Origin of the sequence: Labilibacter marinus, assembly GCF_001659685.2 — a bacterium.
Lineage (GTDB): Bacteria > Bacteroidota > Bacteroidia > Bacteroidales > Marinilabiliaceae > Saccharicrinis > Saccharicrinis marinus.
This window is the reverse complement of the sequence record NZ_LXYE02000044.1, coordinates 1-57,671: the sequence shown is the minus strand read 5'-3', so window position 1 is coordinate 57,671 and position 57,671 is coordinate 1. Positions and strand designations below refer to the sequence as shown.

31 protein-coding genes (1 of these 31 running past the window's edge) are annotated in these 57,671 nt (G+C 36.3%); 18 read left to right on the top strand and 13 right to left on the bottom strand.

The features are described from left to right. Both sufC and sufB read right to left on the bottom strand, forming a co-directional pair. Positions 1–690: the 5' portion of a Fe-S cluster assembly ATPase SufC gene (gene sufC, locus A8L32_RS17855; RefSeq protein WP_066632304.1), read on the bottom strand. Its footprint begins 63 nt before the window's first position; the window shows 690 of its 753 coding nt (coding positions 1–690); the start codon lies at positions 688–690; the stop codon falls past the left edge of the window. Positions 691–827: 137 nt separating this feature from the next. Then, positions 828–2,276, bottom strand: coding sequence for a Fe-S cluster assembly protein SufB (gene sufB, locus A8L32_RS17850; RefSeq protein WP_066632303.1), 1,449 nt, complete (start codon positions 2,274–2,276; stop codon positions 828–830). A gap of 522 nt (positions 2,277–2,798) precedes the next feature. On the opposite strand from sufB, the gene A8L32_RS17845 reads away from it, so the two are divergent. Together A8L32_RS17845 and A8L32_RS17840 are read left to right on the top strand one after the other, a co-directional pair. Then, positions 2,799–3,383, top strand: coding sequence for an RNA polymerase sigma factor (locus A8L32_RS17845; protein ID WP_066632302.1), 585 nt, complete (start codon positions 2,799–2,801; stop codon positions 3,381–3,383). Beyond that, positions 3,373–4,695, top strand: a complete 1,323-nt coding sequence (locus A8L32_RS17840; RefSeq protein WP_066632301.1) for a carboxypeptidase-like regulatory domain-containing protein — start codon at positions 3,373–3,375, stop codon at positions 4,693–4,695. The genes A8L32_RS17845 and A8L32_RS17840 overlap by 11 nt, the downstream gene beginning before the upstream one ends. 19 nt (positions 4,696–4,714) lie before the next feature. On the opposite strand, the gene A8L32_RS17835 is transcribed toward A8L32_RS17840, so the two are convergent. The 4 genes from A8L32_RS17835 to aroB all read right to left on the bottom strand — a co-directional run bounded on the left by A8L32_RS17835 (position 4,715) and on the right by aroB (position 9,968). Then, the gene (locus tag A8L32_RS17835; protein ID WP_066632294.1) at positions 4,715–5,296 is read right to left on the bottom strand and encodes a peroxiredoxin family protein; all 582 of its coding nucleotides are present in this window, start codon (positions 5,294–5,296) and stop codon (positions 4,715–4,717) included. Between the two features lie 69 nt (positions 5,297–5,365). After that, positions 5,366–7,357, bottom strand: coding sequence for a PAS domain-containing sensor histidine kinase (locus tag A8L32_RS17830; RefSeq protein WP_066632293.1), 1,992 nt, complete (start codon positions 7,355–7,357; stop codon positions 5,366–5,368). Positions 7,358–7,630: 273 nt separating this feature from the next. Then, positions 7,631–8,854, bottom strand: coding sequence for a 3-phosphoshikimate 1-carboxyvinyltransferase (locus A8L32_RS17825; protein WP_066632291.1), 1,224 nt, complete (start codon positions 8,852–8,854; stop codon positions 7,631–7,633). 46 nt (positions 8,855–8,900) lie between these two features. Next, a complete protein-coding gene (gene aroB / locus A8L32_RS17820) occupies positions 8,901–9,968 on the bottom strand; it encodes a 3-dehydroquinate synthase (protein ID WP_066632289.1) in 1,068 nt (355 codons plus the stop codon). An 830-nt stretch (positions 9,969–10,798) separates the two neighbouring features. Between aroB and A8L32_RS17815 the strand changes: the two genes are divergently transcribed. From A8L32_RS17815 to A8L32_RS17790, 6 genes are all read left to right on the top strand, one after another. Next, on the top strand, positions 10,799–11,251 hold the full coding sequence (locus A8L32_RS17815) for a hypothetical protein (RefSeq protein WP_066632287.1): 453 nt from the start codon (positions 10,799–10,801) through the stop codon (positions 11,249–11,251). A gap of 179 nt (positions 11,252–11,430) precedes the next feature. Continuing rightward, positions 11,431–12,561, top strand: a complete 1,131-nt coding sequence (dprA, locus tag A8L32_RS17810; protein WP_233145501.1) for a DNA-processing protein DprA — start codon at positions 11,431–11,433, stop codon at positions 12,559–12,561. A 283-nt stretch (positions 12,562–12,844) separates the two neighbouring features. Then, complete coding sequence (locus tag A8L32_RS17805; protein WP_066632285.1) at positions 12,845–33,697, top strand: PKD domain-containing protein; 20,853 nt, start codon at positions 12,845–12,847, stop codon at positions 33,695–33,697. A 61-nt stretch (positions 33,698–33,758) separates the two neighbouring features. Continuing rightward, positions 33,759–34,829: a PorP/SprF family type IX secretion system membrane protein gene (locus A8L32_RS17800; protein WP_066632284.1), complete on the top strand. Its 1,071-nt coding sequence runs from the start codon at positions 33,759–33,761 to the stop codon at positions 34,827–34,829. 200 nt (positions 34,830–35,029) lie between these two features. Continuing rightward, positions 35,030–35,662, top strand: coding sequence for an OmpH family outer membrane protein (locus A8L32_RS17795; RefSeq protein WP_066632459.1), 633 nt, complete (start codon positions 35,030–35,032; stop codon positions 35,660–35,662). 66 nt (positions 35,663–35,728) lie between these two features. Next, positions 35,729–36,982, top strand: a complete 1,254-nt coding sequence (locus A8L32_RS17790; protein ID WP_066632282.1) for a glycosyltransferase family 2 protein — start codon at positions 35,729–35,731, stop codon at positions 36,980–36,982. A gap of 17 nt (positions 36,983–36,999) precedes the next feature. Here A8L32_RS17790 and A8L32_RS17785 read toward each other — a convergent pair whose 3' ends face one another. The 5 genes from A8L32_RS17785 to A8L32_RS17765 form a co-directional block, all read right to left on the bottom strand. Next, positions 37,000–37,317 carry a hypothetical protein gene (locus tag A8L32_RS17785; RefSeq protein WP_066632280.1) on the bottom strand — a complete coding sequence of 106 codons (318 nt, stop codon included), beginning with the start codon at positions 37,315–37,317 and terminating at the stop codon, positions 37,000–37,002. Positions 37,318–37,438: 121 nt separating this feature from the next. Further along, a complete protein-coding gene (locus tag A8L32_RS17780; RefSeq protein WP_066632278.1) occupies positions 37,439–37,741 on the bottom strand; it encodes an FtsB family cell division protein in 303 nt (100 codons plus the stop codon). A 202-nt stretch (positions 37,742–37,943) separates the two neighbouring features. Next, positions 37,944–39,572 (bottom strand): L-glutamate gamma-semialdehyde dehydrogenase, encoded by a 1,629-nt coding sequence (pruA, locus tag A8L32_RS17775; protein WP_066632276.1) that lies wholly within the window; start codon positions 39,570–39,572, stop codon positions 37,944–37,946. Between the two features lie 217 nt (positions 39,573–39,789). Next, entirely contained in the window at positions 39,790–40,461 is a 672-nt protein-coding gene (locus A8L32_RS17770; RefSeq protein ID WP_066632274.1) for a hypothetical protein, read from the bottom strand. Positions 40,462–40,497: 36 nt separating this feature from the next. Further along, entirely contained in the window at positions 40,498–41,763 is a 1,266-nt protein-coding gene (locus A8L32_RS17765) for a type IX secretion system plug protein (RefSeq protein ID WP_075591124.1), read from the bottom strand. 213 nt (positions 41,764–41,976) lie between these two features. Between A8L32_RS17765 and A8L32_RS17760 the strand changes: the two genes are divergently transcribed. From A8L32_RS17760 to A8L32_RS17715, 10 genes are all read left to right on the top strand, one after another. Continuing rightward, the gene (locus A8L32_RS17760; RefSeq protein ID WP_066632270.1) at positions 41,977–43,947 is read left to right on the top strand and encodes a sensor histidine kinase; all 1,971 of its coding nucleotides are present in this window, start codon (positions 41,977–41,979) and stop codon (positions 43,945–43,947) included. 250 nt (positions 43,948–44,197) lie between these two features. After that, positions 44,198–45,547, top strand: coding sequence for a Na(+)-translocating NADH-quinone reductase subunit A (locus A8L32_RS17755; RefSeq protein WP_066632268.1), 1,350 nt, complete (start codon positions 44,198–44,200; stop codon positions 45,545–45,547). A gap of 39 nt (positions 45,548–45,586) precedes the next feature. Beyond that, the gene (locus tag A8L32_RS17750; RefSeq protein WP_066632266.1) at positions 45,587–46,768 is read left to right on the top strand and encodes an NADH:ubiquinone reductase (Na(+)-transporting) subunit B; all 1,182 of its coding nucleotides are present in this window, start codon (positions 45,587–45,589) and stop codon (positions 46,766–46,768) included. Positions 46,769–46,781: 13 nt separating this feature from the next. Continuing rightward, positions 46,782–47,477, top strand: coding sequence for an NADH:ubiquinone reductase (Na(+)-transporting) subunit C (nqrC, locus tag A8L32_RS17745; RefSeq protein WP_066632264.1), 696 nt, complete (start codon positions 46,782–46,784; stop codon positions 47,475–47,477). Positions 47,478–47,488: 11 nt separating this feature from the next. Continuing rightward, entirely contained in the window at positions 47,489–48,145 is a 657-nt protein-coding gene (locus tag A8L32_RS17740) for an NADH:ubiquinone reductase (Na(+)-transporting) subunit D (protein WP_066632262.1), read from the top strand. A 24-nt stretch (positions 48,146–48,169) separates the two neighbouring features. Further along, positions 48,170–48,787 carry an NADH:ubiquinone reductase (Na(+)-transporting) subunit E gene (gene nqrE, locus A8L32_RS17735; protein WP_066632256.1) on the top strand — a complete coding sequence of 206 codons (618 nt, stop codon included), beginning with the start codon at positions 48,170–48,172 and terminating at the stop codon, positions 48,785–48,787. A 27-nt stretch (positions 48,788–48,814) separates the two neighbouring features. Continuing rightward, the gene (gene nqrF, locus A8L32_RS17730) at positions 48,815–50,074 is read left to right on the top strand and encodes an NADH:ubiquinone reductase (Na(+)-transporting) subunit F (RefSeq protein WP_066632255.1); all 1,260 of its coding nucleotides are present in this window, start codon (positions 48,815–48,817) and stop codon (positions 50,072–50,074) included. A gap of 186 nt (positions 50,075–50,260) precedes the next feature. Then, positions 50,261–53,275, top strand: a complete 3,015-nt coding sequence (locus A8L32_RS17725) for an AsmA family protein (protein WP_066632254.1) — start codon at positions 50,261–50,263, stop codon at positions 53,273–53,275. Between the two features lie 2 nt (positions 53,276–53,277). After that, positions 53,278–53,910 (top strand): DsbA family protein, encoded by a 633-nt coding sequence (locus A8L32_RS17720; protein WP_066632253.1) that lies wholly within the window; start codon positions 53,278–53,280, stop codon positions 53,908–53,910. Beyond that, complete coding sequence (locus A8L32_RS17715) at positions 53,907–54,266, top strand: hypothetical protein (protein ID WP_066632252.1); 360 nt, start codon at positions 53,907–53,909, stop codon at positions 54,264–54,266. The genes A8L32_RS17720 and A8L32_RS17715 overlap by 4 nt, the downstream gene beginning before the upstream one ends. Positions 54,267–54,336: 70 nt before the next feature. Here A8L32_RS17715 and A8L32_RS17710 read toward each other — a convergent pair whose 3' ends face one another. Continuing rightward, positions 54,337–56,274, bottom strand: coding sequence for an ATP-binding protein (locus A8L32_RS17710; protein WP_066632250.1), 1,938 nt, complete (start codon positions 56,272–56,274; stop codon positions 54,337–54,339). Positions 56,275–56,570: 296 nt separating this feature from the next. After that, positions 56,571–57,197 carry a leucine-rich repeat domain-containing protein gene (locus A8L32_RS17705; RefSeq protein WP_075591123.1) on the bottom strand — a complete coding sequence of 209 codons (627 nt, stop codon included), beginning with the start codon at positions 57,195–57,197 and terminating at the stop codon, positions 56,571–56,573. Between the last annotated feature and the right edge of the window lie 474 nt (positions 57,198–57,671).

Here is a 57,671-nt window from a genome sequence, read left to right as displayed (position 1 = left end):
TTTTCCAGCTGACATTACAATACGCCCTTTGTATAATACATGCACAAAATCAGGTACAATATGGTCTAATAAGCGTTGGTAATGCGTAATTACAATAGTGGCGTTGTTTTCAGACTTTAATTTGTTAACCCCATTGGCAACAATTCTTAAAGCATCAATATCTAAACCAGAATCTGTTTCATCTAAAATAGCTACTTTAGGTTGAAGCATTGCCATCTGAAAGATTTCATTCTTCTTTTTTTCTCCACCAGAGAAACCTTCGTTTACTGAGCGATTAGTTAGGTTAGAATCAATTTCTACTAACTTTTTCTTTTCGCGCATCAACTTTAAAAATTCACTGGCTGTATATGGTTTAAGCTCGTTGTATTTTCTGTGCTCATTAACTGCAGTACGCATAAAGTTAACCATGCTTACTCCAGGAATTTCTACAGGATACTGGAAGCTGTAAAATAAACCTTCGCGAGCTCTATCTTCTGCAGGCATATCTAATAAGTCTTTACCATAAAAGCTGGCAGAACCTTCAGATACATCAAATACTTCGCTTCCTGCTAGTACCGATGATAAAGTACTTTTACCAGATCCATTGGGGCCCATGATGGCATGTACTTCTCCTGGTTTAACAGTCAGGTTTATTCCTCTTAATATTTCTTTGTCGTCTATTTTGGCGTGTAAGTCTTTTATCTCTAACATTCTTCTTTGTTTTAGTATCAAGTTATCAAGACACAAGTATGAAGACTTTCTGAATCTTGATGTTGATAGTTATTTTTTATAATTGATGAAGCAAGATGTTGATGTCTTACGACTTGATACTTGCTACTTGTGTCTTTTTATCCTACGCTTCCTTCCAAGCTAATTTGTAATAGTTTTTGAGCTTCTACTGCAAACTCCATTGGCAATTGGTTAATCACCTCTTTAACGTAACCATTCACAATTAGTCCTACAGCATCCTCTGTGGATAAACCTCTGGTATTACAGTAAAAAATTTGATCTTCACCGATTTTTGAAGTCGTTGCCTCGTGTTCAACAACTGCTGAGCTATTGTTAATCTCAAGATACGGGAAAGTGTGAGCTCCACATTGGTCTCCCATCAATAAAGAATCACATTGAGAGAAGTTACGTGCGTTTTCAGCTTTTTTATTCACTCTTACCAAACCTCTATAGCTATTTTGACTTTTTCCTGCAGAAACACCTTTTGATACAATTAAGCTACTAGTGTTTTTTCCAATGTGAATCATTTTAGTACCGGTATCAGCCTGTTGGTGGTTATTGGTAACTGCAACAGAATAAAATTCACCGATGGAATGATCGCCCATTAAAACACAACTTGGGTATTTCCAGGTAATGGCAGAGCCCGTTTCTACCTGAGTCCACATTACTTTTGAGTAATCACCCTTACACAAGGCTCTTTTGGTTACGAAGTTGTAAATACCTCCTTTGCCATTTTTGTCACCCGGATACCAGTTCTGAACAGTTGAGTATTTTACTTCTGCTCGTTCCATGGCCACAATTTCTACAATGGCTGCGTGTAATTGATTTTCATCTCGCTGAGGTGCAGTACAGCCTTCCAGGTAACTTACATAACTGTCGTCATCTGCAACAATTAAGGTACGCTCAAACTGCCCTGTATTCATGGCGTTTATCCTAAAATAGGTTGAAAGCTCTATAGGGCAACGAACACCTTTAGGTATATAAACAAATGAACCATCACTAAAAACGGCGTTGTTTAGTGCGCCAAAAAAGTTGTCGGTATAAGGCACAACAGAGCCCATATATTTTTTAACTAAGTCAGGAAATTCTTTAACGGCTTCGCTAAAACTGCAAAAAATAATACCCTTTTCGGCCAATGTTTCTTTAAATGTAGTTTTTACCGAAACACTGTCTATTACGGCATCTACAGCTACTCCCGAAAGTATCTTTTGTTCCTCCAAAGGAATACCCAACTTATCAAAGGTTGCTTTTAATTCAGGATCAACATCATCCATGCTATCCAACTGTGGCTTTTGCTTTGGGGCCGCATAATATATAATATCTTGAAAGTCTATTGGGGCAATATTTAGCTTAGCCCAATTAGGTTGTTCCAAGGTTTTCCAATATTCAAAAGCTTTCAGTCTATATTCTAATAACCATTCAGGTTCTTCCTTCTTAGCTGAAATAATACGAACCACGTCTTCGTTAAGCCCTTTGGGAATTGTTTCTGTTTCAATATCTGATGAGAAACCGTACTTATATTCGCTCCCGGTGACTTCTTCTAATATTTTATCTTGATCTTCTGCCATATTCTATGCTATATCTTTACCCGTTAACAACTCTAAATTATTAAGGTTCATTGATTATCTATGGTAATAATAGTATGACTTTAATATTTAGAGAGCGCAAAATTAACAAACTATTTAGATTAAATAAAATTAAGCCATTCTAAATAGTGATCTTATGCTATCTATTGAAAGCCAGTATAATCAATTAGGTATTTGGTTTGCTTAAAAAATAACGTAACGAATTACGTGTTTATATTCTATTGTTCGTATTTGCCTTTATATTTGGATTTATTACCTGAAATATCTGATAAAACAGAAATAACAATTAGTCGTAAATAATAGTAAGGTGGAATTGAATTGGAAGTAAAAGTAATTAATAAAGATATTAAATGTAAGCAAAATGGACTTATTGGCTATGGATTTATATATTTTTAAGAAATATGGATGAAATTGGTAGGATATTGCTGATATAAACAATAAATCTTAAATTTTTTAATTCGATGATGTTGTTCTATTTTTATCGTCAAGAATTCAATTTATTATATGTTATCCGTATTTTCAAGAAATAAAGTATTATCAGATCAAGATATTATAAAGAAGTATAAACAAACTAACGATTTAGATTTGTTGGGGGATTTGTACGGACGATATATGGATCTGGTTTTTGGTGTTTGCCTGAAGTATCTAAAAGATAAAGAGGCAGCTCAGGATGCGGTTATATATGTTTTTGAGAAAATAGCAGTTTCTATAAAAAATACAGAGGTCGAAAATTTTAAACCTTGGTTGTATGTAATTGCAAAGAACTACTGCTTAATGCAGCTCAGAAAAATTAAGCATAACGAGGTTTCTATAGATGAAGGTGATTTTTTTTTAGGAAAAATTATGGAATCTGACTTTGATGTGCATCCTATAGATAAAGAGGATGAGGAGCGAAATGAGGAAGCTTTAAGAAATTGTATTGAAAAATTAAAATTAGCTCAAAAACAGAGCATTGAACTTTTTTATTTTGAGAAGCTTTCGTATCAGCAAATTTCTGATAAAATGCAGATTGAAGTGAAGAAAGTAAAAAGTTATATACAGAATGCCAAGCGTAATTTAAAAATGTGTTTAGAAAATAATGCAGAATAGCGATAAACATATCAAAGAGATATTGGAGTATTTAGGCAATAAGATGTCTGAGCGGGATCGTTATGCATTTGAACGCAAAATGGAAGCTGATCCTTTTTTAATGGATGCGGTGGAAGGTTACGAAGAGATGGGGATGGAACAGGTGCAGGAAGAGCTTGGAATACTGCAAGATAAACTAAAGCGTAAAAGTGAACGTAAGCTTGTGCCTGTTTGGTTGCGTGCAGCGGCGAGTATTGTGCTGATAGTTGGAATTGGATCCTTGTGGTTTTTAAATAACAATGCAAAGCAATCTCAGTTGGTTAGCGATCATATTGAAGTTTCAGAAAAGGATAGTCCACCAGTAGAGGAGATTCCTCAGGAAGTTATAGCTGTTGTGCCTGATATGGTTGAGGGAAATACTTCTTCAGAAATTGTAGAGGAATTTGTGCAGGAGTTGGAAGAGCCCAGAGTGGTTAGATTAAAACCTGTAGAAAAGAAGCGAAGTACCAAAAAAGCCGTAATAAAAAAAGATAAACAAGGTCAGGATGTGAATATGGCCTTGCGTTACGAAGATGATGCGGTGAAAGCTGAAAGAGAATTTGTAGGACAAATGGATGGCGTTGATTTTGCTGAGGTGGAAGGATCAGGTGAGGTAGAAGATTTGATGGTTCAGGCTAGGGTGACTTCTTCTAAGGATACTTTATTGGCTAGTTACAGAGGTCGCGTGGTGGATGAGGCTGGAATACCCCTTCCGGGGGTAAGTATTAAAAATGCAATGAAAGAGAATGGTGACCTTACGGGCTATGTCAATAGCGCTACCTTAACGGATACCGAAGGAAACTTTGAGATTAAGGCTCCTGAAAAAGGAACTGTTCTAGAGTTATCTTCCATAGGATTTAAAGATCAATTAGCTTTGGCAAAGCAAGATAGTATAGGTGAGCTGGTGATGGAGTCGGAAAATTTAGCCATGGATGAGGTGGTTGCTATAGGTTATGGGACGACGAAAAGAAAAAGTTATCTAAAAAAAGCCAAAAGTAGTGAGTTTACATATCAGGAAGCAATTCCCGAGGGAGGCATGAAAAAGTTTGTTCGAAGCTTGGAGAAGGAATTGTTTTACCCTAGTGAAGGCAAACGAATAGTTATTGTGGAGGTTTTTGTGTTGGCTTCGGGTGAATTGGAAAAAGTGCTTTGTTTAGATGAGGACTTGGATAAAGTATTTAAGCAATCATTAATCTTAAAGTTTACTCAGGCTAAATGGCAAGCGCCCCAAGTAAATGGAGCGCCTGTAGTAAGTTATAGTAAAATTGAATTTGAATTTACAGGAAGCAAGTAGTGTTCTAAAGGTAAGATGTCTACTGTTTGAGCACTTCTAATATTTCTTTCACAGTCATTCTTCGTTTATAATCTTCATCATAAAACGAACCTTTTATTTTGCCATCCTTTCCTATAATATAGGTGGCAGGAATAGGTAAAGCTAAATCATCATTGCCACTGGCTTTGTTGATGTCAATTCCCCAAGCTTTATATTTGATGTTGTTGGCCTTTGAAAGAGCAAAAGTAACTTGGTAGCTATCCATTATTTTGTGGTCTTTGTCGTAAATAATGTTAAAAGCAGCATTAGTTTTCTCAAGCGTTTTCTTTATTTCTTCCTGTTTCTCGGGAGTAATTGCTAAAACTGTTGCACCTAAATCTTCAATCATTTTTAACGAATCTTGAAGTTCGTTTAATTGTCGGTTGCAATGTGGGCACCACTGACCTCTATAAAATAATAATACAAGCTGTTTGTTTTTGTTGAGCTCGGTAAGGTTTATTTTATGGCCCGTGTTTGAAGTAGCCTCAAAAGTAGGAGCCTTGCTTCCTATGGCTAATTCCTTTTGAGCACTTACTAGTGTAAAGGTAGATAAGATTAATGCGATAATAAATAATGTTCTCATGTCAGTTATTTTAAAGTTTGATTGTTTGGTCGCATCAATAACTTGTTCCTGACATTAAAAAGCTTTTTATTATGCTTTTTTTCGGAGGGTGCAATAATTTTTGTTGGGTAAGGTAAAGTAAAAGCAAGAACCCTCTCCTTCTTTGGATTCCATATTGATATCTCCACCCAACATGTCAATATATCCTTTGGTGATAGATAAGCCTAGTCCAGATCCTTCTATGGTGGCATAGTTGTCGGAGTCGGCTCTTACAAAGCGATCGAATACACTTTTTTGTTTGTTTGCGGGAATTCCGATGCCCGTATCTCTCACATAAAAAAGGAGCCCATCTTTTTTGCTTTTATAACCAAATGTAATGGTTCCTCGTTCGGTGTATTTTATGGCGTTCTTTATTAGGTTAGTCAATACCGCGTATATTTTTTCTTTGTCTGTTTTAATAGTCGCCTCGTCATCCTCAAGGGTGCAATGACATTCTAAAGTAATGCCTTTGCTTTTTGCTTCGGAAAGGAAAAAGTTATGAAGAAAACGAATTTGTTTGTTGATGTTGGTTTCGGTTAAGGCTATTTCCATCTGACCTGATTCTATTTTTGAGATATTGATGAGGTCGTTGATGATATTGAGCATACGATTTCCACTTTGTTCAATGATACTGATAAATGACTCCTGCTCGTCGCCAGATAAGTTGGGCGATTTTAAAAGTTCGGCAAACCCCAGAATGCCATTCATTGGAGTGCGAATTTCGTGACTCATGTTGGCTAAAAAGGCGGACTTAAGCTGGTCGCTCTCTTCTGCTTTTTCTTTAGCGGTAACTAGCTCCATTTCTAACTCTTTTCGTTTGGTAATATCTTCAAATGTTCCTAGTATGCCAAATACATTACCATCTTCGTCTTTCAAAGGAACCTTGTTGGTCTCTAGCCAGGCTTTCTTTCCATCTGCTTGTAGTTGAGGTTCTTCAATTTTATACTCACCCATGCCTGTTCTCATAATTCGTTGGTCGGTTTGTACAAAGAAGTCTGCCTCTTCTTTTTTCCAAGCTAAATCGTAGTCTGTTTTGCCAACAATTTCTTTAGGATGATCTACTCCTGCTGCTTCTGCAAATTTATTATTACAGCCCAGATATACGGAGTTTAAATCTTTCCAAAAAATAAATGATGGAATGTTATTCATGATTAATTCGCGCATCTTATTTAATTCCGCCAATTGAAGCTCGTATTCTTTTCTTTCGGTAGTGTCTCTACTGTACATGGAGACTCCTTTAACTTCATTATGGATTACGATAGGGCTAACGCTGACTTCAACATAGGCAGTTCCAACTTCAGTCGGCACTTCATCGGTAAAAGTGTATGCTTCTCCTTTTAATCCTCTGTCGTATCGTTCTTTCCAGATAGGAGCTAATATCTCGGGTATACTTTGTAAAATTTTAGTTCCTTTCTGTACTTCCAAGTTGAAACCATTTTTAAAGCCGTCGAAAAAAGTCTGATTAAAATATTGTATCTCATAGTTTTCGTTAACGGACCAAATGCTTTCTGCGGAGTTTTTCATCACCGAATTCAGATCACTTTGGCTAATCATTAGTTCTTTTCTTATTTTGATGCGTTCGGTGATGTCAACAAGGGAGAATTGAAGGTAGGTTTTATCTTCTATATCAAATCGCAATAGATGCACTTCTGCATCCCATTGAGTTCCATCTGGTCTTTGGTGTAGCCATTCAAAAATAGTTGACCCTTCTTTCATGGCTTGGGCATCATGTTTTTGAGCAAGAATATGAGAGGGGGTGCCGTCGTATTGAATAGGGGCAGAAACGTCAAGAGGCGTTTTTTTTAGGGTTTCTTCAAGGGAGGAATAGCCGTATATTTCAACCGCAGCTTTATTGCAATCTACGTACCGCTTAGTCTCGGCATCCATTACAACGGTTGGCATATACGAACTTTCGTACACCATTTGCCTGAATGCAGGGCTCTGTGGCTTGTAATCTTTTTCTTGCTGAAGCTTTGTAAGGGCTTTTTGTAATTCTATATTCTCCTTTTTAAGTTCATCGTATGTCTTTCTCTTCGTCTCCATATCCTGCAATCTTTTGTGTGTGGTTGCGGTGTTGATTGGTAAGGATGTAAGTGGTTTGTGATCCCCATCGTCTTGATGTGTATCAATTTACAATTTATTAACATTAAAGAAAAATGTAATGGATAAAAAATTAGCAGGAGTTGATAGAATGGTGGTTTTATCGGACGATTTAGTTTTAACTTAGGAGTTGTGAGTTGCTAAATATGGTATTGGGGTATAAAAAAAGGGATATAAGAACTTGGCTTATATCCCCTTTGATTTTTTTTATAAAGATTATTCTTTGATAGAATAACCGTATTCTTTCAGGTGTTCCCAATATTTTGGGTAGGACTTAGAAACTACCGCAGGGTCGTCAATGTCTATGTTGTTAATAGCGCTAGCTGCAGGAGCAAAGGCCATGGCCATTCTGTGATCTTTATAGGTGGAAATTAAAATGTTCGCATCTTTTTCGCATGTTTCTCCATTCCAAGTTAAATCGTCCACTTGATTTGAATTTAAAACGAAACCAAGTTTTTTTAACTCGTCGATTAATGCATTAATTCTATCGGTTTCTTTAATCTTTAGGGTTTGAAGTCCGGTAAATACAAAAGGAATACCTAGGCAGCAGCAGGTAACAGCAAAGGTTTGTGCCAAGTCAGGTTGTTCAATAAAGTTATAGTTGAATTTTTTTACTGTTTCTCCTGTGTTTTTAAGCATCAATCCTTTTTGTGTAAATTTAGAATCTACACCAAGTTGTTTGAATAACTCGGCCACTTTAGAATCTCCTTGTTCGCTGTATCGTTTTACACCTTGTAAATTCAGTTCGCAACCGGGAGTTAAGGCAGCCATTTCAAACCAGTACGAAGCAGCACTCCAGTCCGCTTCAACCGTAAAGTCGGTAGCTTGGTAATCGCCTTCAGGAACCTTAATTACATTGTCTTTCCATTCGCTTTTGATGCCAAATGTTTCCATCATTTTTAATGTAAGCAGAATGTATGGGCGAGAAATAATTTCACCAGTTAATGTTAGGTTTAGTCCATTTTTCATGGTTGGCCCTATCATTAATAATGCAGAAATATACTGGCTACTCACATCTCCTGGTAAATCAAGGTCTCCGCCTTCAAGTGCACTACCGAATATTTTTAATGGAGGATAACCTTCCTTCTCCATGTATTCAACTTTAGCACCTAGCTTGTTTAAAGCCTCAACTAATATTTTGATGGGGCGCTGCTTCATTCTTTCTGAACCAGTGATGGTCCATTCTCCTACAATTTTAGATAAAAAAGCAGTTAGAAAACGCATGGTTGTTCCTGCTGCACCAATATCAAAATGTTTAGAGTCCGACTGTAAAGCTTTTAGCATAAGTTGGGTGTCATCACTATCGGATAAATTCTTAATGGGTTTGGCGCTATAGGCTAGTGCATTTAGAATTAAAGCACGGTTGCTAATGCTTTTAGAGGTTGGTAAGTTTACCTTATATGGTGTAATGCTCTCTGGAGCAGATACTGTATATTTCATGTTTATATTTTTACTTTTTCAATGGTAAAGCTTGGGTGCAGGTATGCTAAAGATTTAAATAGAACTTTAAAGCTTCGAATATCTCTTCCTTATTGCAAGTCTGGTTGATTTGTATTTTTCCGATATCCTCCAATAGGGTGAAGTTAATCTGGTTTTTCTCATTCTTCTTATCATGTGTCATCAGGTAGAAAAGCTCATCAAAATCAGTTTCGCTAAAATCAAACTTCCCATAAATATTCTCGATAATGTTATTGATCTCTTTGATTTTGTCCATTGGGAAGCCACATATTTTATGGCCTAAATATAGTTCGGCAATCATACCGTAGGCAACAGCATATCCATGTAATACAGGTTTGCAAGTTTTCATGGCATGGCTCTCAAAGGCATGACCTATGGTGTGTCCGAAATTTAAAGATTTACGAATGTTTTGCTCCGTAGGGTCAGCTTTTACAAAGTGTTCTTTAATATGAATAGAGTTTATAACTCTGTCTTTTAAGCTATCAATGTTAACGTCTTTTATTTGAAAAGACTTTAGGTCATTCCAAGTATCTTCTGAATAAATCAGCGCATGCTTTATCATTTCGGCAAAACCAGAATATACGTTTTCCTGATCCTGAGAATTAATAAAATCGTTGCAAACCAAAACTGCAGAAGCGTGTTTGAATACACCAATCTCGTTTTTAAAACTATGAAAATTGATACCCGTTTTACCACCAACACTGGCATCAACCTGACTCAATAAAGTAGTGGGTATGTTGATAAAGTCAATACCTCTTTTAAAGGTAGCGGCAGCAAATCCACCCAAATCACAAGGCATCCCTCCTGCCAAATTAATTAATAGAGATTTTCTGTCGGCACCATTAGTGCTTAGAAATTGCCAGACTTTTGAAATAGCCTCAATATTTTTATGTTGGTCGCCTTGTTCAATAACGATGATGTTGTTTTCGTTAATTTCTGGGATTCCTTTAATTTTTGGATAGCAATGCTCGTATGAACCTGAATCCATTAATAAAAATATTTTACCTCTGCTGTATTTGTTAATTAATTGCGAAAGGTCGCTTTTTAAATCGTCTGCTCCGTAAACCTTCGATTCACTCTCTTCAATTACCTGCATTAATTTTGTGTTTGCGTAAATTTTGACAGGCAAAAATAGTTAAAAAAGGCAGTTGTAATATAAAATTGAAACTAAAAAGTTGTAAATAATGTGTTTTTGAAAGTAATTGATCGGAATTACTTTAATTATAAAGTGAGCTTTGATGATAGAGAAGTTGGGCTTGTATGTTATATAAACACTAGAGTGAGAAAGTTACCGTAATATTACTGTGACTTTTTTATTGAGTAAGTAGTAGATAGTCAAAGGTATGCGAATTAAGGTTGCGTTTTGTATGTTGCTTTTTATGTTTAGTTGATGCTAATAATTCCAATTTTTGCCCTTAAAGCCAATAATGATTCCAATTTTCTTCGTTTTGAGGTAAAATGATTCCAAAAACAAGCATTTTTCAAGTTTTTGCGCACTTTCTTCGGGGCTGCTTCGCAAAAGCTTCGGGACGGCTTCGCATTTCTTCGCAGCTTGTTCGCAAACGCTTCGCAAAAACATCGCACTAAGACTTGCGAAGGAATCGTGAAGTTTGTGTGACTGATTTAAGTTAGAATGTCGGGCGTGCCCCGTAGATAGTACGAATTACTGGAGATTAAATAAGTAGTTAAGCGAGAGCTCAAGTCCTTGCTTTCTTTTGCTTGTGCTGTTCGGCTGTAGAAGAAAAAAGTCCATCATCTTGAGATGTTGAATAAGAATTTATTGTAGGAGCAGACTTTTTAATAGTGTAAGAGGTGTATAATTAAACTTGGCGGAGTTTTGGTGTTTGACCTTTTTAACTTAATTTAGTCAATAATCCATCTTTTATGGAATGAAAACTTATATAGGATAAAAAGAAACAGTTAATTATGAATAACAGAAAAACGGCTAGTAAAATTCAGCTTATCTTCACTTTGCTCATTGTGTCGTTAACGGCGTTATGGGTTTGTTCCTTAACAGTAAGAGATTTGATGTTGCCTGCTTTGCAATGGAGTAGTGGTGTGCTTGATGCTATTGTATTGTATGTTTTTATGTATGGCGGTTATTTTTACTTCGATATTGGGCAAAATGACGATGCAATAGAAATTAAATATTACAATACATTTCCATTTAGCAGGGAATTTAAAATGTATAGAATTCCAATATCTGCCTATGTTAAATATGAGACCGAGGGCATGAAGTTTTTTAAGAGGAAATTGTACCTCTTTCAAATGTCGGCTAGTCAATTGGCTAAATATCCTCCTATTTATATTTCAGCCTTCTCGAGTAGGGATGATAACGAGTTGAGTTTGTTTTTTAATGGTTTAAAGAAATCTGAGTGATGATAGTGTTTAACTCATTTTGTAGAGTGAAGCAATGAAAAACTATTCTTGGTGTACTAATATTCGACCGTTTGGTTGGTTTTTTCCATAATGTGGATAAAGTGTTTATAAAACATGGGGAATGTTGGAATTTGGCGGTGCGAACACTAGGTGTTTTGTGGGCTTAATCATAATTTTACATGATCCTAAATCTAATTCTTTTGAGAGATCATCAGCTTAAATATAAAATCGCCTTAAGTTTAATTAAAGGTCTTGGTCCAAAGTTGATTAGAAATGTTATTGCGTACCTAGGCGATGTGGAGGCTGTATTCTCAGAAAAGGAACAAGTGTTACGCAAGGTTCCAGGGATTGGAATGAAACAAGCCAAGGTTATTGCTCAATCTAATCCATTAGAACGAGCAGAAAAGGAAATTGAGTTTATCGAAAAGCATAAAATTGATTGTAGTTTCTTTTTAGATGATACGTTTCCTTCTCGATTAAATAATTGTGAGGATGGGCCAGTAATGTTGTACAAAAAGGGAAACAACACCCTTGCGAGCAAAAAGATATTATCGATTGTTGGAACACGTCAGGTGACGGAAGAGGGGAGGCAGAATTGCAGGAACTTGATTAAAGAATTAGCACAGAATCATCCAGATGTGGTTGTTGTGAGTGGCTTGGCTTATGGAGTTGATATTTGTGCACATAGAGCAGCATTGGAGTTTGGTTTGCCAACGGTAGCTGTTTTAGCCCATGGTTTAGATCGTATTTATCCCAATATGCACCGTAATGTGGCCAAGGATTTATTAAATAATGGAGCATTACTTACGGAGTTCATGAGTGAAACAAATCCTGATAAACCGAACTTTGTAAAAAGAAATAGGATTGTAGCAGGATTGTCGGATGCTACTTTGGTGGTTGAGTCGGCTCAAAAAGGAGGCGCATTGATTACAGCCCACCTAGCACAGTCGTATAATCGGGATGTGTTAGCATTTCCAGGCAGGGTAGATGATGAGTACAGTAAAGGTTGTAATAAGCTGATAAAGTCTAATGTTGCGGCTTTGGTAGAATGTGCAGCAGATGTGGAGTATGCACTTAATTGGGCCAGTGAAGAAAAGGATAAGGGCAAACAGCAGAGTTTGTTTTTTAATGAGCCAGAAGGTGAACAGGGGGTTATTTATCAATTAATCAGGCAAGAGAAAGAGGCTTCGGTTAATTTTTTAAGTATAAAGTTAGAGATGTCAATAGCTAAGGTAAGTTCTCTGTTGTTTCAGTTGGAGATGGATGGATTTGTTAAAAGTTTACCAGGAAGTTTATATCGCTGCCTATAAATTAGTCATTGGTAAATTTTAGCTTTCACCAATGACTTGCTATTAAATGACAAATAAATTAAATGAAGTAATTTCATACCCGAATTAGGGGTAGGGTGTGGAAGAAAAAATATAAAAAATTAACCAAACATTTCTAATAAATGAGCGTACAAAGTCCTACGGCAGTTGCTTGTGGCCAATTTTTATAGCAATATGCCAATAGGGGACCAAAACTATATATAGTATGTTACATTTTAACGCACACAATATTAAGAGATTAATGCTCAGTCGTATTCTTATGCGCATGAGTTTAGTCTTATTTCTGTTTATAGGAATTTCTATTACATCTACGTCTCAGACCAATGTTCCTGTTTGTCGAGATGGAGTAGTTCGTTTAGCAGCAAATTTAACTGATCCTTTGTATATGGGTGCAGGTAATGACGCTCCTCCAGGACATTTACAAAAAGGTTATTGGTCGGAAACTGCAGGACTTACCTTTTCAAACATAAATGACCCTAATGCTATAATTAGTGGTTTTGATTTGGTTGCACCAGGCACAACGTATAATTTAACCTGGTATCATGGCATCGGTCAAACCTATGATGTAACCATTGAGGTAACCAATAATGTTTCTCCGGAATTTGAATTGCACAATGAAGATGGCAATACAGCCAATGTTTTGTTTTGTACTACGCCTGGGAAATATGATTTTACTGTAGCACCTGCCCCAATTAATCCAGGGGCATCAATCAGTACGGTAGATTATATTGTCTATCATGCAGATGGCTCAACAGGAGGTATTTCACCTGCAGGTAACCCAACAGAATCAGTTAATTTAAATAGTGGTTCTATCGGATATACTGATCTTGATATATTTCATGCCATTGTAAGTAATGGTACTTGTTTGGATATTACCACGAATACTATTCAGTTAGCGGAGATATCAAGTGTTGTGGTCCAAATTCAAGGAGGTAAGTCCGCTTGTGATCCGACTGTTTTTGATGGAAGTCATACCCTTGAAGTTTTACCTTTTGATCCGAATAATTTCAATTATCAATGGCAATTGAATGGTGTTGACATAGCAGGAGCAACAAGTTCAACGTATACCTTAGTTGATCCCGCACCTGGTTTTGGAACAGGTTCGGGAGATTACACAGTTCAGGTAGTTGAAAAATCAAACAATTGTGGCCCGTTTGATACGCCTGCGGTTTCTGTTAGTAATATTGGTTTACCCGATATTAGTATTGTAGATAATCCTGTTGGTTCAGGTACGTTCGAAATCTGCGACGGAGCTGTAAATGTTCCTTTAAATACTACATTAACAGGTGGTACGCCTCCAGCAGTAGCTGATTATGATTGGTATCAAAATGGTACTCTGGTTACCGGAAATAATTCAACGTATTTTTTGCATAATGATGTAACAGATGCGGATGCGGATGGAGCAGTAGATGATCCTAATTTTAATGCCTTTGGAGAATATTATGTAGTTTATAAAGATGCAAATAATATTGAGTGTAAGAGTCAATCTCCACCGGTTACGTTAGTTTCGACGAGGATTGATGCTGTTTCCATGATTAAGGCAAACAATGCAACTCCATTCTGTGGAAGTGGAACTCCACAAGTCGCGATTACTATTACTGGAGGAACGGCGCCATACACCTTAACATTTAGTAACGGTTATATTACAAACTTACCTGTAAATGGAGCAATTTTAAATTTGCCCGCTATTAATACCACCACCACTTTTGATTTAGTAAATGTTCAAAGTACTTCAGGATGTGCTTGGACAGGTAGTGAAACACAAACATTCAACGTATTAAGCGCCCCGGCTTCATTCACTTTACAAGATGTTTTAGGTAATACCACTGTGGCTACTTGTAATGGTAATAATGTAGATCTTTATTTGTCAGGTAGTGAAGTGAATGTAAATTATCAACTTTATAATAGTAGTAATGTAGCTACAGGTGGAGTTGTTGCTGGTACTGGTGTTGGTACCTTGTTAATAACCAATGTTAATGCTGCAGGCAGTTATTATGTAATAGGAACACATACCATTTCGGGTTGTCAAACAACTATGGGTGCTGTCAATGTTACATTTGTTACTTCGCCAACGGCCACTATAGCCGCAGGTCAGGCATTTGAAAAATGTGAAGGCGCTGCAACAACATTTGGAGTTACAATCGATGTTACACCAGTAAATCAAGGACCTTGGGATATAATTATAACGGATGGAACTACTGATTATAATTTCACAGCTAATACGTCAACAGATACCTGGATTACACCCAATGTAGTCAACACAACCACGTATACAATAAAATCTATAGAAGATAGAAATGGATGTATTAATACAACTACTAATGTCGGATCTGTTACCATAGATATTAATCCTACGCCTAATGTAGATATTCTTGGTCCGGATGAAGTATGTATTAATGGAGGATCCATTAATTTAACAGCAGATATAACCCCTATTGGGACAACGATAACCAGATACACATGGAGTACCGGAGTTGTTGATGATGGAAAACAAACTATTACAGCTACTCCAATTACCCAACCTGTACATGCTTATTCTCTAGAGGTTGAATCTGATAAAGGTTGTGTTGGTACACACACTAAAAATATTACAGTAAATAGTTTGCCTTTAGTAACCTTTGTTTCAGCTGGAAATCAATATGTATTTTGTATGGATGATCTAGCTGTTAATCTTACTGGTAATCCTTTAGGAGGTAAGTTTTATGTAGATGGTGTTGAATTAGCTACAAGTTCATTTGATCCTTCCCTTTATACACAAGGAGATCATGATGTCATGTACACATACCAGGATGCCAATGGTTGTGAGAATTCTCAGTTAAGGGTATTTAGAGTTAATCCTATCCCCAATGTAACACTTACTGGGTTAAATAATCAGTACTGTGCGGATGCAGGTGTCATTACAATGAACGGAAATCCGGATGGTAGTGGTGGCGGTACGCCAGGGATTTTTTCTAGTAACCCTTTTAATGCCTTATACTTTACGGATAATAATGATGGTACGGCTAATTTTAACGTAACAGCAGCCCTGGCTAGCCAAGGTTCAGGCAATTATATTTTTACATACGTATATACCAATATTGAAGGTTGTGATGCTACAGCTAATTTTACCACAACGGTATTAGATGATTATAGTACTAATTTAAGAATTGATGGATTGCCAGGTACTATATGTGAAACGGGAGCTCCTGTAACTTTAACACCATATCTTGGTGCTGCTTCTTTGTCACCAGTGCCTGCAGGTGAAACAGTTTCATTTACTGGTCCAGCAGGTAGTATAACTAATAACGCCGACGGGACAGCTGAATTTGATCCTGGAGCTGCTGGTGCAGGAACACATACGATAACACTTAATTATACGGATGCTAATGGATGTAACGGTTCTACTACAGGATCGATTACAATAGGTACTCCTATTAGCGTTCCTGGTTTAGGAACGGGTTATTGTTCGTCAGATATGGGGTCTTATAATTTATTAGGATCTATCAATGGTGCAGCAGGTGTGCCTAATGATGGAACTACTTTTGATATTGAAGCGCCTGATGGAACAGATATTGCCATGAATCAGGCCAATGGGGCATATAACTTCATTCCTTCTACTTTGTTTGGAGCATATGGAGATGGAGCATATATAATTACTTATAAATATACAGATGGAACTGGATGTCAGAATACAGTTGTAAGTAATGTTGAAATTATAGAAGTATTAAATGCTGTATTTACGATTGATACAGAACCATATGCGACGGCGCAATCCAATTTCTGCGAAAATGATGGTTTAGTTGATTTAGCTGGCCATGCTGATTTAGCTACTGCATCAGGAGCCGTATCTTCTTCATTCACAGGCCCTGGGGTTAGTGGTAATGGTATTGCTGGAGGTTTCTTTAATCCTCAGGATCCTTCAGTTAATAAGTATCCTACTGCCAATACAATTACACATACTGTTATTCATACAGTAAATGGAGTTAGTTGTCCAAGTCCTATTGAGACTTTTAATGTACAGGTAGTACCTGTTCAGGTGGGTATCAGTGGATTATCTGCTACAAATACTTATTGTACAAGTAGTGGAACTTCAGTGATTACCGTAAGTGGTGCAGATGCTGCAGGTGGTACAGCTGTATTTAAAGCCACTAAGAATGGTAGTGCTTCACCATTTTTAACTGATAACAGTAATAATACAGCTACTATTGATCCCGGTGTTGGTTCAGGTATATATGAAATAACATTAGAGTTTACAAAAACAGCTGATGGATGTAAAAAAGTTATTGTTGAAACAGTTGAAGTTTATTCAGACGATCCAGTTACATTTTCAGGTGTAAGTGAAGGAGATAAAATATGTAGATCTTCTGGACCAATAACCTTAAGAGGAGATATGTTTGCTGGAGGAGTTGGTAACTTTATTGAAGTTGTTCCAGGTCTTGCAAATACAGGAACAGATGATCTAGGTAATCCTGTTGTTGCAGACGATGGAGTGGCTGTTTTAACGCCAGGTAGTTTGGCTATTGGGCCACATGCAATTACGTATGAATTTACAAATGCCAACGGTTGTTTAACTACGGAGATTAAAAATATAGAAATTGTTGGAGCACCAGCTAGTACTTATACTGTAGTAGGTGGTGGAGCTTATTGTTTCGATGATGCACCGCAAGGAGTATCTATCGGATTAAGTGGTTCTAATTCAGGAGTAACGTATGAACTTTTGTATGGAGGAGTAAGTTTATCTACTCCAATTACAGTAGTTAGTCCAGGTGGACCATTTAATTTTGATGATAACAATGATGGTACTGGTGCTGACAGATTATTTGTTGATGAAGGAATATATACGGTTAAAGCAGTTTTGGGTGGTTGTGATGCCATCATGACAGGAAGTGTTTTAGTTGAAGAGTATGAATTAGTTTTAGAAGAAGATTCAAGAAATGAAATTACCTGTACTGGTGCTGATGATGGAACGATTACTTTAAGAACTAGTGGAGGAAGTGGAACATATGAATATTCTGATGATGCAGGAGCAACATGGCAGGCCTCACCAACCTTTTCTGGTTTGTCAGATGGATCTCACAGTTTCGAAGTAAGAGATTTGTCAACAGCAGCTTGCGAAGTTGCGTCGCCATTGGTGGTAAACTATACGGAACCTTCGGCTTTAATTTCAGTTAGTTTAGATAATAAAACAAATGTGGGTTGTACACCTTGTACTATGGGAGGTACTTGTGAAGGTAGTGCAACAATTACTGTTTCAGGAGGAACTCCTTATGGTGGAGCAGACCTTGCTACTTATCCAAGTGGATATAATATTACTTGGCCGCTTAGTGTAGGTGCAGCTCAATTAAGTGCTGACAAATTAACTGCTAGTCAGTTACAAGTTGGAACATATGCCATCTTAGTAGAAGATGCGAATGGATGTTCAACAACTTTTGATGTAACCATTTCCGAAAATACGGCTCTGTCACTTATTGAATTTGATCCTGTAGTGAATCATATCGACAATTTCTGTAAAGATGGAAGTAACGGTGAGTTTGTAGTTCAGGCAAGTGGTGGATCTGGCGACTATCAATTTAGTATCGATGGGGGAACAAACTTTATCAATAGTAACAGAGTAAATACAGATGAATGTTTATTTAATAACTTGGAAGATGGTAGTTATTCCATCATAGTTAGAGATAGAAATTATCAAAGATGTAATTATACCATTGCAACTAATGTTGTCATCACAGAACCAGCAGCAGCTCTCACATTAACAGAAGTTGCTAATAATTCTGCTACTTGTTTTGGTAGAGCAGATGGTTCGTACAGTGTTCAAGCTAGCGGAGGCAATGGAACCTATGAGTTCTCATTGGTAAATCCTGGCGTAGCCTTACCAGGCGACTGGGTATCGAATGCTACTGATACTTATGTGGTTGCAGGTGTGCTTGCGGGTAATCATTCAGTATGGGTAAGAGATGCGAATCCTTCAGCAATATCATGTACACCAGGAAGTATAGTAGTTACTGTGGGAGAGCCGGTTGAGCTATCTTTCAATAATCCTGTAGTTACAAATGTTTCTTGTAACAGTGGTAATGATGGAACAGTTACACTTACAGGAGTAGGAGGGAGTGGTAATTATGTTTACTCAATAGATGGCGGAACTAATTGGCAAGCAAGTAATATATTCTCGGGATTAGATGTGGCAAGTGGGCCATATTCATTTAGTATTGCCGAAAGTTTAGATGCAGCTTGTAACAGTATAGATGTTAGTACGGTAACATTAACAGAACCTGCGGACTTTGTTATTTCAGAAGTTGTGGCTAGTCATCAGGATGTAAGTTGTAATGCAGGTAGTGATGGTGAATTTGTTGTTACTACAGTAGGAGGTGTTGGTCCATTTGAATATAGATTACATGATGGAACTGCTTACATCACTGCTTGGAGTAATCTTAATAGTTTTATTGGCTATCCTCAAGGAACTTATGAAGTTTCTGTTAGAGATCTGGGAACAGTCTCAGTAGATTTCTGTGAGAAGGACCGAATTTTACCAATTACTATTTCTCAACCTTTAGCTGCGATTAACATTACTTTTGAAAATGTTAATAATGCAACCTGCAATGGCGCAGCGGATGGAGATATTAATATTACAGCGGCAGGAGGTACTGCTCCTTATACTTACCAATGGAAAAATGTAGCGACTAATATTAATGTTCCAGATATTGATGGAGGAAAAACTGATAACCCTTCAAATTTACTTGCTGGAGATTATGAAGTTACTATTGAAGATAATTTAGGTTGTGTTGCTGCAAAAGTTTATACAGTTGGAGAACCAGTTGCACTTTCTTTACTCACAGATAATATTGTTCATGTTACATGTAATGGAAATGCAACAGGAGAAATTCGCGTAATTGCTTCTGGTGGATCTGGTACATATAGTTTTAATGTAGATAATTCTGGTTGGAGTGCTGATCAGGCAATTGCTACTTTTACTGCAACGGGCTTAAGTGCAGGCGATCATACGATTTGGGTAAGAGACCCGAATAGTGGTGTGGTTTGTGAGTATAGATTACATCCTCCTATTACTGTTAATCAACCAAATGCATTAAGTTTAGTAGTTACTGGGCATACAAATGTTTCGTGTAATGGTAATACAGATGGAGTAATAGAGCTTACAGCCTCAGGAGGTAGTGGTAATTATGATTACTACATTGACGGATTAGGTTGGGTAGCCGGTACAGGTGTTACGCATACCTTTAATTTATTAGGTGCGGCCAATTATAATCTTCAAGTTAGAGATCAGGCAGATGTTACATGCTCATTTGCTACAACATTTGAAATTACTGAACCTTCGGACTTTACCACGACTGCTGTTGCAACGGATGTATTATGTAATGGTGCCAGTACGGGACAGTTGGCATTGACCACTGCAGGTGGAGTTGGACCATTCGAGTATAGTATTGATGGAGGAACGAATTGGAATTCCTCTCCTTTAACAGGTTTGTCATCTGGAACTTACACTGTAGATGTTCACGATTTAGGTACTGGTTGTAAAAAAACTAACCAGGTTATAATTGCTGAAGCAACAATCGATCAACCCGTATCTGCAATTAGTATTGGAGTTGAAACGATAAGTCATGTTTCATGTAAAAACGGAATAAATGGAGAAATAGATCTTCAAGGAAATGTAAATGGTGGTTCAGTTGTACCTGTAGGTGATTATCAGTTTACCTGGTATAAAAAAGGAACACCAAATGTAATTGTTTCTACTGGTTTCGACGAGGTAACAGGTTTAAGTGAAGGAACATACTTTGTTATTGTAGAAGATGATAACGGCTGTACAAAAACTTCAGTTGATTATGTGGTTAATGAACCATTGGCATGGACTGTTAATTTTACTGCCATTAACTTAACAAAATACAATGGAGCTGATGGTGTTATTGATGTACATACCCATACTGGTAGCAATCCAGGGCATTCTATCGAATGGTTTACTGTTGTGGCTGGAGTTGAAGCAACAATGTCTCCATTATACGATAATGTATGGTCGGTAAATACTTTTGGTGCAGGTACATACCGTTTTAAAATCAAAGATGTAGAAAACTGTATTTATACAAGCGCTGATATTACTTTAACAGAACCTTTAGAGTTCGCAGTTAAAGATCCTAACTTGGATAAGATAAACCTTACTTGTTATGGAGCAAATGATGGAAAACTCTCTATACAAGTTATTAGTGGAGGTGGCGATTTTGAGTTTGATATAGTAGGAGTATTAGAATCTGGTAATCCGAATTATACTTTTAATGATACCCAATTAGGTAAGAACTTATTACGAGAAAATTTAGAGGCCGGGCAGTATACCATAAATGTAACCGATAATGCTACTGGTGAGATAGCAACTTACGTGGTTGATATTACCCAGCCTAATGAATTAGTAATCAATACAGTTTCGGTAAGCGATCCAACGTGTAATGCAATTGGAGATGGAAGTATCGAGGTTGAAATTACAGGTCATGCCATTAATGTAGCAACATCAACTATAACCTGGTCACGATCTAATCCATTAGGATGGTCGGTTTCAGGAGCAGTTAATGATGGAACGACTGATATGCGTGCGCAATCCGGTTTATTTGCTGGAGAATATACCATAAGTGTTCTAAGTGATCAGGGCTGTGTGGCAACATCGACACCTATTACTTTAACAAATCCAACGGCTATAACTGCTACAGAAACAATAACTCATGTTTCTACAAATGGAGGTACTGATGGTAGAATATTTGTAGATAATATTACAAGTGTCAATACGGTAAGTTCTATCGTTTGGTACAAGGACGACGGTACAGGAACATTTGTAGCTACAGGAGTAACAGGTGTTGATAACCCGGCAATAACAACAGGTATTTATCAATATGTAATTACAGATAATGTAGGATGTACATTTACTAGTCCTAATTTATTAGTTAGTGAACCTGGTCAGGCATTAGTTGTAACAGCAGTGCCTACGCCAATAAATTGTTATGGAAATGACGATGGAGTAATTACGGTTAATATTAGTTCTGGAGTAGCTCCGTTTAGTGTTGACATAACAGGTACTCATGATGATGGATCACCATTTGCAGGGGATAATAGCGTAACTAGTTATACCGAATTTACTGCGTTAAAAGCAGGTACATATCAGGTAAATGTTACAGATGGTGCAGGGCAAACTTTCCCAATTAATAATATTGTGATTGCTGAAAATACTGAAACAGTGTTAACTATTGTTCCAGTTGATATTCCGTGTAACGGAGGAGTTGGATCAATCAATTTATCTTTAGCAGGAAGAACCGATGGTAGCGAAAGTTGGCAAATTCTTGACCCTACATTAGGCGAGGTATATAATGGTCCTTTGGCTGGGAATGCAACTAAAACACTTGGTTTAGAAGGAGAATATATAACTAATGTTACGAATCAAGATGGATGTATTATTTCAGAGAAGAGAACTATTGTAGAACCAGATCTATTTGATATTGATTGGGATGATGAGGATGCGACGATTTATGGACTAAACGATGGTATCATTGATGTGCATACCTATACAGGTAATAATGGTGCGCCTTATACTATTTCATGGTCAGATGATGCAACAGTAACTAGCTTTATCAGAACAGACCTATTAGCTGGAATTTATGAGTTTACCATTGAGGATGCTTCTGGTTGTGATACGACTATTTCTGGTATTGTAATAGGACAGCCATATCCTTTAACGGCTGTGGTTACGCCTAAGGATGCTGTTTGCTTTGGAGATACAAATGGAGAAATTGAAGTAGCTTTTGCAAACCCTAATAATGGAGGAATTGAATATACCATCACAGGTAACCTTGATGATGGTTCTCCAGCGTATAGTTCAGGCTTAATTACACCAGCTTCAGTTAATTCTAAAGTGACTGGTTTAAAAGCAGGTACTTATACGATTAATGCTACAGACAGTAAAGGGACTGTTTATTACCAGGACAATATTCGAATAGAACAAGATCCTGAAATTAATTTAGTATTAACAGCCAATGATATTAGCTGTTTTGGAGCAGCAGATGGTAATGTTCTTGCTGTTTTAAACGGTCGTCTTCCTTTATCTTCAGATATAATAACTTGGAGTGGATCAAAAGGAACGTTCTTATCAGGTCCATTATTTGATGATTTAACAACCAGTGTTATTAATAATTCAATTAATCCAGTTGTTGCAGCAGAAGAATTTTATGTTGTTGTAGAAAGTGCAACTGGTTGTAAATATGATGTTACGGATGAAGTAGAAGAGCCTAATGAGCTGGTTATTACTATTCAAGATGTTGAAGATGTAACATGTACAGGTGGTAACGATGGTACTATTGATGTTTCTGTAGCAGGAAGAGCAGGAGGAAGTTATCGTTACGACTGGTATAAGTGGGATGCTACTTTGGCAATACCGGCTTATGTCATCTATCAAGCCAACGGAGCTGCAACTATCGATGATTTATATGCAGGTAATTACAGCTTAACAGTAACTAGTTTAGGAGACCTTTGTACAGTAACTGAAGATAACATTGTTGTAAATGATGGAAGTGCTATTACTATTAATGAAGTAATTAGTGATGTTACAACTTGTGTTGGAGACGATGGTGGTATTATTACAGTAAGTATTGCAGGTGGAGTATCTCCTTATACTGTTGATGTAACAGGCCAATCAACACAAAACGGAGATGGAAGTGCAGCATTTACCTTTGCTAATTTGGTTGCAGGTAATTATGTAATAGAAGTTTCTGATGCGCGTGGAGTAAGCTGTGCAACAGTCACTAAGAATGTTACCATTGATGAGCCTGCTGTAGCTTTTGCATTAAGTAATGAGGCACATGATATTAGTTGCGATCCTGTAAATGCAAGTAGTGGAACATTTACATTTGATCTTACAGGAGGAGTTCCGTCGGGAGGTAACTACAACTATCAAATATTATTACCTGAGGCATCTATTGCAAAGCCAATAACTATTGCAGTAGGAGCTACACATTCAGAGTCAGTAGCTAACTTGAGTGCAGGAACGTATAACTTAACCGTTCTTGATCTTAATTCTACCGACCCTGCAACATGTGCAATTGAGTATTCATTTACATTAGAGCATATTGTGATTACTAACAATGCTGTTGTAAATACTACTTGTGCAGGAATTAATAATGGCGCTATAACAGGAATTAATATAGCAGGAGCTTCGGTTAACTATACCTACAATTGGACGACTACTGATGGAGGTATTGGACTAGATAATTCAACTTTAAATCAATCAGGTTTATCCGTAGGTACCTATATACTTGAAATTACTGATCCAGATAGAGCTTTATGTTCAGTAACCAAAATATTTACGGTTGGAGTTGATAATACGATTGTTATTACGCCAACCATTAAAGATGTAAGTTGTAATGGAGATGCTAATGGTGCCATAACGATTGATGTGGCGGGTGTTTCTGCAGCAACAAGTTACTTATGGACAGGACCAGGTATTGTAACCAATAACTTGGAAGATCAAGTGGACCTATCTGCGGGTAATTATACCGTTGAAGTAACTTCTATTATCAATGGTGAAACATGTATAGCGGATGAGGCTTTTGTGGTTTCTCAACCAAATCCAATTACTTATACAGCAAGCTTCGACTACACAAGTTGTGATCCGTACGAAAGAACCTTAAGAATTAAAGATTTAAAAGGAGGTAGAGGAAATTATACTTACTTATGGGATGGGCCAACATTTACTCCTGCAGTTCCTGTAGATCCTGAGAATATTGAAATTTACGAAGGTGGTTTATATTCTATTACCATTAAGGATGATAATCAGTGTGAGGTTACCAGGTCAATAACAGTACCAAATGAAGTAACTATTAATCCGGATGTTAACCATGTAACATGTAATGGTGGAGATAATGGGTCTATTGTATTAAATGTGGCTGGAGGTACAGGTAACTTTACTTTTGCATGGACTGGTCCGGGTGGATTTACATCGACAGATAGAAATATTGATGATTTATATGCAGGACCTTATACTGTAATAATTACTGATTTAAGTGAAAATGATGGAACAGGTAACTGTTTAAGAACATTTACAATAAATATAAATGAACCTCAGGCGATTGCCATTGATGAAACGATAGTGAATACATCGTGTTTTGGTCAGAGTGATGGTCAGATAGAAGTGGAAGTTTCTGGAGGGAATGCTCCTTATAGCTACAGTTGGTCGCCTGTTGTGGGTGCTAATTTACCGACTAACAAAAATCAATATAACTTACCAGCTGATAATTATACATTAACAGTTACGGATGCAAGTATAAACGGAGGTTGTTCTTCAACGGCTAACTTTACTGTATTACAAGATGCTGAAATTGTACTATCTGCGGTTCCAACTGAAACAATTTGTAATGGAACTGGTGGAGCAATTAATTTGACCGCTACAGGAGGTTTTGGAGCTGGTTTCTCTTATAATTGGAGCTCTGCCGATGGTACTGGATTAGTTCAAGGTAATGAAGATCAAAATGGTTTAACAGGAGGTACCTATACTGTAGTTGTTTCTGATTTAGGTGATGGCAGAAGTTGTACGGCTACTTTATCAGAAACATTAACAGATGGTATTGAGATACTAAATGAAGTAATTACCCCTGTTTCTTGTTCTGGAAATGACGATGGAACAATTAGTTATGATGTATTTGGAGGTGATGGGAATTACGTTTATACATGGAATGTTATTTCTGGTGATGCCACAAGAATAGTGGCTGGTGCTCAAAACCAAAGTGGATTGAGCGAAGGTGTATATGATGTTACCATTACGGATGGAAGAACTGATGCCTTGGGAACAGACTGTGCTATAACACATCGTTTCACGGTAACCGCAAGCACTGGTTTAACAGTTAATGTTGCTGCTTTCGATTCTAAAATTTGTTTCGGTGAGTCAGGAGGAAGATTAGAAGCGACTGTCACTGGTGGATCTGGTAATTATGCTTATTACTGGAATGGTGTTCTTGGGACTAATGTTCACGATAACCTTGTACAGGGTATCTATGGATTACGAGTTGTTGATATTGACCTGAATTGTGAATTCATCCAATCGTATGAAATAAAAGGACCTTCGACTCCACTAACTATTGATAATATTGTTGTAACAGATATATTGTGTCATGGATATGCCACAGGAGCTATTGATGTAACCGTTTCGGGTGGAGTAACACCAACTTCAGGAGATTATTTCTATATCTGGACTGGAGGAACTAGCGTTGCAACAGGAAGTAATCCGACTGGATTATTAGCAGGAACTTATAATTTGACAGTAGAAGATGCTAACGGCTGTACAGTTGCTTCTGGAAATATAGAAGTAGAAGAGCCAACTACACATATCAAAGTTGATAACCCACAAATAACTGATGTTTCAATTCCTGGTGGATCTAATGGACAAATCTTAGTGGATGTTTATGATGGAACTGCTCCAAGATCTGTAGAGTGGTTTGATGCTAGCAATACATCTGTTAGTTTGTTAAATCCAGCTGTAGGATTAAGTGCAGGAACGTATAGAGTTGTGGCCACTGATGATAATGGCTGTACTGCTGAACTAACAGGGGTTCGTGTTGTAGAACCAGGAGAAGCCCTTGGTTTTGAAAAAACAGTACACCAGATTAGTCCATGTTCAGGTAATGATAATGGCGAAATACATATCAATAGAGTATTTGGTGGATTCCCAATTGGAGGAGATAGATATAGAATTCAGATTACAGGACCAGGAACCAATGTAGATATTGAAGATACAGAGCATCATTTGACTGATTTAGCTCCGGGTACTTATCGAGTAATTGTTACAGATAATGTACCAGTAAGTTATCAAGAGGATATATTAATTGAAGAATATTTACCTTTAAGTTTAATAACTACTAAGGTTAATGATGTACTTTGTTTTGGGACTATTACAGGCGAAATTAGCGTTGAGGTGAATGGAGGTAAACCAAGTGCTTTAGGTGACTATTTAGTTGAAATTAGAAGTACTGAAGGATACTCTTCAGCTAAAGTAGATGCTAAAGCTGGTGTACCGTTTACATTCCCTAATCTACCAGCTGGTAATTACACCATTACGGTGAAGGACCATGCGGATGATTTTGACACGAAAGTTCCAGATAGAAATTTCTGTGAGTTGTCTAATTTTATGCTGATTACTCAACCTGCTGCAGTCGTTGATTTAACATCAGTGAGTGGAGATATGGATATTTGTGATGGAGATAGTTATAATTTATCTATAAACACCAGTAATTGGGATTTTGCAGATGGTAATTTAAGGGTATCTATTTATGATGATTTTGCAACCACAGAGCATTTAGTAAATACAACGCCATTTGTGATTACAGTTAATCCAACTTCAAGTAGGACTTATGCTGTAAGTAAGGTGGCGATGGATGGAAATGCAACTTGTTTGCAAGGAGAAAGCGCTGGAAATAAAGTACAGGTTATTGTTCATGAATTGCCTACTGCTAATATCACTGGTCCTTCTGAAGTTTGTGAAGACGGTACAGTAAGCTTGTCTGTAAACTTTACCGGTAAAGCACCATTTAGCTTTACCTGGAGGGATGAAAATAATGGTACTTCAAATACCATCACAGGTATTGCTACCAATACATATACCTTTAGTGATAGCCCTGTAGCCAATGCAAGTTACGTGATTGATCATATTTCGGATGATAATTCTTGTAATAATGTAGGTAATGGAAGGGTATTAGTTGATATTAATAATAAGCCAATTGTGAATTTAACAGGAGGTACGGATATTTGTATCGGAGATAATACTAACCTTACTATTGCATTTAACGAAAATGTTGCTCCGTACACAATAACCTATGAGGCCAATACGGTTGAGGGAAGTTTAGTTGTTAATCCTGCTGGATTAACGCATGTTTGGAATGTTTCTCCACTTGTAACAACAACTTATGAAATAACATCAGTTGTGGATGCCAAAGGGTGCTCCATGGACTTTAATGTACCAATTGTAGCCACTGTAATTGTTAATCAGTTGCCAGAAGCATTAGCTGTAATAGAAAGTGCGATTGATTTAGGTGAGGTATGTCAAGGTCAATCAGGAGTTGATTATTCAGTAACTGCGGTAGCCAATGCTACTAGCTATGATTGGTCTGTTGACCCAGGGATGAATATTATAACGGGTGATGGTACAACGGATATAGTAATAGATTTTGAAAGAGACTTTACTGGTGGATATGTAAGAGTTTATGCAGAAAATGCTTGTGGAGTAAATACAAGCATCGAGCGATGGGTGAATGCAAGTTTATTACCTGATGAAATTACAATTGCACCAACAGGTGATACTGATTTATGTGAAGGTTCAACAGGTATTATATATAGTATAAACCCTGTAGCTAATGCAAGCTCTTACGAGTGGTCATTGCCTGCTGGATTTATCTTACAAGGAGATGGAACAGGTACTTCTATTATAATAGACCTAGATCCTAATATTCCATCAACTGTAGGAGATATTTATGTGCGTCCTATTAATGTTTGTAGTAATGCGGAACCATGGTCGCCACCGTTGACAGTAAATGTTACTGCGCTTCCTGCGCCATATGCAGGTGCAGATGAGCGAATTTGTCAAACTACCTATACCTTAAGTGCTGACCCACTAAATGGTGGAGAATCAGGACAATGGCAAATTATAAAAGGAGCCGGACAGTATGTTAATAAGCCAATCGATGAGGTAAGGCCTAACGCTCAATTATATAACTTGTCTCAAGGTGAAAATATATTTGTATGGACTGTGACAAATATTACTACAGGCTGTTCATTATCAGATACTGTAATTATTTATAACGATCAGGTAACCGTTAATGCAACCGCCTTAAGCGATAAGGTTTGTGATGGTACTATCACTTTAGATGGAACACCGTTACTGGCTGTTGACGATGCAGATGAAGCATATTGGTCGACAACAGGAGGAGGGTTTATTGTTTCTTCAACCAATGAGCGAACTGTAGTTAACAATATGGATGCAGGTGTAAATACATTTACTTGGACCATTAGAAAAGGAGCTTGTTATAGTTCTGCATCTGTTGATGTAATCAATAATGAGCCAACTCAAGCTGTTATTTATAATGCGAGTGATGTAGTTATTACTATGCTTGATTTACCATGTCAAACCAATTCTGCTGTACTAAAAGCGAGTATTCCTGTTGTTGGTGAAATAGGATATTGGAGAATTGAAACTGGTTCGGTAACGATAGATGATTTTAACAATACAACGATAAATGTTAGCAATATTGCAAAAGGAGATCATCAATTAAGTTGGAATATCTTGAGAGGTGATTGTTTATCTAAAACCATCGTAACAGTAAGAAACAATGCATTAAATGTTGGTGCGGGGGTCGATGTATTTACTTGTGATGGAACTACCCAGCTAAATGGTAATGATGATTATCCTTCAGGTGCTATTGGAGTTTGGACCATTAAAGACAACATTGGGACGGGTGTATTTACAGATGCTAATGATCCGAAAACAACGGTTTCTGGTCTAAGTCAAACCAATGGTGGTCGTAATGTATTTGTTTGGACGTTGACAAGAAATGGCTGCGCAAGTGTAGATTCGGTTGTGATTAGAAATGATCAGCCTACTATAGCAGAAATTTCAGGAGGTAATTCTACTATCAGTGTTTGTGATGAAGAGTACAACTTACATGCTGTTTCTCCAGTCTATGGAGCAGGAGTATGGTCGGTGGTAGCAGGAAAAGGCAGATTTGATAATCCTGCTGATCCAACTACAAGAGTATATGATTTGGCTAATGGAGATAATATCATGCGTTGGACAGTTACCAACAATAGTTGTTCTTCATCGGTTGAGTTTACGGTAACCAACCTTCATGTAGATGTATACGCAGGCGCAGATACTGCTGTCTGTGGAACCATAGCTCAATTGCACGGTACCCCAGCTCCTGCAGGAGCTACTGGAGTATGGTCTGTGGTTAGTGGTGAAGGTAGTGGAGGTTTTAGGCCTGCAGATACCAATCCAAATGCAAGTATTGAGTCCTTGAGTCCTGGTAATAATAAAGTAGTATGGACCATAACACAGAATAGTTGTGTTTCTACAGATACATTAATTGTAACGAATAACGCTCCAATGCCAGTTAGTGCAACGCCAAAAATCTCAACAGACGAGAGTTACACTAACTTAATAGCCGAGAATCCTACTGAGGGATCTGGAGTTTGGACCTTATTGGAAGGTAGAGGAGATATCATTAATCCAACTTCTCATACTTCTCGAGTTGAGAATTTATTCCCTAATATCAACAGATTTAGATGGACAGTAACTAAATTAAACTGTTCAGACTATGTAGATGTTGAGGTTCAAAGTGGAGCACTGGCTCAGGCGGAAGCAGGCTGGGATCAATTAGATCTTTGTGAAGACTTTACAACATTACAAGCTAATTTACCTGAAAACACCTTTGGTGAGTGGACTGTTGATAAAGGTGGAGTGAAGTTTGAAAATGATAATAACAATGATCCAAAAGTTAATATTTACGATGTTTCACCTGGACGTAACGTCTTAAGGTGGACGCTGAGGTTTGTTGGAAAAGGAAGTCAGTTTACAACAGATACAGTTGTTATAATTAATAATAAACCATCTGATGCTTGGGCTGGATTCGATATTACGGAATGTGGTAATGAAGCAAAACTAGAAGCAAGAGAACCGATTTATGGTACACCTAGTTGGACTGTTTTATCTGGAGGTGGAGCCTTTGATGATGATACAGATCCAAAAACTACCATAAGAGGTTTAAATCAAGGTGAAAATGTAATTAAATATGAAATTACGAATGATGTTTGTCACTCCTATGATACGATAAGTATTTTTAATCATGAGCCATCAGAGGCTTTGGCAGGAGATGATTTGGTGGTTTGTGCAGATTCAGCAGAAATTAATCCTTCGATACCTAAGTATGGTGAAGGAAAATGGAGAGTTATAGAAGGTTCAGGTAAAGGTAAAAATGATGCAGGTGCCTATACAGATGAAATTGTAGGTACATATGTTCATGCTTTATCTCCTGGAGTCAACGTTCTTGTTTGGGAAGTTCAAGTGCCTGGAGCTGGAGCTGATTGTGTTAAGCGTGATACCATAACGATTACGAATAATGCACCATCCATTTCCTTTGCAGGTCATGATAGGCCTATTTGTACAGATTCCGTAAATCTATCTGGAAGTGTGCCAATTTATGGTACGGGTAAATGGACATTGATATCTGGTTCTGGTGATATAGAGGACGATCTACAAACCAATACCTTAGTTAGAAATCTAGGTAAAGGTAAAAACCGATTTAGATGGACCGTTGATAACAATGGTTGTACATCGGTCTCTGATGTGGAGATTGCTAATAATTTAATTGAAGCATTTGCAGGGTACGAGCAAATCAATTGTGCTGACACTGCTGTTCTTGAAGCGAACAATCCATTACCAGGAGAGGGTAACTGGGGTGTACTAGGAGGTTCTGGATCTGCAAATTTTGATGATAACCTAGATCCTTATACCAATGTTAGGAATCTTGATAAAGGTGAAAATATTCTAACATGGACGATCAATCATCAAGGGTGTCGATCTGTAAGTGAAGTTAAGGTTACCAATAATCAACCTTCAACCGCCTTTGCAGGAGACAATAAAGCCACTTGTGATAATTCCATTTATTTAGGGGCTTCAAACCCTGAAGTTGGAGCGGGTCATTGGACCATTCGATCTGGTGGCGGTAAGTTTGTAGATGATTTAGATAATTCTACCCTAGTGGATAGCCTGAAGTTTGGTAAGAATATTTTCAGATGGACAGTAGAATATAAGGGTTGTAATTCGATTGATGATGTAGAAATTGACTTTAATACGATTGAGGCAACTGTTGGAGGTACGCAAGAAGTTTGTTCTGATAAGACATTCTTAGAAGCGAATAGTGCTCTGCCAGGTGTAGGTACTTGGACTGTTGTTGGTGGAGGAAGTCAAGCTAAGTTTGTTAATTCTCATGACCCAGTTACAGAAGTGTTTGACTTGGCGAAAGGAACCAATCGTTTAATGTGGAGCATCAATAATAAAGGTTGTGTTACTTCTGCAGAAGTGGATATTATTAATCATACGCCAAGTACAGCCTATGCTGGTAATACTCAGGAGTTGTGTGAGGACTTTACCATATTAGATGCCACGCCAGTGAGTATTGGATCTGGTAGATGGGAAATACTAACGGGGGCTGCCTTTATATCGGCTACCGAAGTGTTAGAGCCTAAAGCGAGTATCTCAGGATTATCTAAAGGCGAAAACGTATTTAGATGGATTGTTACAAGTGATAACGGATTATGTACTTCGGTGGATGATGTATTAGTCATTAATAATAAACCGTCCATACCTTATGCGGGCAGAGATGAAGAGTATTGTTCGCCAACGGTGGTTTTAAAAGCAGCAGAACCTGATTTTGGAACTGGAAATTGGTCCATTATAGAAGGAGGAGGTAATTTCGATAACCCAGCCCTTCCTGGTGCAACAATCAGTAATTTGAATGAAGGTGTAAATGTTTTGATGTGGACTATAACGCAAGGACAGTGTACTTTAACAGATTCTATTGAGATCATTAATAATACACCTACCACATCTAATGCAGGTCCAGATATTGAGGATTGTAAAAATTATGCACCTTTGGATGCTAATGTAGCCACACAAGGCACTGGTTATTGGACACTTGTTTCGGGTAATGCCACTTTTATTGATGAGGCAGATCCAAAAACTAGAGTGGAGGATCTAACGCATGGAGATAACATCTTAATGTGGAATATTCAGAAAGGTTCGTGTATTTCATCTGATGAAATTGTGGTTAGAAATAATATTCCAAGTCAAGCTGAGGCTGGTACGGATAAGGAATCCTGTGAAGATTATGTCACTTTAAATGCAAGTGATCCTACTTCGGGAGTTGGTTCTTGGTCTGTTTTAAGTGGTAATGGTAAGTTCGATGACGCAAGCAGTCCTATTTCTATTGTTCGAGATTTAGAACTGGGAGAAAATAGATTATTGTGGACTGTTACTTATGGAAGTTGTACCACTGAAGATGTTGTTGAAATCATCTCTAATAAAGCGGCTCCTTATGCTGGAGAAGATGATATTAGCTATGAGTCGACTTATGAGCTTAAAGCATCTAATCCTGGCGATTTAGGAGCTACTTGGTCAATAGTTGCAGGTAATGGTCAATTTGATGATAATACTTTCTATAATACCAAGGTAAATGACCTTAACGAAGGTGTTAATACTTATAGATGGACCATGGATGTGAATGGTTGTATTACTTACGATGATGTTAGTGTTGAATACAGAGTGGTACCGAGTGCTGCATTTAAGGTAGATACTATACAGGGGTGTTACCCATTAGCAATTCAATTTACGAATCAGTCTATTGGTGGTTCTACCTATAATTGGGACTTTGGTGATGGAGATATTTCATCGCAAAGAAATCCGGTACATACATTTGATGACCCAGGAGTATATACAGTTACTTTAACTGCTCCTGGACCAGATGGCCTAAATGGAACTCACCAAATGGATATCATTGTTCATGATCATCCAGTGGCTGATTTTAGTTATGGTCCTGAGGTGGTTTATGTGCCAAGTCAGAAGTTAGATTGTAATGATGCTTCGGTTGATGCAGTTCGTTATTTATGGGATTTTGGTGATGGAAATACATCTACCTTGGTTAATCCATCTCATGGATATACGGAAGAAGGGGTTTACTCTGTTAGTTTAATGGTAGAAAGTGAGTATAATTGTATTGACGAAATTACGAAGGTTGATATTGTTACCGTTAAGTTGGAAGGGTTTATAGAGTTTCCTAATGCATTTGAGCCAAGACCTGACGGTGGAAATTCTGGTTCTGCTGGAGGTTTAGAAGATAATTCTATCTTTAAACCAAGAAAACGTGATGTAGAAACTTTTAAAATTCAGATATTTAACCGCTGGGGACAATTGATATATGAAAGTGAGGATATAGAAGAAGGGTGGAATGGATTTTTCAATAACCAATTGTCGCCGCAAGGAGTATATGTGTGGAAGGCAACAGGTACATTTATTAGTGGTACCGTGTTTAATGAGGCAGGAAGTGTATTACTAGTAAGATAATAAATGTGTAGCAAGGAGATATTAAACTCCTTGCTACAATACTATATAGAAGTGATTTAATATGGTCAGACATAGCAATATATTTATAGTTATTGTTTTATTCATTTGCCTTTTTATTGAAGGTAATTTAAAAGCTCAGGATGCCTCGTTTTCTCAAAATTACGCGTCACCACTGTATTTGAGTCCTTCTTTTACAGGGCTTACTGATGGCAGTAGATTGAGTTTGCATTATCGTGATCAGTGGCCAAGTATTCCTGGTACTTATAAAACCTTGTCGTGTGCATTCGACCATTATATTGCAGATTACAATAGTGGAGTAGGTCTTCAGTTTTACAGAGATGACCAAGGAAAAGGAATGTTAATAAACCAGAATGTTGGCTTGTTATATGCCTATGAAATTTATGTATCAGATAAGGTTATGGTGCGTCCAGGCCTACAATTTAAGTTGGCCCAATCCTTTATTGATCCTTCCAAAGCCGTTTCTGGACGAGAAATAGGTCCAGGGGGTACAGGAGTAACAAGTACGCCAATTACTGTGGAGCAAGATCAATTTAGTAAGTTTGATGCAGCTGCTTCGGTTATGATATATAGTAATTTGTATTGGGGTGGAATAACCGTTGATCATCTGGTGAAAAGTGATGTTGGTTTTACAGATATCGAATCCAATTATGATTTAAAGATGACCATGTTTGGAGGATATAAATGGGTATATAAAGAAGGTAGAAGAAGAATGCCTGACCAAAGTGTAACTTTTGCGTTTAATTATAGAAAACAAGCTGATTTTAGTCAATTAGATTTAGGTGCCTATTGGGTATATAATCCTATAGAGTTAGGTTTGTGGTATAGAGGTTTACCAGGGGCTAATCAGGAAAGCTTACGAAATCAGGATGCTATCATTGCTATTATGGGTATTCATCTAGGTCAGATGCGTCTGGGTTATTCATTTGATTTAACCTTATCTGAGCTTGCAGGAAATACAGGTGGATCTCATGAGTTTTCTATCATGTATACTATACCATCATCCAATAAACCTAAGATTAACCGAAGTGCAATACCTTGTTCACAACCAGGCTATTCTGGAGGAGGAGCTTCGCGCAGTAAATATCGTTCTAGGTCGCGTAGAATATTCTAAAGTACTATTCTGTATTTGAGTAAACAGATACTTATTTCTTGCCATATTGCAAAAAGTGTAAAATAAATTTTTAAATATTTGTTATTAATTTATATTTGTTGTTCGATTAAAAAGAGTAACTCCTTTGGAGTAGGACTAACAAATATTTATGGTAGATCTTATCTGCATAAATATTGGCCTTAAAAACAAAAAAAACAGAAATGAAAAGAAACTTACAGTTTGTTAATTTTGCATTATTATTTGGGTTGGCGTCAATCGTGTTTACAGGTTGTCAAACGGAAACAAATACAGGAGAGCATAGTGATAAAAATGCTAAACAAGGAATAAATGAAGGTGGAACATTTCCGGTAGCCTATATTGATACAGATTCTTTATTACGTCAGTATAAATTAGCCATTGATTTACAAGAAGACTTATTGAAAAAAGAGGAGAAATCGCGTACTGATTTCAATGAACAAGCTAAGAGATTACAAAATCAGATGACTGAGTTTCAACGTAAGGTTCAGAATAATGGTTTTTTATCTAGAGAAAGAGCTGAACAAGAGCAAAGAAATTTAATGGCGAGAGAACAAGAGCTTCAAAAATTAAATGGAAAGTTGTCTCAGGAGTTAATGGCAGAACAAGAAGGCTTAAATCGTCAATTACGCGATACTCTAACCAACTACTTGGAAGAGTACAATGCAGATGGTCGTTTTAAAATGATTTTAAGTAATACTTTAGGTGATAATGTATTATATAGTGCTCCGGGTGTAAATATTACACAGCAAATTGCGGACGCTTTAAATAGTCGTTACGAAATTAGCAAGGGCGAAAGCGCAGAAGCCACTAAGTAAGAAAAGACATAAGCATATAAAAGGCAGATTCCTTAAGGAGTCTGCCTTTTTTTAATTCAGGAAACCATGATACAAGCATTCGATAAATATTTAAGTAAGCACGCTCCATTTACGGATTTTGATGTTAACCAAATGGCAGACTCAGCTATGGTGGTGGTTATTCCTGTTTATTTAGAGGACGAACTAAACGATACACTTGACTCCCTATTTGCATGTAAGCCTATAAATGCTAAGGTATCTGTTTTATTAGTGTTTAATGCTGTTGAAGGTGCAGCTGGTAGTATTATTGAAAAGCAGGAGGAAACGATAAAACAAATTGAAGCCTATTCCAATAAATCTGGTTTTATAAATATATATGTACTTAAAGCATTCGATTTACCACGAAAACATTTTGGTGCTGGTTTAGCACGGAAAATAGGAATGGATTTAGCGGTGCATCATTTTTCCGTTAATGAGGAGGTAAATGGAATTATTGTATCCTTAGATGCCGATTCTACCGTTGAGACAAACTACTTTGAGGAGATTTTTGGCTTTTACAGCAATACTAAGAATAAAGCTTGTTCTATTTATTTTGAACATCCTATAGAAGGAGATAAATATGAGCAAAACATATATGCAGCTATTAAGCAATACGAAATTCATTTAAGATATTATGTAGCGTGTCTGCAATATATTGGATTACCATATGCGGAGCATACCATTGGTTCTTGTTTTTCGTGTAAGGCTAGTTCGTATGTAAGTGTAGGTGGTATGAATAGGCGACAAGGCGGTGAAGAATTCTATTTTATTCAAAAGTTATTGCAGCAAGGTAATTATGGAAACTTGAATACAACAACTGTATATCCTTCTCCGCGCATCTCTACTCGAGTGCCTTTTGGAACAGGACCATCCGTTAAAAAGATGGTTGATAATAATGAAAGTGAATACCTAAGTTATAATTTACAATGTTTTGTCGATTTAAAACCTCTGTTCGATAGTATTGATAGTTATTATAAAATCTCAGAGGATGAATTTCAGAAGGAAGTAATGAACTTACCTGGTAGGGTAAGGAGTTTTTTATTGAATTCAGACTTTTATGAGGAGTTAAAACCAATTGGAGAAAACTGTTCAACGATTGAAATGTTTAGGAAGCGATTCTTTCATGCTTTTAATGCTTTTAAGCTAGTTAAGTATGTGAATTATACACATGAACATTTTCTGGAAAGAATGCCCGTTTATGATGCTGCAATGGAGCTGTTAGAGGTAATCGGTTTGGATAACAATGATATATTTGAAGAGAGTGAATTACTTCTTAAATTCAGAGAACTTCAAAAGCAATAGATAAGGGTATATACTGGTTATTTTTTAAACTTTCTAAAGGTCACATATAAATCAAGTGTGGCAGTAATTAAAACGGCAATAATCCAATAATTACGATGTAAGAATATGAGGGCTGCAGCTGCCACTAGAAATAATGCACTGATCACCATTATTCCATTTAAACGTTTGTTTTCGGCTTTACCTTTTAAAAAGTTAAAAAGTCGCACGCCAAGCAAAGGAATAAGTCCCAATACCAAACAGATGAATGCATAAGGAATTTCATTTAATTGAAATAATATTCCCAGTAAAACTAGTATCATTCCAATATAATAGGCTATGCTAAGTGCTTTGTACATGTTGTATATAATATAATTTGAAACCGCAATGCTAGTGAAAAATATTGATATTTAATGAGTAGTCATTGCTTAAGTTGCTGCTTGTTGAAGTACTATGTCTCTATAATTACTTAATGAAGTTTTAATCCTTTTCAACTATAACAAAGATATCTTCATCCTTCTTTTTCATTAGATATTCTTCACGTGCAAACTTCTCTAGACTTTCTGGGCTTTCTTGAATTTCACTTAGCTTGCGTTCGTTTTGTTCGATCTCTACCTGATAATGATGTTTCTGTTTTTCTAATTGTTCTATTCTGGACGAAAGCTTGGCTCTATCCCAAAGATTATTTTGGTCGAAAAAAGCCACCCATACGCCAAATACAACTAGCGTGAGTATGTATTTATTCTTTAAGAATGAAGGAATATTTACTTTAGGTAAATTCATTATTACTTGTTTTGTACAAAGATAGAATAATGCGTTGATAGTGGAAAGGGAAAAGAGCAAAAGTGCCTAGAGTAATGGGTGACGAGTTACAGGGCATAGAGCAGAGCGTATTGTACACTGTTCATCGAAAAAGCCGATTTCCTCTGTTGGGAAATCGGCTTTGAATCTTTATACTTATCTTTTATTTAATTCTATTCAGAATCTATTTCTCTAAAAATGGATATTTGTAATCGTGAGCAGGAACAAACGTTTCTTTAATGGTACGTGGAGTAACCCATCGCATTAAATTAATGGCTGAACCAGCTTTGTCATTGGTTCCTGATCCGCGAGATCCACCAAATGGTTGCTGACCAACCACCGCTCCTGTTGGTTTATCATTGATGTAAAAATTACCTGCCGCATTTACCAAGCGTTTAGTAGCTAATTCAGCAGCATATCTATCTTGCGAAAAGATTGCGCCTGTTAATGCATACATCGATGTTTTATCTAAAATATCCATCGTTTCTTCAAACTTGGCATCCTCGTACACATATAAGGTCACTACTGGGCCAAACAATTCTTCTACCATAGTATCGTATTGCGGATTGCTTGTTTCAATAATGGTTGGCTCAATAAAATAACCTTTTGATTTATCGTAATTACCACCAAAGATAATTTCGGCTTCTTTGCTCTCTTTTGCAGCATCAATAGCTCCAGACAGTTTGTTGAATGAGCTTTCGTCGATTACCGCATTTACAAAGTTTGAGAAGTCCTCAGGGTCACCCATTTTTAATTCTGCCATTTGTTCGGCCACATAACCTTTAATCTCTGACCATCTGCTGGCAGGAATATAAACACGAGAAGCGGCAGAACATTTTTGTCCTTGAAACTCAAAGCCACCACGTACAATACCCGTAGCTACTGCTTTGGCATCGCATGATTTATGTGCCAAAATGAAATCTTTACCTCCTGTTTCTCCAACAATACGGGGGTACGATTTATATTTCTCAATATTTGCTCCAATGGTTTTCCACATGCTTTGGAATACGCCAGTTGAGCCAGTAAAGTGAATTCCTGCAAATTCTGGGTGTTCGAAAACTACCTTAGCAGTTAAAGGTCCAGAAGCATAAACTAAGTTAATTACTCCAGGTGGCACACCTGCTTCGTTAAATATCTCCATTAATACCTGAGCAGAGTATACTGCAGTTTTAGAAGGTTTCCAAACAACTGTATTGCCCATTAATGCCGGGGCGGATGGTAAGTTTCCTGCAATAGAGGTGAAATTAAATGGTGTTAAAGCAAATACAAAACCTTCCAATGGTCGGTACTCTACTCTATTCCACATGCCAGGAGCACTTTCTGGTTGCTCGGCATATATATCGGTCATGTATTGAACGTTAAAACGGAAGAAATCCGCTAACTCACAAGCTGCATCAATTTCGGCTTGATATGCATTTTTCGATTGCCCCAACATGGTAGCTGCATTTATTTTCTGACGGTAAGGACCTGCTACTAAATCAGCAGCTTTTAAAAAGATAGCTGCACGATGTTCCCAACTTAAATTAGCCCATTTTTCTTTGGCTGTTAATGCTGCATCAATAGCTTGGTGAACATGTGTTTCATCACCCTGATGATAATAACCCAAGCAATGCTTAATGTCGTGAGGAGGATGCATAGAAACTTTGTTGCCCGTTCTAATTTCTTCTCCACCAATGTACATTGGAATATCCACTTCGCATGCTTTGTATGCTTTCAACTGTGCTTGAAGTTCTTCTCTTTCAGATGTTCCTGGAGCGTAACTTAATACCGGCTCATTTTCGGCAATTGGTACATTAAATATTCCTTTAGGCATAACTTAATTATTTATGGTTATTAAACTTATTTCGTAGTTAAGGCATAATTGCCCTCATTACAAATTTACGATAAGATGCCCTGTTTATTTAATGAATTATGTCAGTGTTTGAGGTGATAAGAGTATGATAATAATCACGTCAGCGATGTTTTAATCCATTTTGTGAGAATTGTTTTAGAATAATGATGAGATACTATTATTCAAATTAGCACTTTTATTATAAAGAAGCCTTGCTAGTAGTATCCGTAGCATCACTTAAAAATATCTTATTATCATTATTAGCAACAATCTCTAGTATCTTTTTGTACTTTGAGGGTAGTCCGAGTTGTGCTCCCGTTTTCCAATGACCTTGGCCTAAGACAGCAATTTCTTCATTACTTTCGAGTATGCCCTCTTTATATCTTATGCTTTTATTTAGTCCTAAAAAGTTCTCACTTTCATGCCCTTTACTATTTAAGTACTTTTCAAGTTCTTCTGTTGCATCATTAAATGTGCCCGAAGAATAATCCCTATCCTTCACAATGTAACTTTTCATGTGGCTAGAGTTTATAAAAGCATAATGCTCACCTTCTCTAATCACATAATTACAAGTTTGGCTTTCATCAATAATAGTAGACCAATGTGAGTTTTTACCTGAGGATTTCTTTTGCTCAACTGTAATATGATAATGGGCGCATTCCCTATTAGAGAGCGGAGCGATAAGGGCTTTATCAACAAGCTCTACCTTTCCAACTATTTTGGCTGTGTCGCCATCTCTAAAATGTGAGATTCGCTTGTACGTTGCTTTCTTAAGTTTTCGTTTTATAATAGCTTTTTTGCTGAAATAAATACTTCCAAAAATAATAAAAGCTACTGCAGCAATAATGATAATAACAATAGGGTTTTCCATAGTTGTAGTTTAGATAATAAGGTTTTATTAAGATGATTACTCTCTTCCACTCACTGAATTTACCTGACTAACACCAATCAGTCTATCAAAATAATCTCCTGTACCTCGATAGTACACAAGTATAAGGTAATCATTTTCAGTCTTGCTATGAGAGCCTTCAAACATACTGACAGATGCTTTATCTGTTCCATTGGGTTTAAAGGCGTACTGATAATTATAAAAGCCCTGTTTCAATAACAAAGAGGCCTCATATTGTTTAAAGTTAAAGTTGTATTTCATGATGGATGATTGGTCAAGGTGCCAATTGGTTAGGCCGCCTAATAAATGTACATCACCTCCTACAAGCGGTTCTTCTCTAGGTAATGAAAAATGGACGTAAACATACTCTGCTTCTCGCAAATCATCATTGCTCTCTTGCACTTCAATTACATACCTTCCGTTAAAATCGTTATTGAAAAAATATGATTTACCTGCATATATTTCATCAGGAAATAACTCAACATGCGAATATGGGTCGTGGAAGGTAATGTCTTTTATGGTGCTACTCTGAAAACGAATACTTCTAATATCCAACCATCTGTATTCGTTACCACCTTCAAATAGAGTTTCGCGATTGTAGTTGTAATCCAATTCGTAATTTCGCACAAACATGGGTTTTAAACCTATAATGGCATTGTCTAATCTGCCATTTTGAATAATATGAACACGCACTTCTTCTACAGGGTTTGATGTCTCAAAATTAGGATGTTTAATATTAATGCTTACTTCTTGTTGTGCATCCCTTATGTCAGAATTCATGGTGTATTTTACCTTTGGAAATATCCTCACCTTTTGTTCCGTAAGCATAAAACGTTGTGTTAAAATGGTATTATCCATATCGCCATCGGCATAAATTTTAATGATATAATTGCCCGATACGCGCAGCTGTATATCTTGATTAGGAAAATTTACTTGATAATGCACATAATCAATAGAAGTATTAAAAGAATATTGATAGTTCAATAGAGGTACCTCATTAATTCCACTTACATATTCTGTTTCCATTAATTGCGATTGTTCCCAATTTTCATCACAATGAATTATGGTGTAGTAATAGTCTTGTATCTCGCCATTCAAATCATCAAATGACAATTGCAGTTGTTCGCCAAAATTTATGATGGGGTATGATAAAGGCCAGTTTTTTTTATGACACTGAATAGTTTTAATGGATCTGTGGTGGCTTTTGTTTTCAATAACCTGAGATTGGCTGAAAGCCAATAAACACAAATTAAATATGAATGTTAGTAATATCTTTTTTATCATGCTATTATCTTTTGATGGCTTAAATATACCAATTCTGAATAAAGTGCATATTTTCTATACATATTCCTATACTTCTAAATGAGCTATCAGATAGATTTGTCTTACATATCGCGTGTCGTTATTCTTGATTAAGAATGTTAATTGTTTGAATATTAGATGTTGTTTGAATTTATTTTAGTATCTTATTTCTCCAATTTTTGATGCAGCCTAAATATGATAAAACTTCTACCTAAAATATTCATTCTGTTATTCTTTACTTCAGGTTTACATGCACAAAAAGAAGTTAAAGTAGGTGCTTTTAGTTTGTATCCAGCAATTTTTATGGATGACGATGGAGAAGTAAAAGGCTTTTATGTAGATGCGCTGTGCGAAATTGAAAAGAAAGAAAACATAAAATTTAAATATATCTGCAGTAGTTGGGAAGATGGCCTAGCGAAAATAAAAGCGGGTAAAATTGATTTAATGACAAGTGTTGCGTATAGTGATGAGCGTAATGAGTATATGGATTACGGCTTAACACCTTTGTTAACGGTGTGGGGCGAAGTTTATGTAGATCCGGATTCAGATATTGATGGTATTTTGAATTTGGCAGGTAAGAAAATTGCCGTCATGAAAAAAGATATGAATGCCAGGCACCTTAAGGAATTAACTAAAAAACTGTCTGTTCAATGTTCGTTTATTGAAGTGGATGAGTTTGAAGAGGTTTTTCAGCTGGTTTCAAAAGGGATTGTAGACGCAGGTGTTGTAAATAACACTTTTGGAGCAGGTAAATATATGGAGCATGGCTTGCGATCTACAGGAATTGTATTGAATCCGTTTGATATATTTTTTACGGTAAAAAAGAATGAAAACGCAGAGTTACTGGATCTTTTAGATAATTATCTGGTAAAATGGAAAAGAGATAGCAAGTCCGTTTTTAATGTATCCCGTCAAAAGTGGTCGCATGGAAATGTTGGCTCTATTCAAGTAGTGCCTCGGTATGTTAAAGATTCATTATATGTGGTTGCAGTGGCCGTATTATCCTTAATGGTTTTTGTTTTTTTATTACGATATAGAATTCGTGTAGCAACACAAAAGGTGAAACGTAGCGAGGCTGTTTTTAAAACCTTTATGGAGAACATAGGAGCTTTCGTTTATATCAAGGATAAAGATTCCAAGCACATCTATAAAAATAAAAAGGTAAATGAATTAAAGTTCGATGATCAAACATTGTATGGATCGGAGAGCCCTATTTTTGATGAAGAAACCATTGAACTTATTAAGGATTCAGACAATAAGATACTAAGTGGGGAGGCCAAACAGTTACAACTTATCTATACCGCTAAAGTAGGAGGTAAAAAAGTTTGGTTGCATGCACTGAAGTTTTTGTTACAAGTGCCAGGAGAGGAGCCTCGTATCGGTGGTTTTTCTTTTGATATTACTAAACTCAAAGAAACGGAACAGGAGTTAATTGCTGCGAAAGAAAAAGCAGAAGAAGGAGGAAGATTAAAAACAGCTTTTTTAAATAACTTGTCACATGAGATAAGAACGCCCCTAAATGCTATTGTAGGTTTTTCGGAGTTGCTAAGTAGTGAAGAGTCTACTGGCCATGAAATTGATTATATTTCGGTTATTCGGAGCAGTAGTAATCAATTGTTATCTATTTTAACCGATGTGCTTACCATCTCTCAATTAGAAACAGAGCAAGCCAATGTACGGACAGACAAGATAAATGTGAACCAAATTATCGATCGTTTAATACTCATGTTTAATAAGGATGAAACCACTTCTAAATTGCAAGTTAGAGCAGGAGTTAAGTTAAATGATTACGAAGCAAATGTTTATTCTGATCAAACTAAGCTGATTCAGATATTAACAAACCTTATCTCCAATGGTGTAAAATTCACATCAAAAGGATTTGTTGAAATTAATTGTGAGCGAAAAAGTGAGATGCTTGTTTTTTGTGTGAAAGACAGTGGTATTGGTATTGATCCGAAGTTTCATAGGCTTGTTTTTGAACGTTTTAGGCAGGTTGATTTTTCTACCAACAAAGAGTATGGCGGAACGGGTCTGGGGCTTTCCATTTCAAAGGGTTTTATAGAATTGCTAGGCGGTAAAATATGGATAGAGTCTAGGAAAGGTGAAGGGGCGAAATTCTATTTTACCATACCTTACAAACCAGCTTTCAATGAAATAAATGTTTGATTTTTATATTGTTATTTAATTCTCGCTATACAGCAAGCGGGGGGTATACTATTTTCTGCACATAATAAATACTTTTTACTCCTTATTTTGTTTAAACAAACTTTCATTCTATATGAACATGAGCATTAGATACTTATGATTTATAAATTATTTAACGAATTTTTTCTTTAATAGTTAAGTTCAGAGGCTTATTAAGTTATAAATTATTGTATTTTTGCATCCAAATTCAAAAAAAAACTTTTTATCAAACATGTCAGACGTAATTAAAATAAAAAAAGGTCTTGATATTCGGCTAAAGGGTAAAGCGGAAAAAGTATTTGGTACTACCAATTTACCTGAGCTTTTTGCTATCAAACCAGGAGATTTCCCTGGATTGGTTCCAAAGTTAGCGGTTAAGCCTGGTGACAAAGTTAAGGTTGGTTCGGTGTTGTTTTTCGACAAGTATCGTACTGATATTAAATTTGTTTCTCCTGTTAGTGGAGAGGTGCAGGTAGTAAACCGTGGAGAGCGCAGACGAATATTAGAGGTTGTGGTGAAAAGCGACAACCAAAATGAAGCAGAGGATTTTGGAGCAGCTGATCCAAAACAAGTATCAAAGGAGGCGGCCTTAGAAAAGATTTTGGCATCAGGAATGTGGCCATTTTTTCGTCAGCGACCATACAACGTGGTAGCTAATCCAGCCGACGAGCCAAAAGCAATCTTTATTTCTGCTTTTGATTCTTCACCATTAGCTCCAGATAACGATTTTGTTGTAGCTGGTCAAGAGTCTGCTTTTCAAGCAGGTGTTGATGTATTAAACAAGCTTACTTCAGGTGGAGTAAATATTGGAGTGAATAGTCAAATGGCTTCTAAAGCTTTTGTTTCTGTTTCAGGCGCTAAAGTAAGTTCTTTTTCTGGTCCACACCCAGCAGGTAATGTAGGTGTTCAAATTCACCACGTATCACCTATTAATAAAGGAGATATTTACTGGACTATCCAGCCGCAAGAGGTTATTTCATTAGGTAAATTATTTACTGAAGGAGTATATGATGCGTCTAGGATTATTGCTTTAACTGGTTCTGAGTTAAAGACAAGAAATTACGTAAAAACTAAAGTTGGTGCTAGTATTTCTGCATATGTTCAAAACAATGTAGAAGAAGGTAACCTAAGATATATTAGTGGAAACGTTCTTACTGGCGGTAATGTAAGTAAGGATGGATATTTGGGAAGCTACGATTCTCAAATTACAGTTATACCAGAGGGTGATGAAGCTGAATTTATGGGTTGGGTAGCACCTGGCTTAAACAAGTTTAGTGTATCTAAATCATTCTTCTCATGGTTGAGTCCTAAAAAAGAATATGCTTTAAATGCGAATTTAAATGGTGGACCTCGTGCTATCATTGTTTCAGGACAATACGATAAAGTATTGCCAATGGACATATTACCAGAGCATTTAATCAAAGCCATCATCACGGAGGATATCGATAAAATGGAGCAATTAGGAATTTATGAAGTAGCTGAAGAAGATTTAGCACTTTGTGAGTTTGTTTGTACTTCAAAACTTGAAATCCAAAGCATTATCCGTAAGGGTATTGATACTATGGTTAAAGAGATGAGCTAATTGGCTCCATCAATTTGTAAATATTAAAATTAAAATAAATTGAAAGCATTAAGACAATATTTGGATAAAATCAAACCCAACTTTGAAAAAGGTGGGAAGTTTGAAAAATTGCACTCTTCATTCGATGCTTTTGAGACTTTACTTTTTGTTCCAAAAACAACCTCAAAAACAGGTGTTCATATCCATGATGCTATTGATTCTAAAAGAACAATGGCCGTTGTGGTAATGGCATTAATTCCTGCTTTGTTGTTTGGAATTTGGAATACAGGATACCAACATTTTTTAGCTACGGGTCAGGGTGCTGACTTTTGGCCAATGATAGGGTATGGTGCTATAAAAGTACTTCCTATTGTAATTGTATCTTATGTAGTAGGTCTTGGCATTGAGTTTATGTTTGCTCAATTAAGAGGACACGAAGTTGCGGAGGGATTCCTTGTATCGGGGATGTTAATTCCTTTGGTGTTACCAGCTGATATTCCTTTGTGGATGGTAGCTGTTGCAACTGCATTTGCTGTAGTAATTGGTAAAGAAGTTTTTGGAGGTACAGGTATGAATATCTGGAACCCAGCTTTAATTGCCAGAGCATTTTTATTCTTTGCTTATCCTTCAAAAATGTCAGGAGATCTTATTTGGGTTTCAGGCATGAGTAAAGGAGAAGGTATAGTAGATGGTTTTTCTGGAGCAACAGCTTTAGGTGAAGCAGCTGTACTAAAATCGGGCGAAGGATTAGGAAGATTAGCAGATGGTGGTGTTTATGACCTTTGGAATAGTTTTATCGGAATGATTCCAGGATCGATTGGAGAAACAAGCACATTAGCTATTTTAATTGGGGCAGTAATCTTGTTATTAACTGGTATTGCTAACTGGAAAATAATGGTCAGTGTTTTTGCAGGTGGTTTTATCATGGCATACGGGTTTAACCTGATTGGTGCTAACGAACTAATGAATGTTCCTGCTTTACACCAACTATGTTTAGGTGGATTTGCTTTTGGTGCGGTATTTATGGCAACAGATCCTGTATCTGGAGCGCGTACTGATAAAGGAAAATACATTTACGGATTTTTAATTGGTGTATTTGCCATTTTAATTCGTGTGTTTAACCCAGCATATCCAGAAGGTGTAATGTTAGCCATTTTACTAATGAACACTTTTGCTCCATTGATTGATCATGTTATTGTTCAACAAAATATTAAACGTCGTTTAAAAAGAGTAAACGCTTAATAAAACTATAAAAATGGACAAACAAGGAAATTTATATACAGTTCTTTATGCCGTTGTCATGGTAATCGTGGTTGCTGCTGTTTTAGCTTTTGTATCGGAATCATTAAAGCCAATACAAAACAAAAACGTTGAAGTAGCTAAGAAAATTGATTTATTAAGATCAGTTGGAATTGCCAGCGATGCGACTACTGCTGAAGAGCTATACGCAAAACATATCGGAGAAAACACAAAGGTTATTAACGTTAGCGGAAGCGAAGTGGAAGGTAATGCTTTTGATATTGATATGGCTAAAGAAGTTCGTAAAGAACAAAAAGATCGTAACTACCCACTTTATATCTGTAAGCTAGAAAGCGGAGAAGAAAAAATTATTATTCCTCTTCGTGGTGTTGGATTATGGGGACCTGTTTGGGGATATATTTCGCTTAATGCGGATAAAAATACCGTATACGGAGCTACTTTTGACCACAAAGGTGAAACGCCAGGATTAGGTGCTGAGATTTCTAAAGAATTCTTTCAGACTCCTTTTAAAGGAAAAACCATTTTTGATGAGTCAGGCGTGTTTACTTCTATTGCAGTTGTAAAAGGAGTAGATACAAGTACGAATCCACATGCGGTTGATGCTATCTCGGGGGGTACCATTACTAGTAATGGAGTTACCGATATGTTAAAAGAGTGCCTAAGTGGGTACGAAAAGTATTTAAAAAATTAAACGGTTAAAAAATGAGCGACAAAGAACCTTTGTTTTCAGCTAAAAACCGAAAACTTATAACAAACCCGCTTAACGCACAAAACCCTATTACTATTCAGGTATTGGGTATTTGTTCGGCACTAGCGGTTACGGCAAAGTTAGAGCCGGCAATTGTAATGTCAATTTCGGTAATGTTCGTATTGGTTTTTGCCAATATTCTTATATCGCTGCTACGTAATACAATTCCTTCACGAATTCGTATCATCGTTCAGTTGGTAGTTGTAGCTGCCCTTGTAATTCTGGTTGACCAGATTCTTAAAGCCTTTGCTTACGAAGTAAGTAAGCAGCTATCTGTTTTTGTTGGATTAATTATTACCAACTGTATTATCATGGGTCGTTTAGAGGCTTTTGCTTTAGGTAACAAACCTTGGCAATCAGCTTTAGATGGTGTAGGTAATGCTGCAGGGTACGGAGTAATCTTAATCATTGTAGCTTTCTTTCGTGAGCTATTAGGATCAGGTACTTTAACATTACCTGGATTAGGAACCTTAAACATCATCCCTCAGGCATTTTATGACATGGGATATGCAAATAATGGTTTTATGATTTTACCTCCAATGGCCTTGGTAACAGTAGGTATCATTATTTGGGTTCAACGTTCACGTAACAAGGACTTGGTAGAAGATTAATCGTAAACTACAAAATTGATTTCAATGGAAAATATAATTAATATATTCATCAAGTCTATTTTTATCGATAACATGGTGTTTGCTTACTTCTTAGGTATGTGTTCATACTTAGCAGTATCAAAAACTGTGAAAACATCGTTTGGTCTAGGCTTGGCTGTGGTATTTGTACTTGTAATTACAGTGCCAGCTGATTATCTTTTAAACGAATATGTACTAAAAGCAGGTGCCTTATCTTGGTTAGGAGAAGGCTTTGTAGATGTTGATTTAAGCTTCCTTAGCTTTATCATGTTTATTGCTGTAATTGCTTCAATGGTACAATTGGTTGAGATGATCGTAGAAAAATTTGCTCCCGCTCTTTATAGTTCACTTGGTATATTCTTACCACTGATTGCTGTAAACTGTGCCATCTTAGGAGGATCTTTATTTATGCAAGAGCGTCAGTACGCTTCATTAGCAGAAGCAACTTCATTCGGACTTGGTTCGGGTATTGGTTGGTTATTAGCTATTGTTGGTATTGCAGCTATCCGCGAAAAATTAAAATACTCTGATATTCCAGCTCCATTGCGTGGATTAGGTATCACTTTTATCGTTACAGGTTTAATGGGTATCGCGTTTATGAGTTTTATGGGAATTCAGTTATAATAACAGTAAGAAAAACATTGATATAGTATGATATTTTTAGCTAGTCAGGGTGTAGTAATTACTACCAGTGTGGTAGTTTTCTTACTAGTTATCCTACTGTTGGTGGGCATCCTTTTGTATGTAAAACAAAAGTTAACACCAGCGGGAACCGTTACTATCGACATTAATAATGGCGAGCAAGCTTTAGAAGTTTCTCCAGGCCAAACATTATTGTCTGCTTTAGGTAGCAACCAAATTTTCCTTCCATCTGCTTGTGGTGGTGGTGGTACATGTGCCATGTGTCGTTGTCAGGTAACTGATGGGGCAGGTTCTATTTTACCAACCGAAACAGGTTATTTTACTCGTAAAGAACAGGCCAATGACTGGCGTTTATCTTGTCAGGTAAAAGTGAAGGAAGACATGAAAATGGAAATCCCTCAAGAGATTCTTGGTATCAAGAAGTGGGAGTGTACAGTGGTTTCTAACGACAACGTAGCAACTTACATTAAAGAGTTTGTAGTTAAATTACCAGATGGTGAAATATTAGACTTTAAATCGGGAGGATATATCCAGATTGATGTACCTAAAATCACAGTTGATTTTAAGGATATGGAAATTGGATCTGAATACCGTGAAGAGTACGAAAAATATGGCATTTTCAATCTACAGATGGTTAACCCAGAGGAAACATTCCGTGCGTACTCAATGGCCAACCACCCTGCAGAAGGTAATATCGTAATGTTAAACATTCGTATTGCTACACCTCCTTTTGATAGAGTAAATGGTGGATTTATGAAAGTGAATCCAGGAATTTGTTCTTCATATATCTTCTCTCGTAAGCCAGGAGATAAAGTGGTTGTTTCAGGTCCTTACGGAGAATTCTTTATTAAAGAAACGGAGCGTGAGATGATGTTTATTGGTGGTGGTGCTGGTATGGCGCCAATGCGTTCTCACATCTTCCACTTATTCCATACATTAAAAACGGGTCGTAAGGCTACTTTCTGGTATGGTGCTCGTTCGGTAAAAGAAATTTTCTATAAAGATCAGTTCGAAGCTATCGAGAAAGAGTTTCCTAACTTTAAATTCCACATCGCCTTAAGTGATCCTCAACCAGAGGATAACTGGACTGGTGCTACTGGATTTATTCACCAGGTAATTAATGATGAGTATTTAAGCAAGCATGAAGAACCAGAGGACATCGAGTATTACCTTTGTGGACCTCCAATGATGAATGATGCGGTAAATAAAATGCTTTATGATTTAGGTGTACCTGATGAAATGATTGCATTTGATGACTTTGGATCTTAATCAAGTATTAAGATTTTAGTTTAAAGACATAAGATTCACTCTTATATATAAAAAGACTCCTTCGGGGGTCTTTTTTTGTTTTATAGCTAATCGAAACTACAATCAATTTTATAACTTTCCATTTTAAAATGGATTGGTATTTGTATACATCTGGAATATATCATCCTTCATTCATATCTTTATATAATGAAAAAAAGACATTTGGCTCGAAACATATTTTTAATCATCGGAGGATTTATTCTGTTACTCATCATTCTAGCAGAAATATTCAAGGATGAGATGATTAAGTTGGCGCTTGAAAAAGGAGCTAAAACTTTCGAAGTTCCGCTTACTGTTGGAGAGGTTGATTTTAGCTTAGTTTATAACTTTCCGTATGCAACCATTGAGTTTAATAATTTGGCCATGTTGTGCGATTCAACACAAGAGCCGCGGGATACTATTGCTGGGATCTCAAAGTTATATGCATCAGTGGATGTGATTCAATTGATGAAGGGTAATGTATTGGTGAAAGAAATTGAGATTGAAGATGTACATGCTAAGTATATAGTAGATTCATTGGGTAATAGTAATTTTGATTTCATATTAGAGGGGATGGAGTCGGATACCGTAGAACTTAATCAGGATACTACCAAGGTTCAGGGGGTGTTTACCTTAGATCAATTACAACTATCAAATATTGAACTCACTTATATTGATGAATCGCTTAAAACTTCGGCAGAGGTTTTAATCGAAAATGTAGAAATGAATGGTGAGTTAGAGCCTGAAGGTTTTAAAGCAGCTACTGAAGGAAAGGTAATCGTTAAGTCTGTGCAGTTTCAGGAATATAATTTAAAAGTAATAGGTAATACAGAGTTAAGTTTTGATGTCACCGCTTTAAATGATACTGTGCGCATACAGGATTTTGTTATGAAAACAGGAACTGCAGCTATTCAATTGTCTGGTGAATACGCCTATGGAGACAGTACTTATGTAGATATTGAATTTTCTGGTGAAGAAATAGATATTGCTGAAAACTTATCTATACTGCCCGCTCAAATGTTGAAGGAGTATCATATTATAAAAGCTGGTGGCTTGGCAGGAATTAAAGGTTCGGCCAAAGGCTTTGTAACTACTCATACTATTCCTCATGTAGATGTTGCTATCCAACTGAAAGAAGGACAAATGAAGTACGATATTTATCCAACTATAGATAATATAACACTGGAGGCGGATTATACCAATGGTTATGCAAGTACATTAAAATCTTCAGAAGTCGACATAAAAACTTTTTCAGCCAAAACAGGGAAAAGTGAAGTTAACTTATCTGGCAAGATCCAAAATTTAGAAAAGATTCATTATGAATTCCATACAAATGTTTCGGCAAATCTTTTGGAATTATTGCCATATATCCCTGATTCTACCATACAGGAATTAAGCGGAACTATTACAGCAAAAATCTCTAGTAATGGAACGATACTAGACTCTATAGATGATAAATTTATAGATTATGTTTTGGCTCGAACGCAAATGAACTTAACGATGTCTGATGTTCATGTAAAAAAGGATTCTGTTCCAGAAATTAATCAATTGGGAGGAACCTTTATTTACCAACCCAATAAGATAAAAATAAGCGATTTTAAGGTGGATGTGCCTGAATATGGTGCAACGGTATCAAATGCATTTGTTAAAGGAAATTTTAAAGGTAAAATAAGCGATTACGAAAGGCTAGCCCTTAACCTGGATAGTGTAAGTATCCAAACTCCAGGTTCATCTGTTTGGGCATCGGGAAAAGTAAATGGATTAAAAAATATAAAGTATGATTTAAGAACTGCTTTAAGCTTAAATTTATCCGAGGTAAAACAAATGCTTCCTGAAGATATAGCCAACAGCATGTCGGGACAAGTAGGCGCTGAAATAAGTTCTGCAGGTGAGTTTAATATAGAATCTGTAGCAGACCACGCGATGCCTTTGTTGTTTGAAAGTAGCCAGTTCTCGGTTTCTTTCAAAGATGTTTATTTAAATATGCCAGATACTATTATGAATGTGATTGGTCTATCTGGCAAAGTAGATTATAGAAACGATAGTATTTGGATGGATCAGGTTTCTGGTAATTATTTAGGACTTTCCTTTTCTGCAGATTCAACTTCGATATTAAATGTTTATTCGGCGGCAATACAAAATCAAAAAAAGCAACTTACGGTAAATGGTCATTTTGGTGCTGGCGATCTAGATTATGCTTGGATAGAAGGATTTCTAGGTGATTCCGTTCCTATGAATGAAGCTGAAATGCAAGCTAAAATAGAAGAGAAGGAAAATGAAGAAGCCTATGAGCAAATGTTTACCACTGTTATAAATGGTAAGGTTAAACTGGCAAGTTTTAAGTATGGAGACATCATTGCTAAAAATATTGACTCTAAATTTTTAGCCAAGGTGGACGATGGGTATTATGTTGCTGATGATTTAAATTGTAATGTTTTTGGGGGGAATTTAAAAGCTTCCGTAAAATATGAAATGGAGCATACTAAAGTGGATGTTCCATATTTGAAGGATATTATGCATTTTAAAATAGATGCAAAAGGTTTGGATGTTTCTCAATTAATTGGAGATTTAGAAGAATATATAGGTCAGGAGGATTTTCAAAGTAAAAATGTTCAGGGAAAATTGTCTGGTATAATTGACGGTAGGGTTGATCTACATGATTATAATGTAATATATGAAAAAATGCTCTTAAAAGGAGATATTAAATTAGAGGATGGGGCACTCATTAATGTGAAACCAGTAATGGAAGTAGAAGAAATAGCCATGATAAAGCTTCAGAATATGGATAAGCTATATTTCAGTACGCTGGAGAGTAAGATGTTTCTTTTTAAGAATAAGATGTACTTCCCTAGAACTATTATTGAGACTTCTTCTTTTGATGCCATGTTTTTTGGTATGTATAGTTTTGGAGAGGAATACGCTTACCATATTAGAATGTACTTGAATCAACTTTTGTCAAAAAATGATAAGGACAAGCTAGCTAAGGCAGCCAAGGATAATGGATTTGTTGATGAAGCTGTAAAAGATGGGAAAAGGCCTATTTATGTAGTGTCTAGTTCAAAAAGGACTGGTTTGGATAAACGAAATGATAGGGATAGAATGGATGCTAGAGTAAATCTTCAAAAAGAAATGGTTGAATTTAGGTTCGATCCAAATTTGGTTTTATATAATACAGACAAATAGGTATGAAAGAGAAGCGAACTTTGGTCGTAATGGGGATTTTGTCTTTATTATTTTGCTTTTCGTGCAAAACGGCTGAAAGCGATAACGCGAGAAAAATAAAACATCAAATTCATCAAAGTAAAGAAGATGTTGTGTTTGGGAGGAATGAAGCATTAAATACCATGTTTCTATACGCAAGCTATAATTGTCAGTATTGTAGGTATTTATTTACAAGAACTTTCCCAAAATTAAAAGAAGAGTATTTAGACAAAGGGGACTTAAAGGTAGTTGTAAAATGGGTAGAATTTGGTGAGGATGTCCAAACATTGAATGCTTTAAAAGCAGCAAGCTGCATATATCGTTTTGGCAAGTATGATAAACTACATCAATTATTATTGGCTAATCCTAATATTGTTAAATCAGAGGAGTTTAATATATTAATTGATGATATAATCGATAAAAATAACGAAATTGCTGAGTGTTATTTGTTGGACTCGGAATATGATTTCATTAAAAACAACGTTAATGAGTTCAGAAGTCAGAGTTTTAAAGGAACTCCTACAATAGTAATTAATGATAAGGTATATAGTGGTTTTATCTCTTTTGAAAAACTGGACGATATACTCAAACAAGAATTTAAAATATCAAGACAATGAAAACAAAAATTATTTCGATGATGTTGATGGCTATGTTTTTATTTGTAGCCTGCGAAGAAGAGGAGCCTAACTCTTTTTGTGAAAATCCAGAAGCAGTTTGTCCTGACGATACAGAGATTGAGGCAAACGCTTGTTGTACCTCAACAAGTTGTTATTGGACTTATAAAGGTGTAGATAAACCTTGTGATGGAAAAGACTGTGCGGATGTGCGTAATGAAATTATTACCGACGCTTGTTTAGCTGGAGTAAATATGAAATCATGGAATGGAGATTTAGATGCACTGGATGCGGAATTAAAAGCTGTAACTGACAAGTTATTAGAAGAGGCTAGAGTTTCGTGCGCTGACTGTAACTAAAATTAAAATTTAAAAAATAGTGGCTGCTTGTTTTTATAGGCGGCCATTTTTTTTAACCGCCACATAGCCTTTATTGTTTTGCCTTTATATCGATATTATCAATTGGAAAGGTAAAGTAAAACTCACTGCCTTGGCCTGGTTCACTATGTAAACCAAACTCTCCTTTATTCAGGTCAATGTAGTTCTGGCACAGCTTTATACCAAATCCCGTGCCTTTTTCATTCTGAGTGCCAGGGCTTGTGTAAAGTCCTTTATTCCCCATAATCTTTTCCTGAATATCCGCACTGATACCTACGCCTTCATCTCGAACCTTAATCTTAATGAAGTTATTGATTCTTTCACTTTCAACAGAAATATCGTCACCTTCGTTAGAATATTTAATAGCATTATTAATCAGATTACCTATGATGACTTGATATGTAAAGCTATCGCCATAGGCTATATCTGTTTTATTTATATTAATATTTATCGCTATATTTTTGTTATTAGCTTGACTTTTGTATGGATCAATGGCTATATTAGCCATCTCATAGCAATTAAAATAGTTTGATACAAGATTGTATTCACCTTGCTGTAATCTAGCCCAATGAACAATATTCTCTATTAATACATTTGCACTTTGTGCAGTTTGTAATATGTTTTCAACATATTTTCTATTTTTCGAATGCTCTGGAAATAGCTTATCGAGTAATAACAAATCAGAAAAAATAATGATGGTATTTAAAGGGTTCTTTAAATCATGACCCAAAATTCGTATTAAATCATTTTTTAAATCATTTAAATTTAAAAGTTTCTTTTCTGAATTAACCAATTGATTATTCGTGTTTTTTAGGATGTTATTGGTTTGTATCTTATATCTATAACCCCACAATAATAGAAGCAAAATAAGTATAACTAATAGGGTAAATCCGATAAGGTAATATATGCGAGTTCTGGAGCGTAATAGTGCCATCTCATTAATTTTTTGCTCCTTATGCAATGTTTCAATTTCAAGTTTTTGCGAGTTTGCTTTATATTTTGCTTCAACCTCTAGCAGCTGTTTGTTTTTGTCCTCATTAAAAACACTATCCTTTAAATTCGTATATAAGCAATGTTCTTTATATGCATTAGAGTATTGTTGTTGGTTTCTGTAATGTTCAGCAAGCTGTCGATGGGCAACCATCTCTTTGCGTTTATTACCCATTAATTGTGACAATTCAATGGCCTTATTATAAGCTGGTATAACCTCATTGTTTTTACTAGTTAATTGCATAAGATTACCCTTAGCTAGATAAAATGAAACCTTAGCAAAGGTCGTATAACCATTGATGAGTTCGCCCTCAAGTTTAGCTAGTAATTGTTCCGCTTTTATTAACTCGTTCTGTAATTTATAAATTTCAACAATATTTAGGTTCAAAAGCATATACTGATCGCGGTTGTAATCTGGCGATAGTACCATTAAATTCTTAGCCTCAAGCAACTTAGTCATTGCTAAACTGTAATCCCCTGTGCGTGCGTATAAAACGCCCATGTTAATTAAGATAGCTGAGGTAATATTGTTATCTGTAGTGTCTTTCAACAAAGTTATGGCCTTGTCATAGTGCTCAAAAGCTTTATCAAACTGTTCATTAACCTCATGAAGAATAGCCATATTGCTATGTATTTGCCCAGCATCATAAGTATTGTTAGTTTCGTTAGCCATGCTAAGTGCGGTATTATAATGGCTCATCGACTGGTCAAATAAATCATTTAAATAAAAACCAATACCTATATTATGATGGGCTTTTAGTTTCCCATTGTAATAATCTTGGTCTGTCGATTCTTGAAGTGCGATATTTGCATATTTTAAACAACTGTCGCCATGGTAGTTTTTGTAATATTCTGCAAGCTCTAGCAGTGCATCAATTCTTTCTGTACTATCTGCAAGCTCTAATTTATAGCGTATTTCTGCTAATTTTCCAATGGCAGAAATTTTAAAAAATGGACATATTACTATTGAAATTAGAACAAGTCGTTTAATAGTTAACATCTTAATCTTTTTTATTACAGCCTCTAATTGTACTAATTAAGAGCTATGTATAAATAATATTGCGTTTAATTTTTTATACTAAACTTCTGAGGAACTCACCCAGAAGATCTTTTTTATTTCATTCGGTATAATATGTTTCAGTTACGTGATTTTACCTTTAAGGTTTACACAGATATGAAATACTTTTGGTGAGTTGTTTGGGAAGTAGAAATGCTATTAAACAATGATTTATTTTGTTCCTACTGTAAGCTCAGAATTACAAAATAACTGTTCTGCTTTTTTATAGGCGGCTATTTTTAATATAAAATATTGGCAACTGATTCCAGCTCTTCAGGAATATCGATCACATTATTTTCCATCAAGTTAAGCTCGTTTATATTTTTGTCAGCAAGCATATGGAAAGGGAAGTCATAAATGCCGTTATTCTTGAGGTAGATATTTTTAATGGAGTTTGATTTTAATAGATTTTCGCAACCTTCGTAAATTAGGTTATTGGTAAAGTCAATTAACTCAAGAGATGGACAATCACTAATAACCTCTGGTATTTCCTGAAAAGCATTGTTACCTAAATACAGCTTCTCTAGATTGGGCAATTCTTTAATGGTGCTGGGTAAATTTTTAATCTGATTTAAACGAATGTCTAGAAATTTTAAGCTTTTAAGCTGATTAATTTTTTCAGGAATATAAGTGATACCATTTTCCTGAATATCCAATGATTCTAGATGTTGCAATTTAAAAAGAGCAGAAGGCCATTCGCCTTGTAAATTAAATTTAGCAATACTCAAATGGGTAACCTGACTTAAGTCGTTCAGTTGAAAACCTTTTAAAAACCAAGTTACTTGTTTTACCTGTTTCAAATTTTTAGGCAGCTGTGTTCTTAATTCCTCAATAATATCTAAATCTCCCATCCTTAATATTACCATTTGTAATTCTATAGCAATAAAGCCATAATTTTATAAAACTGCAATTTTACGTTGCTTTACTAACACTATTCAAAGCTTAGCTTGATAAACTATAAACTGATTTTATTCGTTTTATTCGAACTCTTGTTAATGCCACGTGCAGTTTTCTCTTTCTGGCTTGCGACACTACCTTTAGCATAGTAGTCATCATGAACAATAAAGTTTATGAGAAAAAATGCAATATTTTTCTTGTCCTTAAAAAGAATTATAGCCAAGTTCAGTAATGAAAATGTATAATATTCCACTTACGCCACACATCAACGCTACTTAATTTATCATTGTCGCCATAATGCACTATATCATCGAATAATATTTGACTCATTTCGAAGCTCATTTGTCTTAAGTCGATATTAATTTGTTCTTATTCGTAATTAAAATACCATATAGTTTTATTGTATTCATAGGTTTATACTAATATACCTATTATCAATATTG

Excerpts from the sequence above, each read along its gene's own strand:
- A8L32_RS17765 (WP_075591124.1), bottom strand. The coding sequence starts at position 41,763 with ATGATAAAAAAGATATTACTAACATTCATATTTAATTTGTGTTTATTG.
- A8L32_RS17845 (WP_066632302.1), top strand. The coding sequence starts at position 2,799 with ATGTTATCCGTATTTTCAAGAAATAAAGTATTATCAGATCAAGATATT.
- A8L32_RS17770 (WP_066632274.1), bottom strand. The coding sequence starts at position 40,461 with ATGGAAAACCCTATTGTTATTATCATTATTGCTGCAGTAGCTTTTATT.
- A8L32_RS17720 (WP_066632253.1), top strand. The coding sequence starts at position 53,278 with ATGAAAGAGAAGCGAACTTTGGTCGTAATGGGGATTTTGTCTTTATTA.
- A8L32_RS17840 (WP_066632301.1), top strand. The coding sequence starts at position 3,373 with ATGCAGAATAGCGATAAACATATCAAAGAGATATTGGAGTATTTAGGC.
- A8L32_RS17780 (WP_066632278.1), bottom strand. The coding sequence starts at position 37,741 with ATGAATTTACCTAAAGTAAATATTCCTTCATTCTTAAAGAATAAATAC.
- nqrE (WP_066632256.1), top strand. The coding sequence starts at position 48,170 with ATGGAAAATATAATTAATATATTCATCAAGTCTATTTTTATCGATAAC.
- A8L32_RS17755 (WP_066632268.1), top strand. The coding sequence starts at position 44,198 with ATGTCAGACGTAATTAAAATAAAAAAAGGTCTTGATATTCGGCTAAAG.
- A8L32_RS17710 (WP_066632250.1), bottom strand. The coding sequence starts at position 56,274 with ATGTTAACTATTAAACGACTTGTTCTAATTTCAATAGTAATATGTCCA.
- nqrC (WP_066632264.1), top strand. The coding sequence starts at position 46,782 with ATGGACAAACAAGGAAATTTATATACAGTTCTTTATGCCGTTGTCATG.
- dprA (WP_233145501.1), top strand. The coding sequence starts at position 11,431 with ATGATCCTAAATCTAATTCTTTTGAGAGATCATCAGCTTAAATATAAA.
- nqrF (WP_066632255.1), top strand. The coding sequence starts at position 48,815 with ATGATATTTTTAGCTAGTCAGGGTGTAGTAATTACTACCAGTGTGGTA.
- aroB (WP_066632289.1), bottom strand. The coding sequence starts at position 9,968 with ATGCAGGTAATTGAAGAGAGTGAATCGAAGGTTTACGGAGCAGACGAT.
- A8L32_RS17740 (WP_066632262.1), top strand. The coding sequence starts at position 47,489 with ATGAGCGACAAAGAACCTTTGTTTTCAGCTAAAAACCGAAAACTTATA.
- A8L32_RS17785 (WP_066632280.1), bottom strand. The coding sequence starts at position 37,317 with ATGTACAAAGCACTTAGCATAGCCTATTATATTGGAATGATACTAGTT.
- A8L32_RS17835 (WP_066632294.1), bottom strand. The coding sequence starts at position 5,296 with ATGAGAACATTATTTATTATCGCATTAATCTTATCTACCTTTACACTA.
- A8L32_RS17825 (WP_066632291.1), bottom strand. The coding sequence starts at position 8,854 with ATGAAATATACAGTATCTGCTCCAGAGAGCATTACACCATATAAGGTA.
- A8L32_RS17815 (WP_066632287.1), top strand. The coding sequence starts at position 10,799 with ATGAATAACAGAAAAACGGCTAGTAAAATTCAGCTTATCTTCACTTTG.
- A8L32_RS17705 (WP_075591123.1), bottom strand. The coding sequence starts at position 57,197 with ATGGTAATATTAAGGATGGGAGATTTAGATATTATTGAGGAATTAAGA.
- sufB (WP_066632303.1), bottom strand. The coding sequence starts at position 2,276 with ATGGCAGAAGATCAAGATAAAATATTAGAAGAAGTCACCGGGAGCGAA.
- A8L32_RS17805 (WP_066632285.1), top strand. The coding sequence starts at position 12,845 with ATGAGTTTAGTCTTATTTCTGTTTATAGGAATTTCTATTACATCTACG.
- A8L32_RS17715 (WP_066632252.1), top strand. The coding sequence starts at position 53,907 with ATGAAAACAAAAATTATTTCGATGATGTTGATGGCTATGTTTTTATTT.
- A8L32_RS17725 (WP_066632254.1), top strand. The coding sequence starts at position 50,261 with ATGAAAAAAAGACATTTGGCTCGAAACATATTTTTAATCATCGGAGGA.
- A8L32_RS17830 (WP_066632293.1), bottom strand. The coding sequence starts at position 7,357 with ATGGAGACGAAGAGAAAGACATACGATGAACTTAAAAAGGAGAATATA.
- A8L32_RS17790 (WP_066632282.1), top strand. The coding sequence starts at position 35,729 with ATGATACAAGCATTCGATAAATATTTAAGTAAGCACGCTCCATTTACG.
- A8L32_RS17760 (WP_066632270.1), top strand. The coding sequence starts at position 41,977 with ATGATAAAACTTCTACCTAAAATATTCATTCTGTTATTCTTTACTTCA.
- pruA (WP_066632276.1), bottom strand. The coding sequence starts at position 39,572 with ATGCCTAAAGGAATATTTAATGTACCAATTGCCGAAAATGAGCCGGTA.
- A8L32_RS17795 (WP_066632459.1), top strand. The coding sequence starts at position 35,030 with ATGAAAAGAAACTTACAGTTTGTTAATTTTGCATTATTATTTGGGTTG.
- A8L32_RS17800 (WP_066632284.1), top strand. The coding sequence starts at position 33,759 with ATGGTCAGACATAGCAATATATTTATAGTTATTGTTTTATTCATTTGC.